Origin of the sequence: Bacillus sp. cl95 (assembly GCF_900115925.1) — a bacterium.
Lineage (GTDB): Bacteria > Bacillota > Bacilli > Bacillales > Cytobacillaceae > Neobacillus_A.
In genome coordinates, this window is the sequence record NZ_FOYF01000005.1 from 230,686 (window position 1) to 288,356 (window position 57,671).

General features: G+C 39.8%; 56 protein-coding genes and 2 riboswitches (2 of these 58 only partly in view). Of the genes, 25 read left to right on the forward strand and 31 right to left on the reverse strand.

Translation table 11 applies throughout. The annotated features are described in order from the left end of the window. Positions 1-404: the 3' portion of a YebC/PmpR family DNA-binding transcriptional regulator gene (locus BMZ31_RS15110; protein WP_090832751.1), read on the forward strand. The gene continues 316 nt to the left of window position 1, outside the view; only the last 404 of its 720 coding nucleotides appear in the window; its start codon lies beyond the left edge, outside the window; the stop codon is at positions 402-404. Positions 405-712: 308 nt separating this feature from the next. Continuing rightward, on the forward strand, positions 713-910 hold the full coding sequence (locus BMZ31_RS15115; RefSeq protein ID WP_090832752.1) for a ChaB family protein: 198 nt from the start codon (positions 713-715) through the stop codon (positions 908-910). A gap of 38 nt (positions 911-948) precedes the next feature. Here BMZ31_RS15115 and BMZ31_RS15120 read toward each other — a convergent pair whose 3' ends face one another. The 8 genes from BMZ31_RS15120 to BMZ31_RS15155 form a co-directional block, all read right to left on the reverse strand. Then, the gene (locus tag BMZ31_RS15120) at positions 949-1,716 is read right to left on the reverse strand and encodes a YhfC family intramembrane metalloprotease (RefSeq protein ID WP_175480295.1); all 768 of its coding nucleotides are present in this window, start codon (positions 1,714-1,716) and stop codon (positions 949-951) included. 190 nt (positions 1,717-1,906) lie between these two features. After that, a complete protein-coding gene (locus tag BMZ31_RS15125) occupies positions 1,907-2,380 on the reverse strand; it encodes a cupin domain-containing protein (protein WP_254778850.1) in 474 nt (157 codons plus the stop codon). 56 nt (positions 2,381-2,436) lie between these two features. Then, positions 2,437-3,279 (reverse strand): KPN_02809 family neutral zinc metallopeptidase, encoded by an 843-nt coding sequence (locus tag BMZ31_RS15130; RefSeq protein WP_090832755.1) that lies wholly within the window; start codon positions 3,277-3,279, stop codon positions 2,437-2,439. A gap of 400 nt (positions 3,280-3,679) precedes the next feature. Then, on the reverse strand, positions 3,680-5,332 hold the full coding sequence (locus BMZ31_RS15135; protein ID WP_254778852.1) for an ATP-binding protein: 1,653 nt from the start codon (positions 5,330-5,332) through the stop codon (positions 3,680-3,682). A gap of 147 nt (positions 5,333-5,479) precedes the next feature. Next, a complete protein-coding gene (locus BMZ31_RS15140; protein ID WP_090832757.1) occupies positions 5,480-6,157 on the reverse strand; it encodes a YdeI/OmpD-associated family protein in 678 nt (225 codons plus the stop codon). 132 nt (positions 6,158-6,289) lie between these two features. Next, a complete protein-coding gene (locus tag BMZ31_RS15145) occupies positions 6,290-7,495 on the reverse strand; it encodes an MFS transporter (protein ID WP_090832758.1) in 1,206 nt (401 codons plus the stop codon). Positions 7,496-7,511: 16 nt separating this feature from the next. Next, on the reverse strand, positions 7,512-7,925 hold the full coding sequence (locus BMZ31_RS15150) for a MarR family winged helix-turn-helix transcriptional regulator (RefSeq protein ID WP_090832759.1): 414 nt from the start codon (positions 7,923-7,925) through the stop codon (positions 7,512-7,514). Between the two features lie 283 nt (positions 7,926-8,208). Next, positions 8,209-9,327, reverse strand: coding sequence for an NAD(P)/FAD-dependent oxidoreductase (locus tag BMZ31_RS15155; RefSeq protein WP_090832760.1), 1,119 nt, complete (start codon positions 9,325-9,327; stop codon positions 8,209-8,211). A 297-nt stretch (positions 9,328-9,624) separates the two neighbouring features. On the opposite strand from BMZ31_RS15155, the gene BMZ31_RS20780 reads away from it, so the two are divergent. Both BMZ31_RS20780 and BMZ31_RS20785 read left to right on the forward strand, forming a co-directional pair. Continuing rightward, positions 9,625-10,674, forward strand: coding sequence for a cache domain-containing protein (locus BMZ31_RS20780; RefSeq protein ID WP_090832761.1), 1,050 nt, complete (start codon positions 9,625-9,627; stop codon positions 10,672-10,674). Next, the gene (locus tag BMZ31_RS20785; protein WP_090832762.1) at positions 10,661-11,701 is read left to right on the forward strand and encodes a methyl-accepting chemotaxis protein; all 1,041 of its coding nucleotides are present in this window, start codon (positions 10,661-10,663) and stop codon (positions 11,699-11,701) included. Before BMZ31_RS20780 ends, BMZ31_RS20785 begins: the two co-directional genes overlap by 14 nt. A 130-nt stretch (positions 11,702-11,831) precedes the next feature. Here the strand turns inward: BMZ31_RS20785 and BMZ31_RS15170 are convergent, their stop codons facing one another. The 3 genes from BMZ31_RS15170 to BMZ31_RS15180 form a co-directional block, all read right to left on the reverse strand. Further along, on the reverse strand, positions 11,832-13,028 hold the full coding sequence (locus BMZ31_RS15170) for a sensor histidine kinase (RefSeq protein WP_254778854.1): 1,197 nt from the start codon (positions 13,026-13,028) through the stop codon (positions 11,832-11,834). Positions 13,029-13,291: 263 nt separating this feature from the next. Continuing rightward, positions 13,292-14,068, reverse strand: a complete 777-nt coding sequence (locus tag BMZ31_RS15175; RefSeq protein ID WP_090832764.1) for a 3-hydroxybutyrate dehydrogenase — start codon at positions 14,066-14,068, stop codon at positions 13,292-13,294. Positions 14,069-14,088: 20 nt separating this feature from the next. Beyond that, a complete protein-coding gene (locus BMZ31_RS15180; protein WP_090832765.1) occupies positions 14,089-15,375 on the reverse strand; it encodes a GntP family permease in 1,287 nt (428 codons plus the stop codon). Positions 15,376-15,578: 203 nt separating this feature from the next. On the opposite strand from BMZ31_RS15180, the gene BMZ31_RS15185 reads away from it, so the two are divergent. Then, the gene (locus BMZ31_RS15185; RefSeq protein WP_090832766.1) at positions 15,579-16,463 is read left to right on the forward strand and encodes a LysR family transcriptional regulator; all 885 of its coding nucleotides are present in this window, start codon (positions 15,579-15,581) and stop codon (positions 16,461-16,463) included. A gap of 170 nt (positions 16,464-16,633) precedes the next feature. On the opposite strand, the gene BMZ31_RS15190 is transcribed toward BMZ31_RS15185, so the two are convergent. Both BMZ31_RS15190 and BMZ31_RS15195 read right to left on the reverse strand, forming a co-directional pair. Then, positions 16,634-19,180, reverse strand: a complete 2,547-nt coding sequence (locus tag BMZ31_RS15190) for a PspC-like choline-binding domain-containing protein (RefSeq protein ID WP_090832767.1) — start codon at positions 19,178-19,180, stop codon at positions 16,634-16,636. Between the two features lie 11 nt (positions 19,181-19,191). Next, a complete protein-coding gene (locus BMZ31_RS15195) occupies positions 19,192-19,662 on the reverse strand; it encodes a YncE family protein (protein ID WP_090832768.1) in 471 nt (156 codons plus the stop codon). 765 nt (positions 19,663-20,427) lie between these two features. Here BMZ31_RS15195 and BMZ31_RS15205 point away from each other — a divergent pair. Continuing rightward, positions 20,428-20,943: a hypothetical protein gene (locus tag BMZ31_RS15205; protein WP_090832770.1), complete on the forward strand. Its 516-nt coding sequence runs from the start codon at positions 20,428-20,430 to the stop codon at positions 20,941-20,943. 39 nt (positions 20,944-20,982) lie between these two features. Here BMZ31_RS15205 and BMZ31_RS15210 read toward each other — a convergent pair whose 3' ends face one another. The 4 genes from BMZ31_RS15210 to BMZ31_RS15225 form a co-directional block, all read right to left on the reverse strand. Then, positions 20,983-21,723, reverse strand: a complete 741-nt coding sequence (locus BMZ31_RS15210) for an amino acid ABC transporter ATP-binding protein (protein ID WP_090832771.1) — start codon at positions 21,721-21,723, stop codon at positions 20,983-20,985. A gap of 23 nt (positions 21,724-21,746) precedes the next feature. Continuing rightward, positions 21,747-22,508 (reverse strand): amino acid ABC transporter permease, encoded by a 762-nt coding sequence (locus BMZ31_RS15215; RefSeq protein ID WP_090832772.1) that lies wholly within the window; start codon positions 22,506-22,508, stop codon positions 21,747-21,749. Between the two features lie 111 nt (positions 22,509-22,619). Next, positions 22,620-23,456, reverse strand: a complete 837-nt coding sequence (locus tag BMZ31_RS15220) for a transporter substrate-binding domain-containing protein (RefSeq protein ID WP_090832773.1) — start codon at positions 23,454-23,456, stop codon at positions 22,620-22,622. 107 nt (positions 23,457-23,563) lie between these two features. Continuing rightward, positions 23,564-23,746, reverse strand: a riboswitch (Lysine riboswitch). 168 nt (positions 23,747-23,914) lie between these two features. Continuing rightward, the gene (locus tag BMZ31_RS15225) at positions 23,915-24,514 is read right to left on the reverse strand and encodes an SET domain-containing protein (protein WP_090832774.1); all 600 of its coding nucleotides are present in this window, start codon (positions 24,512-24,514) and stop codon (positions 23,915-23,917) included. A 163-nt stretch (positions 24,515-24,677) separates the two neighbouring features. Here BMZ31_RS15225 and BMZ31_RS15230 point away from each other — a divergent pair, with 163 nt between their 5' ends. Continuing rightward, complete coding sequence (locus tag BMZ31_RS15230) at positions 24,678-26,279, forward strand: serine hydrolase domain-containing protein (RefSeq protein ID WP_090832775.1); 1,602 nt, start codon at positions 24,678-24,680, stop codon at positions 26,277-26,279. 43 nt (positions 26,280-26,322) lie between these two features. On the opposite strand, the gene BMZ31_RS15235 is transcribed toward BMZ31_RS15230, so the two are convergent. Both BMZ31_RS15235 and BMZ31_RS15240 read right to left on the reverse strand, forming a co-directional pair. Next, the gene (locus BMZ31_RS15235; protein WP_090832776.1) at positions 26,323-26,658 is read right to left on the reverse strand and encodes a zinc ribbon domain-containing protein YjdM; all 336 of its coding nucleotides are present in this window, start codon (positions 26,656-26,658) and stop codon (positions 26,323-26,325) included. 87 nt (positions 26,659-26,745) lie between these two features. Beyond that, positions 26,746-27,945 (reverse strand): chromate transporter, encoded by a 1,200-nt coding sequence (locus tag BMZ31_RS15240; RefSeq protein ID WP_139205962.1) that lies wholly within the window; start codon positions 27,943-27,945, stop codon positions 26,746-26,748. A 215-nt stretch (positions 27,946-28,160) separates the two neighbouring features. Here BMZ31_RS15240 and BMZ31_RS15245 point away from each other — a divergent pair, with 215 nt between their 5' ends. Together BMZ31_RS15245 and BMZ31_RS15250 are read left to right on the forward strand one after the other, a co-directional pair. After that, a complete protein-coding gene (locus BMZ31_RS15245) occupies positions 28,161-28,679 on the forward strand; it encodes a PH domain-containing protein (protein ID WP_090832777.1) in 519 nt (172 codons plus the stop codon). After that, positions 28,676-30,139, forward strand: a complete 1,464-nt coding sequence (locus BMZ31_RS15250) for a PH domain-containing protein (RefSeq protein WP_090832778.1) — start codon at positions 28,676-28,678, stop codon at positions 30,137-30,139. Before BMZ31_RS15245 ends, BMZ31_RS15250 begins: the two co-directional genes overlap by 4 nt. Positions 30,140-30,342: 203 nt before the next feature. Here the strand turns inward: BMZ31_RS15250 and BMZ31_RS15255 are convergent, their stop codons facing one another. After that, positions 30,343-31,245 carry an HD domain-containing phosphohydrolase gene (locus BMZ31_RS15255; RefSeq protein WP_090832779.1) on the reverse strand — a complete coding sequence of 301 codons (903 nt, stop codon included), beginning with the start codon at positions 31,243-31,245 and terminating at the stop codon, positions 30,343-30,345. Positions 31,246-31,362: 117 nt separating this feature from the next. Then, positions 31,363-32,058, reverse strand: a complete 696-nt coding sequence (locus tag BMZ31_RS15260) for a hypothetical protein (RefSeq protein WP_090832780.1) — start codon at positions 32,056-32,058, stop codon at positions 31,363-31,365. Between the two features lie 71 nt (positions 32,059-32,129). Then, positions 32,130-32,220: riboswitch (cyclic di-GMP riboswitch) on the reverse strand. Between the two features lie 280 nt (positions 32,221-32,500). Here BMZ31_RS15260 and BMZ31_RS15265 point away from each other — a divergent pair. After that, a complete protein-coding gene (locus BMZ31_RS15265; RefSeq protein ID WP_090832781.1) occupies positions 32,501-33,727 on the forward strand; it encodes an NAD(P)/FAD-dependent oxidoreductase in 1,227 nt (408 codons plus the stop codon). Between the two features lie 192 nt (positions 33,728-33,919). Here BMZ31_RS15265 and BMZ31_RS20415 read toward each other — a convergent pair whose 3' ends face one another. The 9 genes from BMZ31_RS20415 to BMZ31_RS15305 form a co-directional block, all read right to left on the reverse strand. Beyond that, positions 33,920-34,069 carry a hypothetical protein gene (locus tag BMZ31_RS20415; RefSeq protein WP_175478135.1) on the reverse strand — a complete coding sequence of 50 codons (150 nt, stop codon included), beginning with the start codon at positions 34,067-34,069 and terminating at the stop codon, positions 33,920-33,922. Positions 34,070-34,169: 100 nt separating this feature from the next. After that, on the reverse strand, positions 34,170-35,906 hold the full coding sequence (gene ade, locus BMZ31_RS15270) for an adenine deaminase (protein WP_090832782.1): 1,737 nt from the start codon (positions 35,904-35,906) through the stop codon (positions 34,170-34,172). 127 nt (positions 35,907-36,033) lie between these two features. Continuing rightward, a complete protein-coding gene (locus tag BMZ31_RS15275) occupies positions 36,034-37,377 on the reverse strand; it encodes an NCS2 family permease (RefSeq protein ID WP_175478136.1) in 1,344 nt (447 codons plus the stop codon). A gap of 137 nt (positions 37,378-37,514) precedes the next feature. Further along, on the reverse strand, positions 37,515-37,841 hold the full coding sequence (locus BMZ31_RS15280; protein WP_254778876.1) for an XdhC family protein: 327 nt from the start codon (positions 37,839-37,841) through the stop codon (positions 37,515-37,517). 1 nt (position 37,842) lies between these two features. Then, the gene (locus BMZ31_RS15285) at positions 37,843-38,658 is read right to left on the reverse strand and encodes an XdhC family protein (RefSeq protein ID WP_254778856.1); all 816 of its coding nucleotides are present in this window, start codon (positions 38,656-38,658) and stop codon (positions 37,843-37,845) included. Beyond that, on the reverse strand, positions 38,655-40,961 hold the full coding sequence (locus BMZ31_RS15290) for a xanthine dehydrogenase family protein molybdopterin-binding subunit (protein ID WP_090832784.1): 2,307 nt from the start codon (positions 40,959-40,961) through the stop codon (positions 38,655-38,657). The genes BMZ31_RS15285 and BMZ31_RS15290 overlap by 4 nt, the downstream gene beginning before the upstream one ends. Further along, positions 40,958-41,833, reverse strand: coding sequence for an FAD binding domain-containing protein (locus tag BMZ31_RS15295; protein WP_090832785.1), 876 nt, complete (start codon positions 41,831-41,833; stop codon positions 40,958-40,960). The genes BMZ31_RS15290 and BMZ31_RS15295 overlap by 4 nt, the downstream gene beginning before the upstream one ends. Further along, positions 41,820-42,434: a nucleotidyltransferase family protein gene (locus BMZ31_RS15300; RefSeq protein ID WP_090832786.1), complete on the reverse strand. Its 615-nt coding sequence runs from the start codon at positions 42,432-42,434 to the stop codon at positions 41,820-41,822. Before BMZ31_RS15300 ends, BMZ31_RS15295 begins: the two co-directional genes overlap by 14 nt. Beyond that, complete coding sequence (locus BMZ31_RS15305) at positions 42,427-42,921, reverse strand: (2Fe-2S)-binding protein (protein ID WP_254778858.1); 495 nt, start codon at positions 42,919-42,921, stop codon at positions 42,427-42,429. The genes BMZ31_RS15300 and BMZ31_RS15305 overlap by 8 nt, the downstream gene beginning before the upstream one ends. 532 nt (positions 42,922-43,453) lie before the next feature. Here BMZ31_RS15305 and allB point away from each other — a divergent pair. From allB to BMZ31_RS15380, 15 genes are all read left to right on the forward strand, one after another. Further along, positions 43,454-44,941: an allantoinase AllB gene (gene allB, locus BMZ31_RS15310; protein WP_090832787.1), complete on the forward strand. Its 1,488-nt coding sequence runs from the start codon at positions 43,454-43,456 to the stop codon at positions 44,939-44,941. 33 nt (positions 44,942-44,974) lie between these two features. Next, on the forward strand, positions 44,975-45,562 hold the full coding sequence (locus BMZ31_RS15315) for a cysteine hydrolase family protein (protein ID WP_090832788.1): 588 nt from the start codon (positions 44,975-44,977) through the stop codon (positions 45,560-45,562). 1 nt (position 45,563) lies between these two features. Beyond that, a complete protein-coding gene (locus tag BMZ31_RS15320; protein ID WP_090832789.1) occupies positions 45,564-46,133 on the forward strand; it encodes a UbiX family flavin prenyltransferase in 570 nt (189 codons plus the stop codon). After that, a complete protein-coding gene (locus tag BMZ31_RS15325; protein ID WP_090832790.1) occupies positions 46,130-47,467 on the forward strand; it encodes a UbiD family decarboxylase in 1,338 nt (445 codons plus the stop codon). Before BMZ31_RS15320 ends, BMZ31_RS15325 begins: the two co-directional genes overlap by 4 nt. A 95-nt stretch (positions 47,468-47,562) precedes the next feature. Next, positions 47,563-47,826 (forward strand): BMC domain-containing protein, encoded by a 264-nt coding sequence (locus BMZ31_RS15330; RefSeq protein WP_090832791.1) that lies wholly within the window; start codon positions 47,563-47,565, stop codon positions 47,824-47,826. Between the two features lie 14 nt (positions 47,827-47,840). Continuing rightward, positions 47,841-48,794, forward strand: a complete 954-nt coding sequence (locus tag BMZ31_RS15335) for a hypothetical protein (RefSeq protein ID WP_090832792.1) — start codon at positions 47,841-47,843, stop codon at positions 48,792-48,794. Positions 48,795-48,829: 35 nt separating this feature from the next. After that, a complete protein-coding gene (locus tag BMZ31_RS15340; RefSeq protein ID WP_090832793.1) occupies positions 48,830-49,186 on the forward strand; it encodes a BMC domain-containing protein in 357 nt (118 codons plus the stop codon). A gap of 17 nt (positions 49,187-49,203) precedes the next feature. Next, positions 49,204-49,482: a BMC domain-containing protein gene (locus tag BMZ31_RS15345; protein ID WP_090832877.1), complete on the forward strand. Its 279-nt coding sequence runs from the start codon at positions 49,204-49,206 to the stop codon at positions 49,480-49,482. Between the two features lie 2 nt (positions 49,483-49,484). Further along, complete coding sequence (locus BMZ31_RS15350) at positions 49,485-50,210, forward strand: hypothetical protein (RefSeq protein WP_090832794.1); 726 nt, start codon at positions 49,485-49,487, stop codon at positions 50,208-50,210. Between the two features lie 17 nt (positions 50,211-50,227). Beyond that, positions 50,228-50,518: a EutN/CcmL family microcompartment protein gene (locus BMZ31_RS15355; RefSeq protein WP_090832795.1), complete on the forward strand. Its 291-nt coding sequence runs from the start codon at positions 50,228-50,230 to the stop codon at positions 50,516-50,518. Next, positions 50,519-52,330, forward strand: a complete 1,812-nt coding sequence (gene ade, locus BMZ31_RS15360; protein ID WP_090832796.1) for an adenine deaminase — start codon at positions 50,519-50,521, stop codon at positions 52,328-52,330. It abuts the gene before it with no gap. Between the two features lie 12 nt (positions 52,331-52,342). Further along, complete coding sequence (locus BMZ31_RS15365) at positions 52,343-53,026, forward strand: cyclase family protein (RefSeq protein WP_090832797.1); 684 nt, start codon at positions 52,343-52,345, stop codon at positions 53,024-53,026. 18 nt (positions 53,027-53,044) lie between these two features. Then, positions 53,045-53,659 (forward strand): DUF1989 domain-containing protein, encoded by a 615-nt coding sequence (locus BMZ31_RS15370; RefSeq protein ID WP_090832798.1) that lies wholly within the window; start codon positions 53,045-53,047, stop codon positions 53,657-53,659. Further along, complete coding sequence (locus BMZ31_RS15375) at positions 53,652-54,770, forward strand: M20 family metallopeptidase (RefSeq protein WP_090832799.1); 1,119 nt, start codon at positions 53,652-53,654, stop codon at positions 54,768-54,770. The genes BMZ31_RS15370 and BMZ31_RS15375 overlap by 8 nt, the downstream gene beginning before the upstream one ends. A gap of 28 nt (positions 54,771-54,798) precedes the next feature. Then, entirely contained in the window at positions 54,799-56,136 is a 1,338-nt protein-coding gene (locus BMZ31_RS15380; protein ID WP_090832800.1) for a 5'-deoxyadenosine deaminase, read from the forward strand. Positions 56,137-56,522: 386 nt separating this feature from the next. Here the strand turns inward: BMZ31_RS15380 and BMZ31_RS15390 are convergent, their stop codons facing one another. Then, positions 56,523-57,671 carry the 3' portion of a nucleobase:cation symporter-2 family protein gene (locus BMZ31_RS15390; RefSeq protein ID WP_090832801.1) on the reverse strand. The gene runs 147 nt beyond the window's last position, so 1,149 of the gene's 1,296 nt are visible here — the last part of the coding sequence; its start codon lies beyond the right edge, outside the window — the gene reads right to left on this strand; the stop codon is at positions 56,523-56,525.

The following is a 57,671-nucleotide window of genomic DNA, read 5'->3' on the forward strand; positions in this document are numbered from 1 at the left end:
CGGCTTCAGATGTACGTGCTGCATTTGGTAAGAACGGTGGAAACATGGGTGTGAGTGGTTCTGTTGCTTACATGTTCGATGCTACGGCTGTGATTGGTCTTGAGGGAAAGACAGCTGATGAGGTACTTGAAATCCTTATGGAAGCAGATGTTGACGTGCGTGATATTGCAGAAGAAGACGAAACCGTCATCGTTTATGCTGAACCAGATCAATTCCATGCTGTACAAGAAGCTTTCAAAAACGTTGGCATTACAGAATTCACCATTGCAGAATTAACGATGCTTGCTCAAAACGACATCACTCTTGAAGAAGAAGCTCAAGCAAAATTTGAAAAGATGATTGATGCGCTTGAAGATTTAGAAGACGTTCAGCAAGTTTACCATAACGTAGACTTAGGCGAATAATAAAAATGCTCCTTCCATCTGTTTCGATGGAAGGAGCATTTTTTATGGCTTAGGAAAAGGATATTCGAAAGTAGAAATCATTCTTCAATTAGACGAAATTAATTGCAAGTTAGAGGAGATAAAAAATATATGGTAGAGATCATTTATCAAATAGACGAAATTATCCTCAGAGAAGAGGAAATTCCTACTTGGCCCCTTATCAAAGTAAAAATCCTACATAAAATAGTAGCAAGTGTTGCTTAAAGCATGCGTTTAAAACTTCTCCTACAGGAAATAGGATAATAAATAACTTTTAGGAGGAATGTTAGATGCCTTATCGATCGCTAAGTGAACTACCTGACGCAGTAAAAGACCATTTACCTCACCATGCTCAAGAGATTTTTAAAGAAGCATTCAATTCTGCTAGCGAAGAATACAAAGATGAAGAAACGGCCTTTAAGGTAGCCTGGAGTGCTGTTAAGAAAAAATATGAAAAGAATAGTCAGGATAAATGGGTAGAAAAATGAGGCGGTAGATTCCACCGCCTTACACTTTTCAAGCCAACTTATTCAAAAAACTTTCTTGCTCTCTTGATGAAAAATAAAGATAGGATTCCTATTATCGTAATATGCACTTCTATCATCCATAAACTCTTGATATGTCCTGTTTGGTAAAATGCCAGTGGAAAATCTATTACAGCATGAATAAGAATTGCCAGAATGACATAGGAGAATTTCTTTTTCACCACGCCTGCCAACACCAATAAGCTAAAGGCAATCTGCATGAAAGCGGCAAAGAATCTTTCCACACAGCCCAACAAGTAGTAGGAAACTCCATTATTCAGTACCGTCTCTTTAATCGTAACTAGTTGTTCTTTAGGCATTTGGCTCCCTAACGAGGCTTCAAGCGTTCCAGCATTGATCATAAATGCGAAAATGATATTTGGCACCATCATCGTCAACATGAGAACAATGGCCTCAATCCCACCCCAACCAATACCAAACGATAATCCACCTTTATAGTCATGGTATTTTTTCAAAAGCCAAGTAAATAACAAGAATCGTCCAAGCTCTTCGAATAATCCCGCTGCCATTCCTCCGTATACACCGAATAACCATGGGTGCTCCGCATAATTAGGAAAATTGGTTAAAACAGCTACATGCAAAATCTTTTCTAAAATTTGTGTAATAACAATGAAACCAATACTCCCAATGATGATAGGCTTCACATAAATACCTGTTTTCTTTTTATAGAAGAGTATCAAACCTGCAAATAACACAAATGAAAAAACCAGTGGTACAAACATAGAAATCAGTGTAGCAGTACTAACCATTCTAATCTCCCCTTTAGAAATCTTCTTAATTATTATCATTATCAATAATGATAATATAATCCGTTTTTTTACAATTGTCAAACATTTTTTTGGGAATTTTTCCTACTTTTCATTTTAGTTCGTTTTTCAAAAGACTTGCTATTAAAGAAAACCAAATAAAAAAGGATTTGCAAGGAGCAAATCCTTTTTATCATTTCCAAACATGTTGCATCGGCCCGCTATCGCCATAAACTGGATCGAGATCAGGCAAGGGTACACTCCGAATTTCTCCTAGAGATTGAGCACGTACACCTGGATCCCTTTTTCTCAGATTATATCCATTTCCATTGGGATAGGCTCCGACGATTACGAAATCATCGCTGCTCTCCAGCTTTTTATGACCTGTCCCGGCCGGCAGAAGTATGACATCGCCTTTATTTAGTTCCAGACGGTCTCCTTCCTCTCCACCAATCAGAACAGTGGCTTTTCCAGCCTTTACTCCCAAAACTTCGTGTGAATTGCTATGATAATGGTGATAATCGAATACGTCACCTGACCAGCTTCCTAACCAATTATGGCGGTTAAAAGTAGCTTCTATTTCATTTGGATTCTCTTCCATTACCCCTTCATATACAATGACCGGCAATTTCGGATTGTTGGGGATTTCGCCGTCATCTTTAAACATTATAGTTTTGTAGTGCATTTGCACAGTAAACCCCTCACTTTCCGATAAAAGCTGTATTAAGGTGTCTTTGTACTAAATGTATCTCCCGCTTCTAATTCACCTGAGTTAAATCCTTTATAGAACCAACTCTTTCTTTGTTCGGATGAACCATGTGTAAAGCTCTCTGGGACCACATAACCTTGTGCCCTTTTCTGAATCGTATCATCACCAACCGCACTTGCAGCTGTCAGCGCTTCTTCAAGGTCACCTTCTTCAAGCAAATCCATTCCTTGTGCGTGATGTGCCCACACACCCGCTAAATAATCTGCCTGCAATTCAAAACGAACTTGGTATTTATTATATTCTTCTTGACTAAGTTTTTGTCGAAGAGGTGCCAGCTTTTCGGTCGTTCCTAAAAGCGTCTGTACATGATGTCCAACCTCATGGGCAATGACGTAGGCCATCGCAAAGTCACCAGGTGCTTTGAATTTGCGTTGGAGCTCTTCGTAGAAACTCAAATCAATGTACAGTTTCTGATCACCAGGACAATAGAAAGGACCAACTGATGAACCTGCAGTCCCACAAGCTGATTCAACACTACCCGAATATAGAACTAACTTCGGCTCTTCATATACTAAGCCTCTCTCTTGAAATTCTTTAGCCCAGACCTCTTCTGTGTCTGCAAGAACGACAGAAACGAATTGAGAAAGCTCCTTCTCCTCTGCCGTTTCCTCGTAAGGTGCGCCGGTATCTGAACCTGACGACCCCATACTATTAAGCAGGTCACCTGGGTTTCCGCCAAGCAGCGTTACAATCAGCAAAATCACGATACTGCCGATTCCTCCACCTACAATTGTCTTACCGCCCATTCCCCTTCGGTCTTCTACGTTAGAACTTCCTCTTCTTCCCTTCCATTGCATGAAATAGCCTCCCTTATCTTCGCTCAAGTATTCGTACTCACATATAATGTCCTTAGTGTTATACCCGCGATTAGGATTTATTTAACTTCATGCTTAATTTATTGTTAAAAATGCTGTTTTCGCATAGATTGTTGCTTTTACGGAAAAGGCAACAACACGTATAGATTCTTATTTCGTGCTCTTTTCCTCAATATAAAATTCTAAACGCTAAATCCCTAATGGTTTTAGGAACCAATAACAACAACGTTTACGAAAAGAGCCTAAAAAAAGCCCCAGTCCCAACAAAGAAGGGAATGGCGCTTGAGTTCGAAAAGAATGATGATGTTTGGTTGCCTTACTATTTTCTCTTCTGATAATTTGAACAAATCATGTTAAATTTCATATAGCCACTATATGATTATCAACTCGTTAATGGCAAGTGGATTTCAATCAACGTTCCTTCATTCACCTTACTTTTATAAGAAATGAGGCCATGATGCTGTTTGATAATCCTATTGCAGATCATGAGGCCAAGCCCTGTACCCTTTTCTTTTAATGAGTAGAATGGTTCTCCTAGACGCGGCAGAAGTTCCTCTGGGATGCCACATCCTTGATCATGAACGGAGGCGATGCAATTTCCTTCTCCATCGTTTCGAAGGTTCACCTTAATGATTCCGCCGTCTTTCATGGCTTCCATGGCGTTCTTTAAGATATTGAGGAAAACTTGCTTCAGCTGATTCTTTTCACCATCTATATAAAAAGAATCGTCTTCATAGTGTGCTTCAAATTGAATGCCATTCATATGTGCCTGTGGAGATAGCAACTCTAGCGTTTCTTCCATGATAACTTTTAGATTCAACCTGTTTAACTGGATTGCCTGCGGTTTTCCTAAAGATAATAGACCACTTGTAATAGATTCAATTCTTTCAAGTTCACTCAAAATTAAATCATTGTATTTAAATGATTGATTTTCACTCTTATAAAGTTGAACAAAACCTTTAATCGTTGTAAGCGGGTTTCTAATTTCATGGGCAACCCCTGCAGCAAGCTCACCGACGATTGATAGTTTCTCTGACTGTAAAAGAAGTTCTTCCGATTTCTTTCTTTCAGAAATGTCACGGCTGATGAGAACGATATGTTCTATCGATTTTTCACCTGCAACCGGCATGCAACGGGACTCAAATTCAATCCAATGACCTTTTTGATGTTGAAGTCGATATTCCATCGTGATGCTTTCTCTATTGTGCAAAAGATGCATCATATTTTCTCTGAAAGACTTCGCATCGTCTGGGTGAATCAATTTGCACACATTACTATCTTCTAGTTCTAATCTTTCATATCCTAAAACAAACTCATGAGAAGGGGAAAAATAAATGACTGAGTTCTCCTTATCCAAAACCAAAATTAAATCCGAAGTATTTTCTGCAATCAAGCGGTATTTGGACTCGCTTGAGGCCAAGGTTTCTTCCATCTTCTTATTTTCATTGATGATTCTATATAGTTTTAAATAAGACTCGATCAATAATGATCCGATTGCTACACCTAGCATGACGAAAAGTAAGTATTGCAGATGAAACAGTGGTTTATGCGGAAATACATGAAACAAAATAGGTACAGTTACCACATAAATTAATAAATAAGTAGCATATAAAATCAGGCTCTTCTTTATTGGTGAAAGACGGGCTATATAAAAATGCAGAATAGTAAGACCTACCATGATAAAGGACCATCCAATTATCGCGGGATACCAATTTCCACTTGTAAACAATCTTGCCAACAATGCAAAAACACCAGTAATAATACCTGCAATTGGTCCTAGATAGGCAAATACTAGAATGACAGGAGCATACCTAATATCATATGAATATCCCTGTTGCTGGAAGGATAACATGACAAGGATGACGGAAACCAATCCTGCATACAGACTCACCCCATAGCGACATTCCTTTAGTGGCTTATAATTGATAAAGGAGCGAAGAACTAATGGAGTGCTTACCATTAGTGAAAATATTGATAGATTGATAATGTAGTCTAAAAGAACCAATTTTCTCCACCCACATCCCATTATTTTCATAATATTCTATTTAATCATAAACCAGACTGAAAAGTATTTCTATATAAAAAAAGCTTATCAGTAGTAAAAATACAATACACACAAAAGAAGCACCAAGAAAAACAATTTCCCTTGATGCTTCTAATATGAGTACCTATACAAATTAATCTAATTATTCTTCCGTCGATATAAGTCCATTGACTTATAACCCTCACCTAAAATGGTCTCCATTTCAAGTAATCGTTTTTCTTGGGTTTCGACCCTTTTGGCACTGTATACATATCTCGCCCAGTCTTTTTGATAGCCAAAAGTTAGCTCATTATAGACATGTAAGATTTCTTCATTATTTTTTAAATGATTCTTTATATCATCAATATAAACAATGTAGTCATCCACGCACTGACTGGCTTTGGAACTTTCAGCTTTTTTCATTTTCTTCTTTTCATGCTTCATTCCGATTATCGTGAACACATCATTCAGACTTACCATTCTTGCAAACTTGATATCACTATTTGGGACATATCCATCTTCACCAATTCCGAGTGTCGGAAAGATACTATCCCTTTCAATATGTTCTTTATATTGCGGATTGTTTTTCTTTGGGTATGCAAAGAACATATATCCTTTATCCTTAAGTAATTGTTTCTCAATCACGTTCTGCAACTGATTTTTGAAATCCTCTAAATTAAAAACAAAAATAAAAATAAGATCATATTGATCAGCACTGAGAGAAGCGTCAAATTCTAATTCATTAAAATCGGTAATATCCTCAGGCTTGTTCAAGATGAGTTTAGAAGGATATTTGTTAAGATTCAGCTTTTCAATCACAGTCTTTTGAGAATTCATACTAGATACTCCTTTGGCATTGAATATGGAGGTAGTTCTCGATAAAACATTTACTAAAACTATTGTATATGACAATCTCCTGTTTTGCCAAAAATACAAGTGAGTATCCTTAAATCCTAACCTTCAAGTGGGCTAGCCAACTTTATGTTGTGCTACCATTTCTTGAGGATTTTGTTTCCGCGCAAATAAACTATAGTAAAGAAATAAACCACCTAAAACGTAAATAGATCCATATTGATAGATTTCACTGAAGCTAAATTCTGCTGCTACTAAGCCTATCAGAAATGAACCTACCCCGATCCCAATATCAAATACCGATAGGAAAGTGGCAGTTGCTATCGCACTTCGCTTAGGTGAAGCTGCTTTAATGGCAATGGTTTGAAAGGTTGGAAACAGTGTTCCCCAGCCCAATCCTGCAAATGCAGCTGCCATCAGAAAAAGAACAGCTGAATGACCCGTTCCGAGAAGGAACATTCCAATCGCAAAGATGATGATTGCCGGATAAACAATGACATTAGCACCGTACCGGTCAAACCATTTTCCAGTAAACGGTCTCGATAAAAGGAGGACAACCGCATAAACGACAAAGAAGTAGCTCGAGATACTTCCTAATCCCATTTCATGAGCATGCACTGAGACAAATGAAAGAATAGAAGAGTATACCATCGCGAAAAAGGCTGCAACGAGTGCAATGGGAAGGGCAGAACCTTCAAAAAGCGTCTCTTTCAAGCTTAATGTCTTACGTTCTTTATTTAGAAGATGATAATTCTTGTCTGTCTTGATCAGTAATCCAGCTAACAATGCTGCAATGGAAGCGATGACACCCATCTGCAACATTGCATCCACACCCCATGTTTGCAAAGCGGTTAACCCTAAATAAGGACCAACAACCATCGCCAAAGTGGATGATAAGATGAAATACCCCATCCCTTCTCCTCTTCTCGACTGAGGGATGTTTGTTGCCGCAATCGCACCTGCAGCAGTTGTCGCCATTCCAAATCCTATTCCATGGTAGAAACGAATTAGTAATAATCCTTGAATGGAATGCGCTGTAAAGTAAAGAATGGTAGCTGTCAAAAAGATGACCATAGACAAAAGCAAAATCAATCGGCTGCCTATTTTTTCAATCCATCGACCTGCAAACGGTCTAATGACGATCGCAGAAATCAAAAACACTGTCGTCGTTAGCCCAGCCTGTGATTTTTCACCATTTAGATTCTCGACAACATATATAGGTAGAGTCACGAGCAAGAAATAAAAAGTTAAAAATAAGAAGAAATTACTCGCAGAAATACTAATAAAATTTTTGGTCCACAACTTGGTGTCACTAACATTCATGCTGATTTTCTCTCCTTTAGATATGTTTGATCCAACTTGAAATGAGTTGTCTCAAATCTTTTTGTGCGGATTCAGGCAGATTTTCTACCAGTTTCTGATTCAGTCTTAATACTGTTTCTTCCCATTTTGGAAAATCCTCTAGAGCCTTCTCTGATAGCCCAATAAACTTTTTTCGCTTGTCTTCCCCTGTTTGTAGTTGAATATATCCGAGTTTAGAAAGCCTTTGTATCGTTCGGGTCATCGGTGGTGCTTCAACTGCCAAGTAATCACATAATTCTTTTTGAGTTAAAGTACCTTTTTCCTTTAAGACATATAGAACCGACCATTGCGCGCTATATAGCCCAAATGGCTCGAGAGCTTCATTTAAGTGTTTTGTCAGCTTTCTTGAAAGCTGATGAATGGTATGGAAAAGTTGATGTTTATCTTGCATTTCGAACACCCCATTTATTTACCTAGGTAACTATATAATATTTATCTTATCACAAAATAGTTACTTAGGTAAGTATTTAATTTCAGTTCATTTGATGGTAGAGAAATGTTAATTTCCCGTAATCCGCAATATTTTTCCGTTTCGTTTGGTTATTTTCCCGTTTAAAAAAATTTATTCCCGTCATCAAGAAACATATTTCCTTTAAGACCATTTATTTTCCCTTTTCATTAGTTAAGCTCACCAAACGAAAAAAGCACCCCCATGGATGCTTTTTTCTTCTAAATCAAATCTCGATGGCACCGGCCACGTCATACAGTTCCAAATTAATGTCGACATTCTGACCGAGGGCTAACTTGGCTAACTGTGCTCCTAGATACGGGCCGACTGTTAATCCTGACGCACCAAGTCCGTTCGACAAGAGGAGGCCATCAATTCCCGGCACCTCTCCAATGATTGGCAAGAAATTAGGTGTGAAGGGGCGGAAACCGACACGGGTCTCGACGAGTTCACCGTCTCTTAAATCAGGAGCTACCGTTAATGCTTTATCTAAAATTTCATGTAAGCCACCTGATGTGACTCTTCTGTCAAATCCCATATCGTCTTCATGGGTTGCTCCAACCACCACTCGCCCACCATCAAACGCTAAAATATATTGATTGTTCGGGGGAATCACGACTGGCCAATCTTCTGTTTTTGTATCTTCAAGTTGCAAATGTACGATTTGAGCTTTCTGTGGAGCGACTTTCAGTTTGATTCCAAGTGGAGTCAGCAGTTCTGCTGCCCATGCACCGGCTGTAATGATCACTTTATCCGCTTCATATAGCTGGTCTCCCACACATACACCTGTTACTTGTCCTTCTGCATGTAAGAGTTGAGCAGAACCATGAACGATGTCGGCGCCATGTTTGACCGCAGCAGTAATCATCGCATCCCTTATTGCACGGCCATTCACACGTGCTGCTCCACTAATATGAACCGATTCATATTGGTCTGATAAGGACGGAAATAAAGCCGACGTTTCTTGGGCAGATAAACGTCTTACCTCACCGATTTCAGGAGCATCTTCTCGTCTTAAGATTGCTCTCTCTTCCAACTTTTCAAGCTTTCCGTTATCTGTATGTAAATTGATGGCACCCACTTGTTTATAGCCTGTTTCCGTTTCTCCGTCCTCTTCAAGTTGTTTAATGAGTGGGCGATAGTAGGCCGCTCCACCTTTAGCAAGTGCATACCATGCTTTGTTTCGACGCTGACTCACCCAAGGACAAATGATTCCCGCTGCTGCGTCTGTTGCCTGCCCAGGTTCTTTGCGATCTACTAACGCTACCTCTACTCCTGCTTTTGCTAAATGATAAGCTGTGGATGCTCCTAATATCCCAGCACCAATGATGATAAATTGTTTCATCTAAACACCTTTTTCAAATAAATTTCATGCTTCCATTTTACAAGAGTTAGCGGTCAGACTCAAAATCTCAATTGGATGACACTTTGATTTCAGACTTTACATTATGGCATTTGATTAGAAAATGTTATAAAGCCCTCTCACTCAAACCACCTTTTTAAAAACAGAAAAATCCAAACTATTAAACTTATCTACCAACTATATAAAACACCTTCCCTTAGCCGATATGAATAAAAAGGCATTGCGCTTTATTCATTTTCACCAAGTAAAATTACATAAGGATAAGGGGAAACAGAATTCATGGCCAAAACAACAAAAGGTAATAAAACTAACAAGAGGCTATCCATACGTGTGAAGTGGATACTGTTTATGTGCTCAGCTATCTTTTTAGCACTCTCAGCGTCAGTACTATTTAATCTTTATACCGTAAATGGAATTTTAGAAAAAGACAATATGGCTGTTAATAAAACAAATGCCGATAATGCGGCTGCCCAAGTAAATTTAGAGCTGGCTAATTACGCGAACTCACTTGAGCAGCTAGCCGAGATTACCGCAACTGATATAAAATCGGCTGATTCGATTGCGCGTGTAGATCAAGCCATTCATGCCATACAAGAACAAAATAAAAATTTGATTTCCGTTTATTATATGGATTTCGTGAGTGGAAAGCTTCACATTTCTCCATATGTCGAATTCGATAAGGATGTTCGAGAAACAAGGACTTACAAGGATCTAGCAAAAAATCCGAAAACGATTTGGATGGATGTATACGAAGATACGACAGCCCATAAAATTATGACATCTGTTGTCACACCGGTCATGTCAGAGGGCAAAATGGTCGGTGCGCTCGGGTATGACATTGACTTATCGACGATAGGAGAAGCTCGAACAAAGATTGAAAATAGCTCAAAAAGTAAACTTGTCATTTTGGATGCACAAGGCTTTATCGTCAGTTCCTTCATGAAAGAAGCCGACGGAAAAAACATGAATCCAGCTAAAAGCGGAACAGCTGAAGGAGTCGAAGATCTTGTATCAAATTCCACATCTTTCAAAAAGGATTTAGGATGGATCGAAGACATTTACAGTAGCTCAAAGAATCTTACGCATGACTTCTCCTGGGAAGGAAAGTCCTACTCTGGACAAGTCGCGTCGATTCCAGAGTTAAATTGGAAAGTTCTTTCGTTCACTCCCGATAAAGTTTTCTTAAACAAGATGGATCAAGTAAGAAATACAGGCATTTTCTCTATTCTGATTGGCTTATTATTAGGGGCTATCCTTGCTATCTACTTGGCTGAAAAACTTAAAAAGTTGATTTCAAATTTTGGTTCAGTAATCGATGAAAACGGCTGAAGGCGATTTAATCACTGAACTCAAGTTTCCATCGAACGATGAAATTGGAGACTTGGCAAATGTGTATAACAAAATGCTTGGAAACATTAGAGCTTTAATTGAAAAAGTGAATGAAAATGTTCACTCGGTCAGCCAAGCAACTGGTGGACTGACGGTTATCGCAAGTGAAAACAGTGCGGCCATTACGGAAGTTTCCCGCTCTATTGAAGAAATTGCTGCAGGTGCAAGCAACCAATCCCAAGAAATCGAAAGAGGATCGAATGCTGTCCATGAACTAAGCGAGGAAATAGAAGAGCTCATCAGTCAATCCACTTCAATTGAAATGCTTGTCAGTGATGCTTCAGATAAAATCCAAACAGGAAATCATCAAGTAGAGAAACTTCAAGACTCCTACCGGAACCTCGAAGCTGCTTTTGGAAAAGTAACAGGAATGATTTCTCATCTTGATGAAAAATCGAAATCCATTTCTGATGTAACACAAGCAATCGCTCAAATTGCAGAACAAACGAATTTGCTATCGCTAAATGCTTCAATTGAAGCAGCTAGAGCAGGCGAGCATGGTAAAGGATTCTCAGTCGTTGCGAATGAAGTTCGCACGCTTGCAGAAGAATCTAAGCGCGCTGCGAAAAATATTCAACAAATCATCAACAGCGTACTGGTTGATACGAAGGAACTGGTTGATGTGATGAAAGAAACGAACCAAATCAGTTCCGAGCAAAAAAGTGCTGTTACGACTGTAAGTACATCAATCAACCAGTTAACTTCATCCTTAAGTAACATGACCAAATCGTTGCAGGAGGAAACAGCGTCCATTAATAGCATCCAGGAGCAAAAAGAGACTGTTGTTAAAATGATCGAAGAAATTTCAGCTGTTTCCCAACAAACAACGGCATCTGCAGAGGAAATTGCTTCAGCGATGGAACAACAGGCAGCGTCTTCAAGTGAAGTAGCACAGTATGCTTCACAGCTATCAAATCTTTTAGACAATTTGAATCAGGCAGTTGAACAATTCCGCATTCAGAATTGATCGCTTTAGGAAAAAATGAAAATTTTGCACAAAAAGAAAGCAGCTGTTAATGGCTGCTTTTTTCCTGACTTTAGGCTGTTTCCGCAAACTTTGTTGCTATTTAACGAATTGAGGTAGTGTAAGAAAAAATTCATTGTTTATCATTACAAGGAAAACGAATATCGACTCTCGTTCCTTGTCCCAATGAGCTACTGAATTGTATGTCACCATTGTACTTAGCCACAATGTTATAGCAGATCATCAATCCTAAGCCTGTCCCTTTACTTTTTAGTGAATAGAAAGGTGTACCAAGAGCTTTCACTTCCTCTTGGGACATTCCACACCCTTTATCCGTTATTGTGATTTCTATGATTTCTTTATTCCTATGTGCACTTACAAAAACGGAATCCCCTTTTTTAGATGCCTCAATCGCATTTTTTAACAGGTTAATCATTAATTGTTTAAATTCAATGAGGTTGGCAGCAATATAACAGCCCTCCTCTACATCTAGTTCAATTTCATTATCATTTAAAAGCCCATAAGACTTGATAAGATCGGTCACACTTTGAAGAGCTTCTTTCACATCTATTAAAACCAATTTTTTATCATTATCTGGTTTTGCAATGGTGAGAAACTGTGAAATGACAAGCTCAGCCGTATTCAATTCATCAATCATCAGAGCTAGGTTTCTTTTTACATCCACACTGAAAGAAGCATCTTGCTCATAATATTGCAAAAATCCTTTAACAACAGTGAGAGGATTTCTAATCTCATGGGCAACAGCAGCTGCCAGTTGACCAGTAGTTTTTAATCGCTCGGATTGCTGTATTTGTTCATAGTATGATCTTTGCTTTTTAATTCGTTCATAAGAAAAATTAAAAATCAAAAATAAGAGAACCTGACTCCCAATAAAGTTCATGATGTTTCCTGTAATGTCTAGCCTAAAATACTCGAATGAATTTCCCGTTTGAAAATAGAGAATGTAAGCAAAAGTGAGCATCATTAAAGTAGCATTTAGTACTAAAGAAAAGTAAAAAAGTACCGTATCGAAAAAAAGAATAGCAAATGCCGGAAATAGACATATGAAAATAAAATTGGACCAAGCATCTGGATATAAGTGAAAAATAGTATAAATGTAAGCGGCAGCAGCCACCATAAACTTCATGCGAAAAGAGTGGGTTTCATACTTGGGATAAAGCCAAAAACATATCGAGACAATGATGACCAGTATAATATGTAATCCAAAACCCAAATCCATTTTTGGGTAAAGTGGATTACCGACTAATAACCCCATAACCATTAGTGCAATAATGATAAGTGTTGAAGAATAGTATAATTTCTTATTCATATGATGAGAAAATTCTTTCATGTATTCACCTTTAATCTTTGTGAAGATTTATAAACTTAGTTATTTCCAGGTAGAAATCCCCAAACTTATTACAACAATAAATTATTATTAAAGTATAACATCGTTTCACTTATGTAAGATACTAGAAAAATGTATTTTTTTAGAAATACTCTTTTCGAACAAAGCCTCATAAATAATCAGGGTAGTCATACAAAAAAACCTTCGGCGTTCATCCTTGCCGAAGGTTTATTAATTGCTTTATGTTATTGAGCTGTGTAACCACCATCGATAACGATTGCCTGTCCGGTTACACTTTTTGATTTGTCACTTGCAATGAACATTGCATAATCAGCAATTTCACTTACATCCAATAAACGTTTTTGTGGTACTAGTGGATAAATAACTTCTTCTAATACTTTGTCCAAAGGAACATTTCTAGTATTCGCGATGTCCTGAAGCTGACCACGCACAAGTGGTGTATCAACATATCCAGGGCAAATTGCATTAACTGTTACTCCAAATGGTGCAGATTCCAAAGCAGCGACTTTTGTCAGGCCGATTACACCGTGCTTCGCACTGTTGTAAGCTGCCTTACCTGCGAAACCAACTAATCCGTTAATGGATGCAATGTTGATGATTCGTCCAAAAGCTTGCTTCTTCATAATTGGAAGTGCATATTTTGTAGCAATGAAAGGTGCTGTTAGCATGATTTTAATTATCAATTCGAATTTTGCAGTAGGAAACTCTTCAATTGGAGATACATGTTGTAAGCCAGCGTTGTTAATGAGTACATCCAGGCGGCCATACTTTTCATTAGCCGTTTCGATCATGTTCTTGATATCTTCTTCACTTGTAACATCGGCTTTAAGACCGATCGCGTCATAACCAAGTTTTCGAAGATCTTCGGCTGCTTTTTCTACGCCTTCTGCATTTAAATCCGTTAATACAACCTTGCTGCCATTTTCAGCAAATGTCTTTCCGATTTCAAATCCAATTCCACTTGCAGAACCTGTAATCACTACTACTTTATTTTCAACCATGTTACTCCACTCCTTTAATTTTAGATAATTCCTATTGAAGCCATAATAATCCCAACAATCATTGCAATCGTCGGAATGACGAGACCTACCATAAATACATCTTTATAACAATCCTTATGGGTCAACCTTGTTACCGCTAATAGCGTTAACAATGCTCCATTGTGAGGTAGAATCGATGCTCCAGACGCAATCGATGCCATCCTATGAAATGCTTCAGGACTCATACCTGTGGTTTGAGCTAAATCAAAATACGTATTTCCAAGAGCCTGAAGGGCAATTCCCATCCCCCCAGATGCTGAACCAGTAATCATGGCCAGTATTTGCACAATGATTGATTCAGAAACTAGCGGATTATTAGATATTCCTAATAACATTTCAGTAATATCCTTAAATTCTGGAACGGCCGTAACAACTGCTCCAAAACCAACTGCAGCACTCGTGTTCAATATAGCCATTCCTGAACCTTTTGCACCTTCATTAATCGAACCAATGAATTTCTTATACTGCTTGATATTAATGACCAAAATAGCAAGAATACCAGCTAACAAAGATGGAATAGGTTCAAGCTTAACAAAATCAAGCAAGATCACTACAATCAGAAGCGGCACTAGAGACAATATCCAGTTAGGTAAATCAGTCTGTTCTGACTCTTCTTGCTCTTCTTCCTTTTCAATATCTTTAAAAGTATCGCCGGCCGCAGTCATTTTTTTCTCTCTAAAGGCTAACCAGAAGTAACCTCCTGCAGCCATGATGATCGTTGCAACAATCCCCATTAAAGACCCTGCCATTGGCGTTGTCTTGAATGAATCCATTGGAATGAGATTCTGAATCTGCGGAGTGCCAGGAACCGATGTCATCGTAAAAGTAAAAGCGCCCAATACGATAGTTGGTGCAATTAACTTCCTTGAAATATTGGCTTCCTTAAATAAAGCCAAAGCAATAGGATAAATAGCAAATACTACGACGAAAAGACTTACACCGCCATACGTCAAGATTGCTGAAGCCACTAACACACCTAATATGGCACGTTTTTTCCCGATAAATTTTGTAATTTGGAAGGCAACCGCCTTGGCAGCTCCAGTATCTTCCATCAATTTACCGAACACAGCCCCTAACAGGAAGATAGGGAACCATTTTTTCGTGAAATCAACAAAGCCTTGCATATATGTTTGTGTATAGGCTTCCGTTAAGTCCAAACCGCTTAGTAGCGCGACCACCCCTGCAACAATAGGAGCTACCCAAATGATCGACCAGCCTAGATAGGCCAAAACCATTAGTAGTACTAAGCCTATCACTATACTTAGCATTTCATTTCCACCCCTTCTCTTCAAACTATTGAAAGATAATTTTCCCCTTTGCTTAGGTTTTTTGGATATCCCCTAACACATCAAGAAATTTTACTCTTATTGAATGGATAGGTAAAATGAATTAATACTATAATTATCATGCGAAAAAGCTATAGGAAAATAATAACTTTTTTTACTATAGAAGATAGATCGGAGTTCATTTTATGGATTTACGTCAATTAACCTATTTTATTGAAGTAGCTAAATACAAAAGTTTCACAAAAGCTTCTCAGACGCTTCATTTATCTCAACCAACCATCAGTAAGATGGTGAAGGGCCTTGAAGATGAATTGGGAATAGAACTCTTCGACCGCTCCGCAAGGCAGATAGAATTAACGGATACGGGTGAAATTGTCTATGAAAAAGGGAAGGTCATATTGGAATCATTGAATAAGCTATCTACCGATTTGTACGATTTGACCAACTTAAACAAGGGGAAAATACACATTGGTATTCCCCCCGTTATCGGATTTTTATTTTTTCCAAGAATCATTAAATTTTTTAATGATATGTATCCTAATATCAATATTCGAATGTCTGAATTCGGAGCCAATAGAGTAGAAGAAGAGGTAAAAGATGGTTTGTTAGATCTTGGGGTTGTCGTTCTACCTGTGGATCAAGAAGAATTCGAGATCGTACCATTTGTCTGTGAAGATATGATGCTCTTTGTGCATTCATCCCATCCTTTCTCAGAAAAAAAACAGGTGGAGATGAAGGACTTAAAAAAAGAATCCTTCATATTATTTCGTGAAGACTTTGCTCTCCATGATCGCATCATTCAAGAATGTGTTATGGCTGGCTTCCAACCTAATATCGCATACGAAAGCTCCCAATGGGATTTTATTAGTGGAATGATTGCTGAAAATTTAGGTGTTTCCATTTTTCCTCATTCTATTTCAAAGAAAATAGAACACATCGGGATCAAAGCCATTCCAATCGTAAATCCATCCGTACCTTGGCGACTTGGCATCATTTTAAAAAAGGGAAGATACGTTTCTCATGCCACTCGAGAATTCATTAAAAATATCACACAGTTTCAGAAGCATTAATCTTAGCTAAAGAAAACTCCCATCGCCGAGGCAGTGGGAGTACAAAACGATCTTGTTTCGGGACCATCTCGATTCTTTCAGCATTTCTCTTTCGATAAGAAAACACCTCCTGAGTTGCGTAATATTCTACGATTCAGAAGGTGTTTTTCAATTTCCAAATTAAACGAACACTATTTAATCCGCGCACCGTTTGAGCCTAATCTATAGCCATTAATTGTTGTATTATAGGCCATTGCTCCGTTGCTATAAAAGTAATACCACTTACCTCCTGTATAAACCCAACCGGTTTTCATCTTTCCGCCTGCATCAAGGAAATACCAAGTCGTTCCTACCTTTAACCAACCAGTGTGCATGACTCCGTTTGTGTTCAAATAGTACCAAGATGTCCCTGATTTTAACCAGCCCGTCTTCATCTTTCCACTTGAATCAAAGAAATACCATTTGTTATCTAACTTTAACCAGCCCGTTTGCATGACTCCTTTTGTATTCAAGTAGTACCAAGATGTCCCTGATTTTAACCAGCCCATCTTCATCTTCCCACTGGATTCAAAGAAATACCATTTGTTATCTACCTTCAACCAGCCTGTTTGCATTGCTCCCTTTGAACCTAAGTAGTATGAAGCCGTTCCTATTTTCAACCAACCCGTCTTCATTGACCCATCTGTGTTAAAGTAATACCAAACGTTATTAACCTTTTCCCAACCCGTTTGCATTTCTCCGTAACTATTAAAATAATACGTAACCGCATTGATTTTCTTCCAGCCAGTTACATAGTCTCCAATAGCTGGATCATAATAATGCCAGAAACCATCAAATTGCTCCCAACTCGAAGCGGTTTGGAAATGGATGACAATATCTTCAGTTAACTTGTTGCCGTCTGTGCCAACTAATGCCTCTTTACTTATTTTTAGTGTATAAGTCGTTTTTTCATTAAGAAGGTCTGGAGATACATACAAAACATCGTCATCAACCTCATTATAAGTCTCTATATAGCCATTAGGACCTATAATGCTTATTTTCGTATCATCAGCGATACGAATCGATTGATCAAAATTAAATGCGAACACGCGACTTAAAGGCACATTCTTTACTCCGTCAAAAAATTCGTCATATTCATACGTCTCGTCATCGTAATAAGTAACTGATACACTTTCAAGCAGTTCAATCGGAGAAACGGGTTCTTCAGGCTTGCTTAGGTCTTCCCTAATATACCGTTCGTCCATGTTAATCTTAACTAAATGAATCGCTCCAGCATTGTCTTCATATATGGCAAAAATTCCGTTTTGAGAATAAAGGTTTTGAACTTTAAGGTTTCTTCCAACTGAATACAAATACTCATTTGTATTGTATTTATAAACATCAATTCCTCCATTGATGTTTGCAGCAAAAGTTAATTGCTCTTGTAAACTAAAATCATAATCTTTGTATTTCGCTCCTAGAATGAATGCAAAACCCATATCCCCAGACTCGGACTGCGTTAAATTGCACACAACCCCACTACGATTATAAAGTTTCAATCCATCCGGAGAAATCTTCGCATATGCCTGAAAAGAATCCTTCCCCTGATAAGGAGATTCGTATTGATTTTGAATGACACCATGATCCACCTCAATCGCTTTAACACTCGATGGATAATATTCCGTACTTGTCACATAAACTTTTGAGAGTTCAGGGCTGTAATAAAGATTGGATGACTTATAAATGTCAGATGCAGTTGGATTAGGTATTTCTCCTCTATTTGATAGGTTATAAACCTTCACTTTTTCCCAATGGTTTGAACCTGACGAAATGTAAGCAAAGCCATTTTCATCAATCACAAAATCGTAAGGATCTGTATCTACATCAATCAATTTCGTTGCTGTGAAAGTCTCAGCATCTACCTCTACAATGGCGCCTGCCAACTGCTGGTCAGTGTAATCTCGATGAACCATTTTATGTTGAGTCACATAAAGCTTATTTTCAAATAGCTCGATTCTCTCTGCTGGGTACGGCAACGCAAGAGCCTTGATTTCCCCTGTAACAAAATTGGCTGCATAAATTGTTTTGCTTCCTAATCTAGTCATATAGACAATAGGTTTACTAGAATCCATCACTGTATCATAAGGTTTGAAACCAAGGTTATCGATTGTACCTGCAGGATCTGGTACACCTGGTGTATCCGGCAGACCTGAGGTTGGCTGAGTATCAGCACTCATCGTTTCTAAAAAGTAATGACCGTTACTGTCTTTATGAATCATCACCAATTTTCCATCTTGGTAATGAAATTTTTGAACATTTAAATCTTTTCTTAACGGGTACAAATACTTATTTGTTCCATATTGATAAACGTCAATTCCACTCGTGCTACTTGCACCAAATGTCAGTTGATGTTCTACACTAAACTCGAAATCATTGTACTTTTTCCCAAATGTAAATCCATATTGCATATCACCAGATTGATATTGCGCAAGCTCAAATACATCGCCGCTCGCATTGTAGTAATGCATTCCATCTGGAGTCACTTTCCCGGAAACACCAAGATCATATTCACCATGAAAAGGGGAATCATAATGATTTTGAATGACACCATTTACAACTTCAAATGCTTCAATATCCCTTGGCATAATAGTCGTATCAATGGCATAAATTTTTGCCGTTTCCGCATTGAAAAAAATGTTCGATTTTTCATACAATGAAGTTTTGGTTGAGTTTTGAATAATCTCAGTTTTATCTTTCATTGTGTAAACCTTTAAATCCCCATGCTGTCCCGACCAGGTGATATATAAATATAGCCATTCTGATCAACAGCAATATCAAAAGGGTCGGCTGCAATATCCATCGTATCGCTTAACGTAAATGTCTCCGTATCTACCTCGGCAATGCCTCCACTATAAGGTCCAACATTGTATGTATCATGACTCATTTTATGTTGAGTTACATACAGTTTCCCCTTTTGTAAATCCAGTCTCTCTGCAGGGTCTGGAAGTGTTAAGGTTTTCATTTCACCTGTGGAAAAATTGACTGCGTATAGCGTCTTGCTTCCTAACTTTGTCATGTAAACCACCGGTTTATTCTGGTCAAGAACCGAATCATGCGGTGTAAAACCTAAGCTTATTGGTCCGATAGCAGATTCCGCACGAACAGTTTGGCCTTGTAATGACGGTATCACCACAGACATCAATAGTACAAAAATCAAAAGAGACTTTAAAACAGCTTTCAATTACAACCCACCTTTACAAATTGTTAGTTATTGGATATCTTCTTATATAAATTTACTATACTACATTTAAATTAAAATATGAGAATAGTTCTATTTTTTTACATAATCATACATAATACATGATCCAAACTCACCCATTGAAAGATTGAATTCCCCATAATGAGATTTTTATAAAAGTTCAATTTAGGTTTATCTTCGTTCTTCTCTGGTAACCCGTTTATAACCTATACTACTTTGGACAAAATAAATGAAGGGCTTGCATTTCCTAGTTCTTTTTATTAAGGGGATATTCTTTAATGGTGTTGTTCTTTTATATCATTATGAACTTGATTGCCATATTTTTTTTACAAAAATCAAGAAAAGGCTTCATAGCCTTGAAATCATCGTCTACTGGATGATTAGTTCCTATCTTTTTCAAAACTTTTCTGCTATTTGCTATATGAATTTTAAAGTTCTTACCATTCCAAATAACATCCAGCTAGAATTGGCTCATTTTGTAAACCGCATCATCCTTATCCCCCTTTTGATGGTCCTTTTTCTTCATTTTTTTCATTGTGTAAAAACGTCATTCAGAAAGATGGTAGTCTACTTAGGCTTCATCTTCCTTTTAGTCGGTTTGGAATGGTTATCAGATATTCTAGGCGTACTTAATCATGTAAATTGGAAAACTTGGTGGTCATTCATTTTTTGGATTGTCGCTTTGGGTATACTAATTTGCTTTAAGAAATTCTTTCGCAGTTTGCTCTTTAAAGGGGGAAGGTAGTGATGAATGTAACGTTTGATTGGAACGAGTGGTTTTTCATTCTGTCATCATCGACAATACTCCTTTTGTTTTTACCGATTCGAAAGTATTTTCATCCCGTAATTGTCACAATTATTTGGGTAAGTAATATCACTTATGTTTCAACCATTGATTATTTTCTGCTTGCCACTCCCTTCAAACTTTATATTTTTGGAGATAATTCCACCTATGAACTTTCTGGTGCGTTATTTCATCTGTTTATGTATCCATGCGCTTCTTTGATCTTTTTATATGGGTATGATAAATGGGAACTATATGGTAGAAAAGCCTTTTGGTATATTCTATTTTGGACTGGCTTTTCGTTGTTCTTTGAATGGGCCTGTTTGAAGAATGGTGCGTTAACTTATACTGGCTGGAAGCTTTACTATTCCATCCCTACTTATCCTATAACGGCCGTATTGTTAATCATTCTATTCCGATATATAAAAAAGAAGCTTCTCGACCCCGATCTTGGGGATTATCCTAATATCTATAAATAATAAAGAACCATCAGCTCTGATGGTTCTCATCTTTTATTATTAGGCATTTCTTAAAGTTCGTTTTAAGAATTCCCTCGTACGTTCCTGTAGAGGATTATTGAAGATTTGTTCGGGACTTCCTTCTTCTGCAATAACACCTTTTTCCATAAATACTACGCGATCAGATACTTCCTTTGCGAAATCCATCTCATGCGTTACGATTAGCATAGTAAGACCAGATTCAGCAAGTTCTTTCATAACCTTAAGCACTTCGCCTACCATTTCGGGATCAAGAGCTGAAGTCGGTTCATCAAACAACATGACATCCGGTTCCATTGAAAGAGCTCTTGCAATGGCAACACGTTGTTTTTGACCACCTGACAATTGCTTTGGCTTGGCGTTCACGTACTTGTCCATTCCAACAACCTTCAAATATTTCATCGCTACTTTTTCTGCTTCCTCTTTGGATCGCTTTAACACTTTTACTTGTCCAACTACACAATTGTTTAAGACATTATGATTATTAAATAGGTTGAATTGTTGGAATACCATACCCAATCTTCTACGGTATATGAAAATATCATGCTTGTCGTCTAGAATATTTTCTCTCTTGTAGATGATTTGACCGCCACTTGGTTTTTCTAATAGGTTAATACAACGAAGCAGAGTTGATTTTCCAGATCCTGACGAACCGATGATACTAACGACTTCTCCTTTATTAACGGAGAAATCAATGTCTCTTAATACTTCATGCGTACCAAAGGATTTGTTTAAATGTTGAATATCAATGATTGTTTCCAAACTCTCTCCTCCTTCTTCCAAAATTAAATTCCAATACTATGATTTGTCGTTGTAACAGTTGATTGTTTTTCATGATCAATCATTTTGTAATTTTCGGGACCATCTAATTTTCGTTCAAAATAACGGATTACCCTTGATACGATAAACGTCATGATAAAATAGATCATACATGCCACAAAAAATGATTCAAAATATCTAAAATTGTTTCCAGCAACTGATTTTGTTAAGAAGTATAGTTCTGAGACTGAAATAACATTCAGAACGGATGTGTCTTTAATATTAATGACAAACTGATTCCCTGTTGCCGGTAAAATATTTCGAATGACTTGTGGTAATACAACGTTCATCATCGTTTGAACATGATTCATCCCGATTGCTTGAGCAGCTTCAAATTGACCTCTATCAACCGAAACAATCCCGCCACGAACAATTTCCGCCATATAAGCACCAGTATTTATAGAGACAATAATCAGTGCCGCAACTAAAACGTTCATATCTATTCCAAATGCTAAAGCCGATCCATAATAAATAACCATCGCTTGTACAATCATTGGAGTTCCACGGAAAAATTCTATATACACAGAAAGAATGAAATTAACGATTATAAGAAAAACCTTTTTAGGTCCACGTTCAGGGACAGGAATTGTCCGAATCACTCCTGCCAATAAACCAATGACGGCACCCAATATGGTACCAATTAGCGCTATTAAAAGCGTCATACCCGCTCCACGCAGGAACATTGGCCAGTTTTCCGACATGATTTTTACGATCCACTCGAAGCTCATCTTTCTCCTCCTCTTTTTTTATAGCTGTTTTCGCATTGGTTGTTGCTGTTACGAAAAGAGCCTTCATCATAAAACCGACTGTATGGTGATACAGCCGGTTTTATAACAAGATTATTTTGCTGCTGGTTGATTTTTGATTGCCGTATCCATCATATTTGTACGTTCTTCATCAGAGATACCAGCTAAAGTTTCATTGATTTTTTTGGTTAAGTCACTGCCTTTTTTAAGTCCGACAGCCGTATTCGTATCTTCTTCAGATGCTTTGAATCCATCTTTAAATTCGACCATTGCAAAGTTTTCGTTTGCAGCTGAAGCGCTAATTCCTTCAGGACGTTCTGAAACATAACCATCGATGATTCCTGATTCAAGAGCCACCCTCATAGCCGGAAAGTTATCCATTGCTGTTTCTTTAGAAACACCCTTGATTTGGTCGATGACAGAATAGTGGAACGTATTTAATTGCCCCGTTACTTTCGCACCTTTGAAATCTTGGATAGAAGTTGCTCCTTCGTATTTGCTACCTTTTTTAACAACCATAATTAATTGCGATTTATAATAGTTGTCAGAGAAATCAATTGTCTTCTTACGTTCTGCTGTCGGTGACATTCCCGCAATAATGGCATCGATTTTTCCTGAAGTTAAAGCGGGGACAAGACCATCCCATTCGGTTTTAACAATAACTAATTTCTTACCCAAGCCATCTGCAATTTTTTTCGCGATTTCTACATCATAGCCACCTGCATACTCTGAGGTACCCTGAATTTTAACTCCACCATTGGAGTCATCTTTTTGAGTCCAGTTGAATGGCGCATATCCAGCCTCAAGTCCTACCTTAAATGTATCCTCATCTGCCGAACCAGATTTTGAATTATCGCTTGATCCACACCCTGCTAATAGAATGATTGCCGAAAGAAAGCAAGCTAGAAATAATGATGTTTTTTGTCTCATGTTCATCCTCCTCTATTTTTATGGGCATTTTTCCAACAAAAAAACGACCTGAGATAGACTCAGGTCGCAATATATGTATAGTTGCCCTAAATTCCTCTCTTTTTCCCAAATGAGATAGCACAACTCAATAAACCGGGGAGTCTATTGAGACAGTCCTGCAGTTCTTAACTACAGACCCAGCAAGTAATACTGAGAATATTACAAGCTTCGGCAACATTTCCTTCTCTTTAGCATCATAGCTTTCTCGAACTCCACTAAAGACTGTTAAATATTGCGCCTCTACCTCACTGTAAAAAGTGAGGTTGTATTCAGTTATATTCACTAGGCTACATGATGCTTGTAAATCTGTCAACCGGATTTTTAATAATAGTTTTCTAGAAAAATATGAAAGAATACCCAAAAGCCCAACTCTGTGTTAGGCTCTGTCTTATAAAAATAGGCATTGGAATCCTATCAAATTACCTCGACTTCTCACGATCATAATAAATGCTCTTGATGGAGTCCTGCAGAACTTGCTCCTTGACTGCTTCCTTTACTTTTTCCATGTATTCTGGCAAAACGAGATGAAGAAGTGGCTGTTCGACATCATAAAAATGCTTAAGTGCTTTTATGACCTTTTGATCCCATTCCTCATGGTACTTAAGCAAATCATCAGGGTAAACGATTTTCCGATCTGTTCCTTCTTCGGCCATACATTCAAAAGGAACATCAATATTTAAAGTTCCGTAATCATCCGTTAGTTGTTCTCCTGGATGTATGTCCCGAATAGCCACTTCAAACTCATATGCCGTTCCCATGCAATTAGCATGAAAACTGTGATTAACATACCTTCCCAAATCCCAACAAAGTATATATTTACCATCATGATTGCGATAGGAATATTTATTGACGATTTTTTCTCTGTATTTATCAAGCTTCTTTACTTCACTTGATTCCAAGACTTGATCCAGCTCATCCAATGCCCACGTAATGGTTCCTTTTGGAATGAATTTCGTTGCAAAAACACCAAATCCCATCTCACTGTTTATATAACGCAGTTCTGTATGCGGATGAATCATTTTGAGTATTCCCCTTTGTAAAGTTGGTTATCTCTAATCTATGCGTTTAGGAGGCGCTTGTTGAAAACTGAAGGAGCTTTAAATACCTATTAAAGCAGGAAATTTTTATCTTTTATTGAATTATCTACGTTATAAGAGAGTTAAGAGAAGGAGTCATGTATTGATGTCTTTATTAGAAAATATCCACCGTATTATCCATGATTCAATGAAAGTAAATAAAATCCCTGGTGCTGCCTTTGCTGTTATCAAGAACAATGAGGTACTTTTATCAGAAGGGTTTGGTCGCACTACAGGAGAGGATTGGGGAACACCAATATGTTCGAATACGCTCTTTCGCATTGCATCCGTAAGTAAGCTTTTTACCGGAACACTTATGATGATGCTTGTTGAAAAAGGTATGATCGATTTAGACAAACCTGTTCAATATTATGTTCCGTGGTTCACAACCGCAGATCCTGAATTATCTAAGCTTATTACAGTACGTATGCTCTTGACGCATTCTTCTGGACTCCCTACTGGTGATGACGTCATCAACCATTACGATGAGGCAGGTCTTTCCCAGTATATGAAAAATGTCGTGCCGACGCTGCCAATTCTTTTTCATCCAGGTACTGCCTATTCTTATGGAAACCATGGCTTGAATATCGCCGGCTTTGTTGCAGAGCAAGTAACGAATAAGAAATTTGCAGTACTCATGCAAGAAATGCTCTTTCATCCATTAGAGATGAATCAAACAACCTACAATCCGTTAAAAGCCATGACACATCCTTTGGCATTGCCCCATGATAAAGATGGCAATGGGACTCTGACTATTTCCCCACAATTTTACGATACGGTTGCAAGCTATCCTTCTTATTTTGCGTTCTCTTCTATTCAGGATCTTAGCCGATTCGCGATGATGCATTTACAAGAAGGACTTTATGAAAATAGTCAAATCGTTTCTCTATCTTCAATACAAGAAATGAGAAAGCAACAAATCAAATGGTACACGACAACCCATGCAGGGTGCGGAATCACTTTTTTCCGAGAAACAAAAGGCGGGATTGAACGCTTCTGGCATTATGGTCAGTACAGTAATCAGTATTCCAGTCAGTTCATTCTTGTCCCTGAAAAAGGGATTGCTGTAATTGCGTTGGCAAATGGAGAAAATATCTTCCAAGCAGGATATGAAATCGTTGATGAATTACTAAAAGATGAAGTTCATGAAGAAGTCACTCCCGATGTATCGTCTTTAGCTGAACCCGATTGGGCATCCATTGAAGGCACTTATTTGCACAGCTATTACGGTCTTATAGAGGTCTATTCCCACACTGGAAAAGTGTTCATGAAACACAACGAGCAATCTTTCGAGTTAAACAGATTTAATAGAGATACTTATATCGCTAAAGATGATAATGAAAACACCGCATTCACATTAGGGATTCCGGTCTATTCTCCAGAACAAACTGTCAAGTGTATCGTGATAAACAGCAAAGCTTGTCCTGAGTTTGTACAAAATTATCAGGCTGATCCTAAGGACTGGAAAGACTGGGTAGGAACATATAGTGATGGGCGAGATACTTACGAAGTGATGATTCAAGGGGATACTTTGATGATTAATGATCCACAAAACCATATGGAGTTAGTCGGAAGCGCCATAGCAAAGAACTGGTTTTTGACGAAGGAGTATGGTCTAGTAAGCTTTATTAGTGTTAAAGGCATCGTAAACATCGAATTTGATTTTGCATGGAGATTCCCGAAACAAAATTCAGCTGTATTAGTTTAAAAAACAGAGCTAGGTCCACGACCTAGCTCTTTCATTTTGACATTTATATCTTTTTAACGAATTCAGACTTTAATTTCATCGCTCCAAAACCGTCAATTTTGCAATCGATATCATGATCGCCCTCTACTAAACGGATGCTTTTCACTTTTGTACCAATTTTAATAACGGAAGACGTACCTTTTACTTTAAGGTCCTTGATGACGGATACAGAATCCCCATCCTTTAGCACGTTTCCATTTGCGTCTTTCACAACTTTTTCATCTTCATTGCTTTCTGATTCTAAAGACCACTCATGGCCACATTCCGGGCAGACCAACAGGCTACCATCTTCATAAGTGTATTCGGAATTACATTTTGGGCAATTAGGTAAATTAGACATATATTCATATCCTCCATTCTTGTCCATTTTAATATAATTTCATCGTTTTTTCGAACACGATTTCAAACACTCGTTACCAAGAGTTGCTTAAAGATTGGATAAAAGTGCCCCACCAATCGCACCTGTTAATACAATCACCCATGGCGGCAGCTTCCAATACACCAACATGCTGAACAAAATAGCCGCAAAGGCAAAATCAATTGGTCCTAAGATTGAACTCGTCCATATCGGCTGATAAAAGGCTGAAATCAATATTCCTACTACCGCTGCATTCACACCCATTAAGGCTCCATTGATTTTTGGATTGCTGCGAAGTTTATCCCAAAACGGAAGTGTGCCAAGAATGAGAAGAAACGCTGGTAAAAAGATCGCAACCGTTGCAATAATCCCACCTAACCAGCCCTTCATCACTGTTCCTAAATACGCTGCAAATGTAAATAATGGCCCCGGAACGGCTTGCGTTGCCCCATACCCGGCAAGGAAAGCTTCTTCACTTAACCAACCAGTGGGAACAAATTCACGCTCGAGTAATGGCAAAACAACATGTCCACCACCAAAAACAAGAGAACCGGAACGATAAAAACTATCAAAAAGGGCAATCCAATGAAGCGAAGTAGTTTCTCTCAAAACCGGAAGAAGCAAAAGTAACGCGAAAAATAGCATTAAACAAATGACTCCAAATCTGCGTGAAATCGGGAAATGAATGCTAGTATCCTCTTTTTCACTTTGCTCTTTATAGATTAGATAGCCAATGATGGCAGAAAAAAGAATGATGATGACTTGTGTGTAGGCTGATTGCCACAATAAGGTTCCGACTAACGCTACGAGAGCAATTACTTTCCGCTTCAAATCAGGAGTCAGCTTTTGTGCCATCCCTAAAATGGCATGCGCCACAATCGCTACTGCGACCACTTTTAACCCGTGGATCCAACCAGCATCGACTACTTCATATCCCTGAAGGATAAGTGCAAAAATCATAAGTGCCACAACAGATGGCAAGGTAAATCCCAAGAATGAGACGATGCCACCTAAAACACCTGCACGCATCACGCCAATCCCAATACCCACTTGACTACTTGCAGGGCCGGGCAGAAATTGACATAGTGCTACTAATTCCGCATAACTCTTTTCGTCCATCCATTTTCTTCGCCGGATATATTCTTCATGAAAATATCCTAAGTGAGCGATCGGACCTCCAAAAGAGGTTAAGCCGAGTTTTGTAGAAACCATCAGGATTTCTAACAACGAACCCTTACTTTTTTCTGTATTTATGATTTTCTGATCCATCAAATGATATCTCCCTTCAGAATTCCGCTCTTTAAAAGGGCTTTCAAGGCTTATGTCTTTTATGATCTCTTCTGAAAATATCACAAGAAACTGCTTTGTATCAAAGCATTTACATAATCTTTACAACATAAATTTCTTATAATCCCTCTACCAAATGGAATACATTTGAAACTATTGGATTACTTTACTCGTATAGGATAATTGAGGTGAAGATCATGTACTTACATATAGAAGAACCATCTGAAAAAATTTCGGCCGATGCCGTTAAGGTTTGGAGAATTTCCAATACAATTGGACATTTATCAGCATTACTCATTACTGCAGTTTTAATCTTTTGTACAGAAAAATTTGACTGGTATGAATGGATAGGAATCGTCCTTTATGTGGTTGGGGGTCTGCTCGTCCTTTCATCCATCTACTCGATTTTGATTGAACCCCTTTTTACACAGCGACACTGGCGTTATAAGATTGATGAGGGATTCGTCCAATTAAAATTCGGAAAATGGCAAGTAAGGCATACGTTAATACCAATGGAAAAAGTAGAATATGTGCGCACAGAACAAGGGCCTCTTATGCGACGCTACGACTTGTTCAATATTGAAGTTGGCACCACGACTTCAAGCCACGTGATTCCTGCGATTCCTTCTGAAGAGGCAAAAAAACTGAAAGTACAAATCGCTACATTCGCCAAAATACAGGATAAAGAGTTAGTGGAAGGAGAAAAAGGAGCATGATCCATGGTGTAAAAAAATATCACCCCGCGTTCATAGCCGTTGAGCTCATCTCCTTCATCAAAGGATCAATTGGTTTCCTTATTTTTTTATTCGTTTTTAAAGCTTCTTCCACGTCAAACTGGGTGATCGGGGGACGTTATCTCCTCTTAATAGCCTTCATCTGGACGATGATTTCAACTTTCTTAAAATGGCACTTACACCGTTATGAAATCGCTGGAGATTCCCTTGTCTTCTATGAGGGTGTATTCGTAAAAAAACAACGAACCGTGACTCTAGACCGTATCCATAACCAAAAATCGAACACGACTTTTGTTCACCAATGGTTCGGACTTACCTCCTTAACACTTGAAACGGGTACAACAGGAGAAAATGCCTCCTTTATATTTCCCGTCATTACGGAAACGGAAAAAATTCGAATCCTATCCATACTAGAACAAACACAAGATTTCTTATTGGAAGATGATGAAAAGAATATAGAAAAACAAATCAATCGAACCATTCATTTCCGATCAACCAAAAAAGATTTGATTAAGGCATCCTTTACTTCTCTCAGTTTCCTGGCCATTTTCCCTTTACTGAGTGCCATCTATTTCAATCTTGCAGATTTCTTTGAAATCGAAGATTCTGCTGAAAATGCCTTTGACTACTTACTCATGCACTGGTGGATGCTCATTATACTTTTGGTTATAGCTCTAGGATTGTCAGTAATCATTGGATTTATTAAAACCTCCATGAAGTATGGAAATTATGTCATTAGCGATGACATCGAAAGAATATATATCGAAAAAGGTGTCGGCAATTTTATTAGCTACTCCATACCGAAGCATAGAGTGCAGGCCGTAATAGTAGAACAGTCCATTATTAAGCGTATCCTCGGACTAGCCTCAATCAAGCTCATCAGTGCAGGAGCGTTTGAGGAGGAAAATCAGGAAACAAGCTCTTTATATCCATTTATGCCTAAGCAAGATGCTTATCGAGTATTACAAGCTATGTTGCCTAATTACCTTATTGAGGAGCATATGGAACGTTTCCCTATTAAAGTCCTTTGGCTTAAACTTCTTCAACCTTACTACTTAACGATTATCGCTCTCACTGGTTTTGGTATTTTCAAAACCGAGTGGCTGTGGGTCGCTGCGATTGTCTTTGGATTGACCATCCTTACCCGTATGCTAGATTACTGGTTTACTAGCTATATCCGTCATGGAAATACGGTTCAAATCAGAAAAGGCGGATTGACCAATGAAACGTTTGTCACTCATCGCGAACGTATTCAACAAATTACTGTGAAACATTCATGGCTACAACGAAAATTTGGCGTCGCTACCCTCACTTTTACCAATAAAGCAAAACCCCTGCATGAAAGTGAATTATTTGGCGTTTCCAGTACCGAAGCAGGTAGTTTCTATTCGTGGTACCAGAACAAAAAGCGAAAGAGTAATGATCAGCCCCGACAGGCATAAGACGCCTCGTCTTAAGAAAGAGTCAGATTTTTCCCATTCAAACAGTGGGGTGTTTTCCTTCTCAAACAAAGAGATCACCTATACGAGGTGATCTCTTTGTTTTTTATAGTAGCATCCTCTTTTTAGACTAATGAGCTACTTCGTTATGCATGTTTAACGGGCTTATTATTAAATAGCATAGAAAGAAAAACATCCACCGAAAATTAAATACGTCCCTCTTCTTTTAATATTTCTTCAAAGGCATCTACAACTTCTTTATCGTAGTGAGTGTTTACGAGCCTTTTCAATTCATCTATTGCATACTGCGTGTCGTAAGCTTTGCGATAGGCACGATCTTCTGTCATCGCATCAAACGTATCGCTCACTGCAATGATTCGAGCTTCAAAAAGGATTTCTTGTCCCTTTAACTTCTGAGGATAACCGCTTCCATTTAATCTCTCATGGTGCTGCTCTATAATCGTTGCTATATCTTCATAATAAAGATTCTTAACCATTTCTGCTCCATCCAATGGATGACGTTTTATAATAGAAAATTCTTCATCTGTTAACTTGCCAGGTTTGTTTAAAATCTCACCTGGTGTGTGTATTTTCCCTATATCATGTAATAGGGAAGCTATGTATAAATTCTCTAATTTTTCTTTTGTTAGCATTAGCTTCTTTGCAATTTTCACCGCATATTCTGAAACTCTTTCGCTATGTTTATATGTATAACGATCTTTTTTTTCTACTTCATCAACTATATTTATTAATTTAGTTATACTCTCACTTAACTGATAAAATGTAGGCTCTGTAATTACCCATAAATAAACTACATCTGTGAGTGCAGTAAAATGAATAGGATGCTCTAAATTAGTTGCTGTGTAATAATCGTTCTGTCCCAGTTTAATTTTTTCACCATCTAATTCACAAATCATTTCCCCTTGTAGTATATAGAAAAACTCCAATACACTTGCATTATCACTAGGATAAATGTAGAAAAGATTGTCTCTTGCTATAGTCTGAATCATTATTTCTGACCCATCACCTCTAGCAAGAAGGCTAATATTAAAATGTTCCGATATAACCTGTTCGATATAAGTACCTTTTCTTCCTATGGTAAAAGCCATTTCAGTCACCTCAAGCTCCGGTTACAAAGAAAACGAGTCCACATTGAATGCAGACTCGCGTACTTTCTTTAATGTTATAATATTTTAAATTTTTCATCAATAAAAATCTGCATTTTTCTACAATTTCACAACACGAACCGGATCAATCCAAACCCAGCGATCTGCAAAACGAACAAGTTTCCAGCTGCATTCAGCAATTACACCTTTTTCTGCAGCCTTTTCAATTGTTTTAGCTGACATTTCAAGTGTTTCATTGTAAATATTTGTAATGATTTTTCCAAGAGCAGTCGTGTACTTTTGAGTTTTTTCTTGATACTTTTCAGATCTCTTGTTTAATTTTTCTGTTAATCTACTTATCTTCTCTTCTAATTTCTTAGTATCTTTACCTTCTGCTAAAATCAACTCTGCTGTTACTTCCTCAATTTCCTGCTGAACTTCTAAGATTTCACTTTCAATTTTTACTCGTTCTTCTTCTAATTTGGCATCTAATTTTAACAGTTGCTCTCTTAATTTTTCTTCTTTATTATGATCGTTTTTAGCGCCATTTAATTCAGTCAAAACTTTTTCTCTTTCATCCTTTAATTTAATGAATTTATCTCCTTCTTCTATCTTCCGAACTTCATTTAGATAATTAGTTTGCAACATATCCGCTTCTTCGACTGCTTTTTCAATCTTTTTGTCAATTTCTCTATTCGTCTTTTCAATTAATTCGAGTACTTTTGCAACATCATCGTCTTCTGTTGCTGCAAATGCTGGCGACGTTAATCCTAATACTAATGTAGCGGAAAATAAAAGTGATAACAATTTTTTCATGTTCTTTACTCCCCTTTTTACTAATAGTGTACAAAATTAAAAAGACCCTTTAATCAGAGGGTCAACTTTTACGTCGCAACTGGCTGGCATAGCAAGGTTTTCTTACTGTAGCCCCTATAGTTTTGCGTCCTTATCTTTTCAGATAGGTTGCCCTTAAAACTATTAAATTAACTACATTTACTATAACAGGAATTTATAACCATTTATAGTCTCTTTTTGTCATTTTGTGTGTTTTTTTTTCTAAACTTGATTTTTTCCTCAATATTTGAAGAATTTCTCTAAAATTATCACTAACGAACAGCACGGAAGAAGTCGACCGAGTATTTTTTCATGACATGGAAAGAAAGTCTATTAGAACCTTTTCAAACAATGAAAACACCGTATGCCTAACAACAGATTGGAAATATTAACGTTATGCCCTTTTACATCTAGGAGGAAGACAATGAATTTACAATCTGGAAAGTATCATTGGCCAACCACATTTCCCGATGCCCCATCCTATCCATCTTTGGATAAGGAGCTTACTTGTGATGTATTAATTATTGGCGGCGGAAGCTCTGCGGCCCAGTGCGCTTATTATCTGGCCGATTCAAATTTAGATGTTGTCGTTGTGGAAAAAGGAAAAATTGGCGGCGGAAGTACTAGTACCAATACAGCTCTCATTCAATATTCAGGTGAAGAAATGTTTACTGACCTCATACACACTTTTGGCGAAGATTATATTGGTCGTCATTTACAGTTACTTAAAGAAGCGATAAATGAAATTGAAAAAGCTTCAAGTACTGTACAAATTGATTGTGAATTCACCCGAAGAGACACGCTCTATTCTGCTAGTACAAAAGAGGATGTTGAACGCTTAAGAAAAGAGTATGAATTATTAAAGAAGCACCATTTTGAACTTTCTTTTTTAACAAAAGAAGAAATCGAATCTAAATATCCCTTTAGCAGAGATGCGGCTATCTATTCATACGGAGATGGGGAACTGAACCCCTTCAAATTTACTCATGCATTAATCGACTACGCTGCTAAAAAAGGTGTACGCATATATGAAAATACGGAAATGAATGGCCATCATTATGATCAACAGCAAGAACTGATGATCATATCTACAAAGAACGGTTATTCCATTTATGCAAAGCATGTCATTTTTGCGGCAGGATATGAGGGCACTGATATCAGGAAAGAGAACAAAGCATCCTTTGTCAGCACATATACAGTTACGACAAATCCAGTGAACGATTTCTCCACTTGGTATAATCGAACGCTAATTTGGGAGACCGCCCGACCTTATATTTTTATGCGTACAACAGCTGACAACCGCATCATCATCGGTGGTCTTGATGATAATACAGCATATCCAGAAGATCGCGATAGCAAGCTCTTGCATAAGAAAGATAAGCTAATAGAAGAGTTTAATAAGATGTTTCCCGATATTAAAGTAGAACCCGAATATTACTTGGCTGCTTTTTATGGAGGAACAGTAGATGGTATTCCTATCATCGGAGTTTACGATGAGTATCCAAATAGTTATTTCCTGTTTGCTTTTGGAGATAACGGAACTGTCTATAGCCAGATGCTTTCTAAAATTATTGCCGAGGAAATTGTCGAAGGAAGTAGTAAAGATTTAGCGTATTATTTGCAGGATCGCCCTCTTCTTAGTAGGGATTAGTATTTATTCTTTTCTTTTAATATTTTGCTCTGTTAAACTCGCCTGTTGATATCCGCTCCATTCGCTTGCTTTCCTAGGAGTCAAGCGCCTTCCGCTTCAATCAACAAAGTGCAGAAAATCAACATTGTACATTAACATAGCCTAATATTTAACACAGAGAGGAGTGCTCATAAAAAGCACTCCTCTTTTGATTTACTCGTCGTCTACCTCGCCGTCGCCAATTTCATCCTCTTCTTCTACGTCTTCAACTTCTTCGCCTTCCTCAGGCTTTTCGTCGTTGCCGCAACCTGTTAACGAGAACATGGAAAAAGATAAGAAAAGAATCGATAAAAACTTTTTCATTTCATACAAACCTCCTTTTCTCTAGTTTTTCCTACCTTATATGTAATATGTAACAAGAAGAAGACCGTCCAAAATGAACGGTCTTCTCTCAAAATCCATTTTACTCATGCAATCCAATATGTCTAAAGCGCTCGACATCAAAGAGTCCCATATCTGTAAGTTTAAGTTGAGGAATAACGGGAAGTGCCAAAAATGATAAGGTTAAAAATGGATTAAAATTCCCCGAAAATCCAATTTGTTCTAGGGCTGCATTTATATCGTTAAGTTCATTGTTGATGGATTGGTAATCTTTATTAGAAATCAATCCAGCGATATTTAAAGGAAGTGAGGCAATGACTTTCCCATCATTTATGACGACAAGACCCCCATTCATTTCTTCAATCGCTATGATTGCGGCAAACATATCTTGATCATTTGTTCCCGCGACGACAATATTATGAGAGTCATGTGCAACCGTCGATGCCAAAGCACCTGATTTTATACCAAAGCCTTTCACAATCCCCATCCCAATATTACCTGTTTGATGATGGCGTTCAACAACTGCCATTTTTAATTGATCATTCGTAATAGATGTTTGAAAGAAACCATTTTCCACAGTAATTCCTTCCCGCAGCCTTTTTGTAACGAGACTGTTTGGGACGACCTCAATAATATTTGCTTCCTCTTCCTCCGCCCTAAGAAGCAAGTCACTTTCAACTATGTTTTCGATTTGAACACTGTTGGTCAATCTGTTAGGGATATCCCCTGTGTATTCCTCGAACGGCAAGCATGCACCCTTTTCAGCTACAAGGTTGCCTGATTGAAATACAGATTCTATTGAAAGGTGATCCAATGAGTCTAAAATGAGCAAATCTGCGTCATAGCTTGGTGCAATAGCTCCCTTATTTCTTAACCCAAAGCATTCTGCCGCATTCAAAGTTGCCATTTGGATGACCAGGATCGGATCCAATCCTTCTGCAATGGCAAGCTTCACGTTATAATCAATACTTCCTTCTGCAAGTAAGTCATCCAAATGCTTATCATCGGTAACAAAAAGGCATCTTCGCGCATTTTTTTCATTCACTGCTTTTATTAGCTGTTTTAAGTCCCTTGCCGCTGAACCTTCTCTTAACATCACATACATGCCTCTTTGAAGTCGTTCAATCACTTCTTCTGCATTGACGCATTCATGGTCTGTCCGAATCCCTGATGTCATGTACACATTGATTCCGTCCGCATCAATACCTGCAGCATGGCCGTCTATACAAACCTTTCTTTCCAATGCATCTGAAAGCTTATTCATCATTTCTGGCTGGCATTGGGCAACGGAAGGATAGTCCATGACCTCTCCTAAACCAAGTACAAGTTCATATTCATAAAATGGGGCAAGGTCCTCTGCTCTTAACACTGCTCCTGCATTTTCAAATGGCGTTGCAGGAACACAAGACGGAAGCATGTAGTAAATCGATAAAGGAAGGTTTTTAGAATGGTCGATCATAAACTGAATCCCTTCAGCTCCGGCCACATTTCCAATCTCATGGGGATCTGCAATAATGGTGGTCACTCCATGAGGAAGAACCACTTTGGCAAATTCCGCTGGTGTTACCATGGCCGACTCAATATGAACATGTCCATCAATGAAGCCTGGACATACGTATTTACCGGAAACATCAATCACTTTTTTTCCATCATAGTTTCCTAAACCTACGATTACCCCGTCTGTTATCGCGATATCAGCCTCGAAGATGGTTAAGTTAAACACATCTATTATCTTCCCGTTCTTTATCACAACATCGGCAACTTCATTTTTTGCAGCAGTTAGGATTTGTCTTTTCAAAGAAATCCTGTTTAGATTCATTCGTATCTCTCCCTATTCGATTTCTACTCCTATTCTTTATCTTACGAAGCATTTTAATGAGTAAGAACAAGCCTTGGTATTAAAAAAGACAATGGAACAAACCCATTGTCTTTACACCTAATGTTGATTAATGTCCGCCGACAATGAAGTGGATCACGAAAGCAATTGTAATGAAATACATGATCCAGTGCAGTTGATCTCTTTTACCCGTTAAAAGCTTTAAAAGGGTATAAGAGATAAATCCAAATGCTAAACCTTGCGCGATACTGTAAGTTAGCGGCATAAGAATAATGGTTAAGAATACTGGAATGACATCTGTGTAGTCGTCAAAGCTAATGTGTTTAATTTCGCTTAACATTAATGCTCCTACGATGATAAGGATAGGTGCTGTAGCGACAGAAGGTACAAGGAAAATGAGTGGGGCGAAAAGTAGGGAAAGTAGGAATAGTACACCAACTGTTAATGCAGAAAGACCAGTTCTTCCGCCTTCAGAAATACCTGTGGCATTTTCAATATAGGCATTCATGGCTGTACTTCCAAGTGATGCACTCGCCATAGTGGCAACTGCGTCTGCTTGAAGTGCGCGATCCAAGTTTTCGATATTTCCGGCTTTATCCATTAATCCGGCTTTTTTCGATAAGCCAATTAAAGTTGCAAGATTATCAAAAAGTTCGACGATCGTAAACGAGAAGATTACCGAAAAGACTCCGTATGCAATAGCTCCTTTGATATCCATGGCGAAAAGTGTTTCCGAAACACTTGGTAATTGGAGTGAAAAAATATCACTGACACTCTTTGGGTATTCGATAAATCCTACAACCATAGCGGCAATAGTGGTGATTAGAACACTGATGAGCAGTGATCCCTTTACATTTTTAGCCATCAAGAACGCAGCTACGAGTAAGCCGAACAGGGCAAGTAGAGGACCCTTTTGAGTGAGATCACCTAAGGCAACAGAAGTAGCCTCGCTATTTATCACCAAACCAGCATTTTTAAATCCGATAAAGGCAATAAATAAACCTATTCCTACTCCGATGGCCGATTTAAGCACAGCCGGAACCCCATCGACAATCTTCTTCCGAACCCCTGTTACGGTCAATATTAAGAAAACGATACCCGATATGAATACGGCTCCGAGTGCTGTCTGCCAGCTTAATCCTTGTCCGAGGACTACCGTGTAAGCAAAGAAGGCGTTTAATCCCATACCAGGTGCAACTGCTACAGGGAAATTAGCCCACAACGCCATTAATAAGGTTGCTATTACGCTCGCAAAAATGGTTGCTGCTAGAGCCGCTTCTTTTGGCACCCCTGCATCAGCAAGGATTTGTGGGTTAACGAGGATAATGTAACTCATTGTAATGAAGGTGGTTACCCCGGCCAATATCTCTGTTTTGACATTGGTTTGCCTTTTTTCTAATTCAAAAAATGAGTTCAGAAAGCTCTTATTTTGGCTTTTAGGCATATCTGCCATTCCATTCACTCCCTTATTGGTTGGCTCTGTTAAATTTTCCTGTTGATTTCCACTCCAATCAACCGAGTGCAGAAAATCAACCATGTACAATTAACACAGCCTATTTGTAAAATACAAATTCTTCGAGAGTTGTATCGTTACAGCCGCTTATGCTTTTCTGATAATGGTTCAATGAATACTTCGAAAGTACCGCCACATATCCCGCCATCTTCGTAGAATAAGCCTTTCGTTAGGTCTACCGTATGTTTGACTGGTATTTCTGTTTCGATCACTTCAAAAGCTCTTTCGATGACTTCTCCTTCCCCACACCCCCCTCCAATCGTTCCTAAAATTGTCCCCTCCCTGAAAACGATCATTTTAGACCCAACATCCCTCGGTACTGAACCTTTTTTTCGAATAATGGTAGCAAGTGCCGCTGCCTCACCTCCTAAACGTAATAAGACTGCTTGATTCATTATTTTCATATCATCCACTTTTTCCACCTCGAAAGCCTAGTTTGGCTAATTGCCGGATGTCCTGACTTAATGAATGCCCTGATTTGGTGTTTTTCACCTTTAACATTTCTGCTAAGATACTTACGGCAATCTCCGCAGGTGTCTCCGCCCCAATATCCAACCCTACAGGTGTATAAATATGGTCAAATGAGGCATCACCAAACTCTTCCTTCAATGACTCAAATACACCCGCTATTCTCCTTCGACTTCCTATCATGCCAATATAGGCAGGTGTATCGTTTCTCTTTAACAATTCCTGCAAGCTGATCACATCGAACTGATGACCTCTCGTAAGAAGTAAAATCCACGTGTTTCCTGTTATCTGGCATGTTCTAAAATAATTCAAATAGGAATCACAGATGACTTCATTTGCTAAAGGAAAACGGCTTTCCGTGGCAAATTCAAAGCGATCATCAATCACTGTTATATGGTAGCCAAGCAGTGAGGCCATCTGGACAACTGGCTCACACACATGGCCTGCTCCCGCAATGATGAGGCGAGGCCGCGGAATAAGAACCTCCACGAAGCACTCCACTTCCTCACCGTCACTTTGAAAGCGAATACATCTTGTTTTCCGCTTACGAATGAGCTCCTGACACATCCCTATTAAGCTGATTGAGAAACCCTCTTTTTCGGGAGGCTCATAATAAAAGCTGCCGTCTTCCCAAACTAAGTACTTCTTCCCCATATAAGCCCATTCGGAGTGTGTGGTAATGGTGACTAATGCTGTAACCCTTTGAGCGTCTAAAGCATCCTTCATTATTTGCTGCATATTTGGACTCATCATCTTCTGACTCTCACCGCTTTTAACTTTTTCTCTTTTAACGCTTGGTGAACTCTTTCAGGAGTAGCCGGTAGATGTTTCATTCGCACTCCTACCGCATCATAAATGGCATTGGTGATGGCAGGGATAATCGGAATCATCACGACTTCCCCGATTCCTTTTGCCCCAAATGGGCCAGATGGTTCTGGATTTTCCACTGGAATGGTTTCAATGATCGGTGTCTCTTGAATGGTAGGTATGATATAGTCCGTCAGATTTTTCGTTCTGTGAACGCCATTTTCGATGATGACGTCTTCATACAAGGTGTAGCCGATGCCCATGATGGCTCCGCCTTCTGTTTGTCCCTCTAACCCTTGTAAGTTCATCACCCTGCCGCAGTCCGGAATCGCAACAACTTTAAGGACTTCCGTTTCCCCTGTTAACGTGTCAACTTCTACCAATACGACATGCGTTAAATATCCATAGATATGATGAGGTGCACCACCGGAACCTTTGATTTCATCCTTTTCTTTTGGCAGATAAAAGTGTCCCTGTACCTTTGTTGACCAGCTTTTACTGTTCAAATACTGATAGATTTCCTGATAGGAAACGGAAGAAGTCGAGTGATCCGCAATGTCTATTTTATTGTCGGCTAACGAGACCTTTTCTAATGGAACTTCTAACATCTCAGCCGCTGTTTCGGTTAAGAGCTTTATCATGAAAGGAGCTGCAGTCGCGACTGCTCTCCCGCCCGAATAAGTGGAACGTGATGCAGTAACCGTACCTCCATCAATGGTTTTAGAGGTATCACCCTGAATGACTGCGATATTGGATAAATCTGAACGTAAACATTCAGCCGCAATTAGGGCGTAAACCGTCCCGTTTCCACCGCCGATTTCTTCACAGCCGACACCGACCAAAAATCTTCCATCAGGTAATAACTCAATCGTTGCTGCCCCGTAATCTGGAACCCCGATTCCCATTCCGACACCATGAAAGGAAGTGGCTATTCCAATCCCACGTTTTTTCCAAGGCTCACTGGTTTCCGATTTATACTTTTCTTTATATCTCCAAAGATCACAGTTCTCTGCCGCCTCTAATGTCTGATGAGTACCCACACTCGATTTCACCAAATGTCCTAAACTAGAGACCTCACCTTCACGATACGCATGGATTTTTCGAAGTTCAATGGGAGAAATATTTAACTTCTCTGCGATCATGTCGAGATGCGTTTCAATCCCTACACAAACTTGGTTGACGCCAAAGCCGCGGAAAGCTCCTGAAACCCCATTATTCGTATATACACAAAAGCCTTCTAGGTCAATATTAGGGATTTTATATGGGCCGCAGGCATGTTCAATCGCCAAGGCAATGACAGCCCCTCCTAGGGAAGCATAAGCACCTGTGTCTGCCACAGCCCTTACTTTATGGCCAATTATGGTCCCGTCATTCTTGACTGCAGTTTTGACCTCTACTTTGAAAGGATGTCTTTTGATACCTGCTTGAACAGATTCTTCTCTTTTTAAGTGAAGTTTTACCGGGCGTCCATTCGTATGAAGGGCTAATAAAGCCAAATAAATTTGGACAGTGATTTCGTCTTTTCCGCCAAATGCTCCTCCCAACGGACTTGAAACAATGCGGATTCTATCTGGATTAAGTGCTAATGCTCGGGCAACCTGCAAGCGATCGCGATAAGCATATTGACCCGGACAATAGATAGTCAGTGAACCATCCTTCTCGACCATCGACCATCCACCTTCTGTTTCGATAAAAGCATGCATTTGCCTTGGCGAAATAAAGGTGTTTTCCAGGATAAAATCAGCTTCCGAAAATGCTTTTTCCACATCACCATTCTTGATTTTCACATGACTATAGGTATTGCCACTCGGATGAAGCTTTGGTGCCGATTCCGTCATCGCATATTCAGGATCCGAGACAACCTCTAGCTGCTTATATTCTACTTTTATTAAAGTAAGGGCTTCTTCCGCGATTTCTTCTGTTTCTGCCGCTACTAAGGCAACAGCATCCGATGTAGTACGAACGACATCCTCGCATAATACGGGCTGGTCAGGATCGACAATGCCGAACCCATTAAATCCAGGAATATCTTTATAGGTGAGAACCGCTACTACACCCTCTAACGCTTCGGCTTCCTTTGTATCAATGCTTACTATTTTGGCATGCGGATACTTCGCCCGAAGCACTTTACCCCAAACCATGTTTGGAAATTGAAGGTCCGTCATATATTTTAGCTGGCCCGTTGTCCGCTCAGGTCCATCGACTCTAGGGACACGCTTTCCTATATATTTAAACTCCCCGTGCTTCATGCTTCTTCCCACCTTTTCATTAAACGAAATAAGCCTCGTTTGAGAAGGGCTTTTGCCATATCTCTTCTATAAATCGCGGACGCTCGTATATCAGAAATAGGCATGACTTCCTTCCAAGCAACTTCACCGATATTTTCTATCATGTTTTCATCTAAGTCAGCTAGCGTTAACATCGCTTCGCATTTTTTGGCTCGTATAACCGTAGGTGCAACCGAACCAAAAGCGATTTTCCCGCCTATGCACTTGCGATTTTGATCCATTTGAAGAGAGCAAGCGACATTGACAATGGAAATGGCTTGAGCCTTCCTTGGTCCTAGCTTTTCAAAAATTCCAATCTCATTTTCCTTTTGTGGAGTGATGATGATTTTCGTAATCATTTCATTTGGCAACATCACCGTTTTTCCAGGACCGATAAAAAACTCTTCAATTGGAATGATTCGTTTACCGCTCAAGGATGAAAGTTCTAAGCGTGCACTTAACACAAAAAGAGGCGGAATAAGGTCTCCGGCAGGGGAAGCTGTCCCCATATTGCCACCAATTGTCCCCATATTTTGAATTTGAGTTGCACCTACCTGCCTTGCCGCTTCCACGATAAGATCTGCATGTTTATTTAACACGGGAGATTTGATTAAGTCAGAGTGTGTTGTCAGTGGACCAATATGGATTTCGTTGTCTATCATATTGATAAAACGCAAGGAATCTATATCTTTAATATTGATCCATACAGTTGGCCTCCATTTGCCGTCTTTCATTCTTACAACAGCATCTGTTCCGCCGGCAATCAACCGATAGTCTCCATTATTTTTACCCAATATATCTAAGCATTCCATGACTGAATTTGGATTGATGACATCTATCTCAGAAACTCTCATTTCGTTTCGATCTCCCTTCCAAAATGCCTGCTTCATAATCCTGAGGTGAATTAAAGTTGAATAGTACAGAACGTTCGGCAACCTCCAGCTCACTTATTTCATCTTTCCTCTTATGTAAAATCGCCTTGAGGCCTTGGCTTTCTTCGTTTATTTGAAGCAATTCATCTATCATTTCTATTGAAAACAGAATGGGATGACCGCGTTTTCCCTTGTAAACCGGGATAATGATCTTACTTCGCCTTTGAAAAAATTCGTCAATCATTGTATTAATTAAAGTTTGGCTTACAGGCTGATCTACCGATGCGATTATGAAGCAATCACTATCCTCTTTTAAGGAAAGGATTCCTTTCTTAATCGATGAGGTTTTCCCTTCTTCATGATGCTCATTCCAAACCCACTCAGCTGAGCATTGGCCTAAATAAGGAAGAAGTTTACTAGATTGATAGCCTAAAATCACTATCAGTTGATTGATACTTGATTGTTGCAACTGTGAAACCTGATGTTGCAGAAGTGTCTTCCCTTCCCATGGCAAGAGGGCCTTCAGACTTCCCATTCGGGAGCTTTTCCCAGCCGCTAAAAGGATGGCAGAGCATTTAACCATTATTCACTTTTTCCAATGAAAGCTGCATTTGAGCGGCCGTCTCTACCGCCTTGATTATTTTCGTATAGCCTGTACATCGACACAAATTGCCTCCAAGCGCCTCTTTGATCCTTTCCTTTGAAGGGACACTTTTTATATCTTTTAAAAGCGATTTTGCCGATACGATAAAGCCGGGAGTACAGTAACCACACTGTGTTGCACCTTCTGAAACGAAAGCTTGCTGAAGGATATCCATATTTTCCGTTGTCCCAATACCTTCACAAGTAACAATTTCCTTGTTTTCCGTTTGACTTACCAAAACGAGACACGTACAGACTGGTTGATCTTCTATTAACGCCGTACATGATCCGCACTCTCCCTTACCACAACATTCCTTACTTGCCGTATAGCCCATATCTTCGCGAAGAACATCTAATAAAGTTTTCGAAGGATGACAATAAACTTCATTTACTTTTCCGTTCACCTTTAATTGAAAGACTTTTTTCACTTTCACTTCCTCCTATCAAGTCCGCTATACGCCCTTTTTCTCCAAATATATGCCATATGCATATAGAGCATGTCTTTTCTGTGTATTTATTTTAAGAATTGCTGTTTTCGTAACCCATGTTACTTTCTAACAAATAAAATCTATGGGGTGATTTTTGCTCCAGTCGCTTGCTTTCCGATACGAATTTTTGAAAAAGCCCTAATGCCGGCTTTTTCAAGAGCAAATTCGTCTTGGGGGCGTTCGTCGAGCCTCCTCGTCGCTATCGCTCCTGCGGGGTCTCGCCTGTAACGCTAATCCCCCAGGAGTCAAGCGCCCTCCGCTCCAATCAACTAAATACAAAAAAGCCATTTACTTTAACACAGCCATAATTTATAAAAACGAATTTATGAAAATATGAAAAATCTAGCATTTTCTAAAAATCATCTGAATATAAGTGTTAATGGGCTTAAGAATCCTTTGCTCAATGGGAGCATCTGGGACATGCACCAGCGATTCTACCATTCTTCTACACTATTTAATTGGAGGTATTTTAATGGATTTGATTTTGAAAAACGCAAACATTCCCCAGGGTGATCGACAAGTATTAACCAACATCTTAGTGAATGATGGGAAAATAACTGGCTTCGTAAGTAACATTACTGGTTTAGTAGCTGACAAAGTCATCGATTGTAAAGGCTACCTAGTTGTTCCAGGTTGTATCGACCCTCATACCCACTTCATGGATCCTGGTTTTACTCATCGTGAAACGTTTGCTACTGGAAGCCGTTCGGCAGCTGCTGGAGGAGTAACCACCATCATTGATATGCCTTGCTGCAGCAAGCCTTCTGTACGTGATAAGGAAAGCTTCCATAAGAAAATTGGACCGATTCGCGACCAAGCCTATATCGACTACTGCTTCTGGGGTGGAGTGACGGGTGAAGATGTTCGCGAAGGCTGGTTAGACAATATCTATCCGCAAATTGAAGAAGGCGTCGTTGCTTTTAAAGTGTATATGACTCCATCTGTTCCAACGTATCCGAAAGTAAGCGATGGCGAAATGCTGGAGATTTTTAGAAAAGTGGCGCCAACTGGCTTAGCAATTGGAGTTCATGCTGAAAACTATGATATTTGTACATTCGATACTGAAAAATTGAAAAAAGCCGGACGCTTAGATGGTCCAGCTTGGGCTGAAGCTCGCAGCTCGTTGGCTGAAAAAGTGGCCATTCAATTGATTATCAGCTATGCAGAAGCAACAGACGCTCGTGTTCACGTCGTTCATATGAGCACAAAAGAAGGCGTAGAATTGGTACGCGAAGCGAAAAAGCGCGGTGTGAAGGTGACATCCGAAACTTGTCCGCACTACCTGATGCTGAATGCACAGGATGCAATGAGTGAAAGAGGTACATTTGCAAAAATCGCTCCTCCATTAAGAGGAAAAGAAGACAACGAAGAACACTGGCAAGCTCTTGCAGATGGAACCATCGATTTCGTCGGAACGGATCATGCTCCGTACGAAATTGCTACAGAAAAAGCGGCTGCTGACTCAGATATTTGGAACAGCTTCCCGGGTATTCCTGGAGTTGAAACGATGGTCCAAATCCTTGTTAGTGAAGGGCTGAATAAAGGCCGCTTATCATTATCAAGATTTGTTGAAGTAACAAGCCGTAACGCCGCTGTTCACTACGGAATCTATCCGAAAAAAGGCGCTATGGAAATCGGCAGTGATGCTGACTTCACCATTATTGACCTTAATCGAGAGTATACAATCGACGAGCAGAAAACAGAATCCATGTGTAAATACAATCCGCTTCACGGGCTCCAGTTAAAAGGAAAGCCAGTTCAAACCGTCATTCGCGGCGAGCTCATTTACGATGAGGATAATGGCGGTATTGTAGGGAAAGCAGGCTATGGCGAATACGTGAAGCGTCAAAGCATCCAACGATTGGATCGCGTTTTGAAGTATGAAACATATGAAGCTAAAGGTAATGATGCTGCTGATCAGAAAGAAGCCGTCTTATCCCAATCTTCAGACCGTAAATAAGCTCATTCAAAATTGGATAACGGAGGTCGTTTCATGGAATTAAGAGGAAAGAAGCATGCAGTTGTCGTGATTGATATGTTAAACGATTTTATCGGTGAAAAAGCAACACTTCGCTGTGAAAATGGTGAAAAGATTGTTCCTGAAATTCGCAGACTTGTGGATTTCGCCCATGATCACAATATCCAAGTCATCCATGTTCAAGAAGCTCATCGTCAAAATGACCGAGACTTCCGCGTCCGCCCCGTGCATGCCATTAAAGGCACATGGGGTTCCGAGTTTATCCCTGAGCTACAGCCAGAGGAAGACAAAGGGGACTATGTGGTTCAAAAAAGACGTCATAGTGCCTTTAGCTATACAGACTTCGATTTGTTCTGCCGCGAAGAAGAAATCGATACCCTTGTGTTAACAGGGGTTTGGACAAATGTTTGTGTAAGAAGCACGGCGTCCGATGGTTTATATCATGGCTATAACGTCATTTGCATCTCAGACGCTACCGCTTCTAAAGATGATGACATGCATGTTTCAGGACTAAGGGATATCGATATTTTCGGCGACATCATGACCGTTGATCAATACACATCACTTGTAAAAGAAAAACTCTCCCAAAATCAAAAAGTCTAAAATGAGTGGCAAGAAAAGAATCGTTGTAGGAATCACAGGCGCGAGCGGATCCGTGTATGGTTATACACTGGTCCGTGCGCTCCATCAATTAGGGATAGAAACGCATTTAATCGTTACCGAAATGGGAGAAAAGGTAATGAAATTCGAGTGCGGCGTCACAATGGAAGAAATGAAAGAGTATGCCATCATTCATAAAAACAACAATTTGTTTGCCTCTGTTGCCAGCGGTTCTTTTAAGACGGATGGGATGGTCATCTGTCCTTGCTCGATGAATACATTAGGAGCGATTGCAAATGGCGTCGGGGATACACTACTCAATCGTGCAGCAAGTGTCGTCATGAAGGAATACCGAAAATTAATCATCGTCCCCAGGGAATCACCTCTACACTTAATCCATTTAAAAAATATGACCAAGCTTGTGGAAGCAGGAGTATATATGATGCCTGCCTCTCCAGGTTTTTATCATAAGCCGCTTGAAATATGGGAGTTAGTCAATTTTATCGTCGGGAGAATTTTGGACATGCTTCAAATCGACCATGAACTCATTCAAAGATGGGGGGAAAATACATGAACCCCACAACCTTAAGGGATTTAATTTCGGACTGGGAACAGAAGGGTTATTTTTACCGTGTGAGAAAGCAAGTTGATCCCATCTTCGAATTAGGAGCTGTCGTGAAAACTTGTAAAGGGGCCAAGCCTTTCTTTTTCGAAAAAGTAAAAGGTTACTCTTCTCCAATGGTCGCTGGTCTTGGTGGGGACAGGCAGTTACTTGCCGAAAGCATTGGAATTGACCCTAAAGAAATCACTTCAAAGCTTATTGAATCTATCGTAAGTCCAATTTCGGTAACAAAAGTTGGGACAGGCCCCATCCACGAAAACGTAGTGACTGGATCATTCGATCTCGAGGATTACTTCCCCATCTTAAAATACCATGCCGAAGATTCCGGACAATATTATGTGGCCGGAATTTTGGTTGTTAAGGACCTCACAGGCAAAAAGCATTATACATCGATACGTCGGATGCAATATCTAGGCGGGAACCGTACTAATATCTTGATTACTTCACCTGAACTTAACGCTCAATACGCCGAATACGAAAGGCGCGGCGAAGCGATGGAAGTAGCCGTCATGTTTGGGGTTGTTCCAGCGGTTACATTGGCTTCTCAAGTAAGCACCCACCTATACCATACGGATAAATTAAATTTGGCGAGTGCCTTGTTAGGTGAATCACTGAATGTGGTGAAGTGTAAAACGGTTGATATCGACGTGCTTGCTGAAGCCGAAATCGTACTCGAAGGCAGGATGCTTCCACATGAACGAGTAACGGAGGGGCCATTCGCTGAGCTCGCGGGCTATTATGGAGGGGTATCTCCTCAACCGGTCATCGAATTCTCAGCCATTACCTACCGGAATAATGCCATCAATCAAACAATCATGCCCGCCAGTTACGAAGAAAAGCTGCCAATGGCATTAGTACGTGAGGTCACACTTCTAAGTACAGTGAGACAAGTTGTTCCAAACGTGAAGGACGTACACGTGACACTTGGGGGAATCGGAAGATATCACGCGGTCATCCAAATTGACAAGAAATCTGAAGGGGATGGCAAACAAGCCGCTCTTGCTGCTTTTGCCAGCGATAAAGACTTAAAACATGTCGTCGTTGTGAATGACGATATCGATATTCATAACCATGAGGATGTCGAGTTTGCGATTGCCACTAGAGTCCAAGCGGACCAGGATATTTTCATCGTCCCAGGTGCCAAAGGCTCCCCGCTGGAATCTTCCCACAACTTAAGAGGGGTAACCGCAAAGATGGGGATCGATGCTACCTATCCTCTTGCCCATGCAGAACAATTCAAAAGGACGTCCATCCCGTTAAAAGTAAATCTAAACGATTATATATAACGGGAAAAATAGAGGACAAACCTTCTATATATGGGACATGCTGCATATATTAGTTTGAACCCAACTAAAATGATCCTTTTGCAAGGAGCGATACGATGAACGCAATCGGCTTAGTCGAAATTAGAGGACTTACTGGAGCCTTAGATGCCCTTGATTCAATGGCCAAGGCAGCAGACGTTCAATTAGTAGATTTGAAAAAAGTAGGCTCTGGTCACGTTACGGTTATTGTCAAAGGGGATGTAGCGGCAGTTTCGGCAGCCGTTGATATCGGCAAACTTGCAACAAACCGAGTAGGTGGAGAGCTCATTTGTGCGAATGTCATCCCTCGTCCCCATCCAGAGCTTAGTAAGATTCTTTAAAAGGTGGTGTTACATTGTCTGATTTTATGAAGAGCGTGGTCGCAGAAGCTCTTCGCGGTAAAAAAACCACAGCCGCGAAAAAGGAAAATACGATTAAAATTACTCCTTCGATCTCAAGAGTGACGAATAATCTTTCTAAGCAAGAACCTCTGGAGTCTATTATTCGACCAAACTATCAAAATAGAAATGTTGAGAAACGATTATCCGTACTCAACCAACAACAAAACGAAAGAAAAGCTAGTGTCAGCATAGGGAAACCGCTTGAAGACAAAAAACCTTTAAGACCTTCTGTAGAAGACTCGATTTCCAGCTTAAGAAAGGTATCACTTTCTCAAGGGAAACAGGAAGCTCTGCCTCACTCTCGTAGCAACCAACAGCAAAAAGCTGAAAAGGCTCAGTTGCTAGGTTTAACAAAGGATGGCACATCTGTATGGTTTTATCCAACCGTCCACTCCCATCTCGCGCATATGTTCCACCGCAAAACGTCAGGATACTCTGTCGCTGTGGTAGGATCTAAAGCCTGTTATCCAAGTCAACTCATCCTTTTAAACGATTTATTAAACACTTATCCAGATTTGAAATATCATCTTACCTGGAGCAAAGACAATCATCACCGCTTCTCATTGGAGTTATATGACAACAATGCGAACCGTCTCGAAAAAATAGCGAAAGAACTGTTACAACAATTCAACAAGCGTTCATTAAAATGTACGGAAACATATCAGATCACCTCCCCAAGCGCATGGTTATCCAAACAGCTCGGCATTACAAAATCCGTTGAGATGGCTGGAATTTTAGAAGGATTATCTTACCACCATTATTTACTTTTACTCGATCAGTATCTTAAAGGTAATTCGGATACCTCCCTCGGATTTCAGATAGAGGAAAACTATTTGCTTTTAACCGGAAACTCACAACAAATTAGCCATGCACTAGCAAACTTCAAAAAGACAGCAGACCACTTATAGGATTTTCCTTTTAAGGCAAGAAAAGGAGGAAAAAGATGCAGCAAGCACTTGGACTAATTGAAACTGTTGGCTATGCACCTGCAATATCCGCAGCTGATGCAGCCGTTAAAGCAGCAAATGTAGAAATCACCGCGATTGAAAAAATTATTGGAGTACAAGGCGGACTGGGCGTCACCGTCCACTTTAGTGGGGATGTTGCCTCTGTAAAGGCTGCCGTCGAGGCAGGTGAACGTGCCGGCAGATCAGTCGGCAAAGTAGTATCTGCCCACGTCATCCCGCGTGCGCACCAAGAAGTGAGTGAAAAACTGTTAAGCAGATTCAAGCTAAAGACGAAAGAAAGCTCAGAACCGACATCCGATGATCAAACTGATCATCACGATAGTCAAAATTAAAGGGGGACTTATTGATGATGGGTGAAGCATTAGGTTTAGTCGAAACAAAGGGATTAACAGGCGCGATTGAAGCTGCGGATGCAATGGTAAAAGCGGCGAATGTCTCTATTTGTGGTTACGAAAAAATCGGTTTTGGGCTTGTTACCGTAATGGTCCGCGGGGATGTTGGTGCAGTAAAAGCAGCGACGGATGCTGGCGCAGATGCAGCGAATCGTGTTGGAGAGCTTGTTTCTGTTCACGTTATTCCAAGACCACATAGCGAGATTGAAAGAGTTTTATTATCTAAGGGTGAATAATCGTGAATGGGCAAATGCAAAGTGCATTAGTTGAAAACACTTTGCAGGAACTATTGGGAGGTTCAACTGTTCCGGTACCTTCAAAAGTGGTTGCCTATTTAACCTATCATTTTGTTGGGATGAATCAAGCTTTTCAAACCTTACAGCAGCTACGTAAAACTAGAATACGGACCAGGCTTCTTATTGATCCTATCTTGTTTGATTATATGAATAAAAAGGAGATTGTAAAGCTTACCGAAAACGATGATTGGATTTCACTTCAGACGCTTGAACATATGGAGGATTTTGAGCACCTCTTCCTCCCTGTCCTATCTTTTTCGCTCGTTTCGAGCATCATTTCCCTGAATGACCAAAATCCATTCATCCGTTTTCTCTTACAATCTCTTCTCACTGGTAAAAAAGTAAGTGCGCTTTCGATTGGAATTACACCAAATCACTCCATTTGGTTAAATAATGGACTAACTGGAGGTACCCCTCTGCTAAAAAGCACCATGCAAACACAACTCCAAAAGCTAAAAGGGTTTGGTGTTCATCTCATCGAACCAGAGGAGGCACTATCTTATTTTTCCCAGCAGCCTAAATTGAAAAAAAGAGTTTATACGAACAGGGATATTGAGCAGATCGTCCTCTCAAATAAAAAAGAATTCATTATAGACCAACAAACCATTATGACACCTCTAGCGCTAGATTTACTCAAAAAACACCAAATCACTCTAATCCGGAAATAAGGGAGTTGGCTTTTTTTATGCAATTAGGCATTGTAGTGGGACGAGTTACCGCAACAAGAAAAGATCCAAATTTAGTGGGGACAAAACTCTTGATTACGCAACCCATCCAGTTAAACGGAAAAGCTTCTTCCTCTGGTCCTGTGATCGCAGTAGATACAGTCGGTGCAGGTATCGGAGAGAAAGTCATTTATGTAAGCGGCAGTGTGGCAACAAGAGGCATGAGTAAGAAAGAAGCTCCTGTGGATGCAGCGATTATCGGAATCATCGATACACTTGAGTACGAAGAATTAGAAGGAGTGAACCTATAGATGGATGCACTGGCTATTAAAGAAGCGATTCAGTGGCGGAAACTCATTGATACGCTTTTAGATGAAAACCAATTTGCTGACCTTGTGTTAAAGGACGGATTTTTCATCAATGTCATTACAAGAGAAATCTATAAAGCGGACGTAGCGGTTAAGGGTGATTACGTCCTTATGGTCGGAAACTGCGAAGAATTGATAGGTCCAAAAACCAAAGTGGAAAATGTAACCGGAAAATTTGTTTGTCCTGGTTTTATCGACTCCCATATGCACTTCGAAAGCGCGATGCTCACCTGTACAGAATTCTCCAAACTATCGATTCCTACCGGAACGACCACACTGATCGGTGATCCTCACGAAATTGGAAACGTGCTTGGCGTTCATGGCATGCAAGAAATGGTCAAAGAAGCAAAAAATTTGCCAAATCATGTGTTTTTCACGGTTCCATGTGCGGTTCCAGACGCACCAGGCTTAGAGACGTCTGGTTATGATGTCAATGCCAAGGATATGAAGGAACTGTTGAATGATCCGCATGTCCAAGGAATTGGTGAAATCCAAAGCTTCAGCAATATCAAGCCTGTTTACGAGCATGCACAAGAGCAAATCGACGATTTGATTGCATCCGTTTCCTATGCAAAATCCATTGGAAAGACGGTTGAAGGAAATGCACCTGCACTGTTTGGCAAGGAACTAGCCGCCCATATCATCGGTGGAGGCACCCATGTATCCTGTCATGAAACCACAACGAAAGAAGAAACTGTTGAAAAATTACGTTACGGTGTTAGTGTCTTTATTCGAGAGGGCTCATCACAACGAAACATGCCTGAGTGCATTCGAGCTATTACGGAAGAAGGACTAGATTCAAGAAGGGCGATTCTCGTTTCCGATGATATGGTTCCTGAAGACTTACTGAAGCATGGTCATATGAACGATATTGTAAGACGCACCATCGCTCACGGTATGGATCCAGTCGAAGTCATACAAATGGTTACGATTAATCCAGCTACCCATTTTGGTTTTAAAGACCTTGGAATTTTAGCACCAGGTAAACGGGCTGATATCGTGGTCATCAGTGATTTAAATGAAATGACCGTTGCCCAGGTTTATTTAAACGGCAAAAAGGCAGCAGAAAATGGCGAGCTTACGATTGATATCGCACCGTATAAATATCCTGAAAGTGTAAAGAAATCCGTAAAGCGAGCACCAGTCACAGTAGATGATCTTGTCATCCGTGCTGAAGGAAGCCGTGCAAGGGTCCGCTCCATTGTGGCGATCCCTGATCAAAATCTGACAGGTGGACAAGAATTCGATATAAACGTCAGAAACAGTGTCGTCACACCCTGCTTAAAACAGGATGTCCTCCCTATGCTGGTCATCGAGCGCCACGGTCGGACAAACTCCATCGGGAAAACTTTCATCCATGGCTTTAAACTTAAAAGTGGCGCCATTGCTGAAAGTGTTGCCCATGATACACATAACATTATTGTCGCCGGAACGAATTATGAGGATATGGTAACAGCCGTCAATCGTGTCATTGCGATGGATGGTGGAATTGCCATGATTAAAGACGGCAAAGTAGTCGGCGATTTGCCTTTAAGGGTCGGCGGTCTCATTACGGATGAATTGGATGGAAAAGAAGTAAGTGAACGAATTGCCGATTTAACAAGACTCGCAAAAGAAGAGCTTGGTTGCGGCATCCATGTTCCATTTATGCATTTATCATTCTGGTCACTCGTCACAAGCCCTACATGGAAAATCACGGACAAAGGTCTAGTCGATGTAGACAAATTTGAAGTCATCGATACGATCGTTCGTTAAGGAGGGGATCTAATGGGAGTAAGATTAGTAGATTTAACCCAAGAAATCTATCAAGGTATGCCCGTGTTTCCCCTTCATCAGAAAACGATGATTTTCCCAAATATTTCTCATCAACAAAGCAAAGAACAAATCGGCTTTGAATTTGCCACCAACAATCTGATTATTAATGAGCATGGTCCCACACATAGTGATGCCACTTACGAATATGATCCCGCAGGACAATACATCGATGAAATGCCCTTGGAATATTTTTATGGTCCTGCAATTTGCTTGGATGTTTCTACTGTTTCTCCAGATGACTACATTACTCCTCAAGACTTGGAATCTGCCTTAGAAAAGTCTGGACAAGTCATTCAAGAAGGGGACATTGTCTTGCTTTATACGGGCCATTACAACAGGGCATATGGTACTGATGAGTGGCTCACAAGATACACGGGCTTAAATTATGAAGGGGCGAAATGGTTAGCCAAACAAGGAGTCGTCAATATCGGCATCGATGCTCCTGCCATCGATAATCCTATCGATCCACTGTTTTCTGGCCATCTCATTTGTAAGGAATATAAGATGACCAATACAGAAAATCTTTGCAACCTGGACCAGGTGGCAGGCAAGAAATTCTTATACTTTGGCTTACCCCTCCGCATCCGCAATGGGACAGGTTCTCCCATTCGAGCGGTTGCCGTTTTTATAGATTAATAGCAGGAGGTTCCAGATATGACTTGGAAAGTTCGAGAAGAAATTATTATCCCTCCATACGAAGGTCGAAGCACACATCTGAAAGCCGGAGAAGAACTGATTATTATTGATACAGATGGAAAACAAGTGGGGGATTTCATTTGCTTTAATCTCCATGATCCATCAGAACATGTCTCCCCTGTTCATATGCGCGCCTCTTTAAGCAGTATTCGCTTAAAGGTTGGAGATTATCTTTATAGCAATCGGCGGAGACCTCTAATGCAGCTCGTTCACGATACAGTTGGACGACACGATTTCTTCTTTCCCGCTTGTGACTATTACCGCTATAAAATGGATTTCAACGACGAAAACCATCCAAACTGCCATGATAATCTAATGCGTGCATTAGAAAAATACGAGTTCAAACCTGAACATTTACCAGATCCTATCAACTGGTTTATGTATAACAAGCTAGATTCGTTTGGCGACTATGAAATTAACGAACCACTTTCAAAGCCAGGTGATTACGTAAAATTAAAGGCATTGGAGGATTGCCTAGTCGCTCTTTCCTCATGTTCTCAAGATATGGCTCCTGTTAACGGCTGGAAAGTTACACCTTTAAAAATGCAAGTCATTGGAGAAACCCATGAATGAGACCCAGTTTCTTCAACAATTAATCCAGATCGATAGTATTAATCCCCCGGGAAATGAATCAAGAATGGCTAACTTTTTAGCAAAGCGCTGCGAGGCGATTGGGATGCCTTTTGAAATCCAAAGGGTCGATAACGGACGAAGCAATTTTCTTCTTCAAATTAAAGGAAAAACTCCAAAAAAGCTTTTCTTCTGTGGTCATATGGATACAGTCTCACCTGGTGAAATGCAGTGGGAATATCCGCCTCTATCTGGAGAAATCGTGGGAAATAGGATGTATGGCCGAGGGGCATCGGATATGAAAAGCGGACTTGCCGCGATGTACCTGGCCATAGAATCTATTTTCTTGGAAAATATCATCCCACATCATACGCTTGTCTTTTTGGCAACGGCTGGTGAAGAGGTCGATAGCTGCGGAGCAAGGGTTTTCTTAGAGTCTCACCAGTTAGCAGATGTGGAAGCGATGATTATCGGAGAGCCCACAAACGGAAAAGTAGTAATCGGACATAAAGGTGCCCTGTGGTTAGACATTACTACATATGGAAAAACAGCTCATGGTTCCATGCCTGACAAGGGTATCAACGCGATTGAAAAAATGACCAAGGTCATTCAACTAATAGAAAAATTGAAGTTGGAGTGGATCTATACAACTGAAACATTAGGAAAAAGCAGCATGGCTGTTACAACCATCCAAGGGGGAGTTCAAACGAACGTCATCCCAGATTCTTGCAGCATCACGGTCGACATTCGAACTGTCCCTCCTCAATCTCATCAAGATATTTTTGAAAAACTAACGCTTCACTTAAAACAATTAAGTCAAAACGAACCGAACTTCTCTTTCGATTTGAAAAAAAGGCTCGATCGTCCCTCTATTTTTACAGACAAAAAAAGCAGCATTATTCAAAAAGCATTGAAATTAAATAACTTTAAGAACGAAGAGTGCTACGGTGTTTCCTATTACACGGACGCTGCGGTACTAAATCCGAATAGTTCTATCCCGACTTTGATTTATGGGCCAGGCGATGAATCCCTTGCCCATCAGCCAAATGAGTGGGTAGACATTGATGCCTATCAAAAATCGATTGAATTCTATCGTAAACTCATGCTCGAATAGTCAAAATTCCATTTAAGGGTGGACTGTTATGACATCTATTTTAATTAAAAATGCAGAAATCATTACCATGAATCAAAAAGAAGAAATCATTCATGGTGATTTATATATTGAAAACGACGTTATCGTTGCCATTGGAGAGAATTTATCCTATCCTGCAGATAAAATCATCGACGGAACGAATCGAACCGTCATTCCTGGTTTTATCCAAACGCATATTCATTTGTGTCAAACCTTGTTTCGTGGTCAAGCGGATGATCTCGAGCTGTTAGACTGGTTAAAAAAGAAGGTATGGCCTTTAGAAGCGGCCCATGATGAAGAATCATCCTACTACTCAGCCATGCTCGGCATCGGAGAATTAATCCAAAGCGGAACGACAACCGTCGTAGATATGGAAACTGTTCACCATACTGATAACGCATTTCAAGCGATTTATGAAAGTGGCATTCGCGCCTTGGCTGGAAAAGTCATGATGGATAAAGGGGAAGAAGTACCGCTTCTTCTTCGCGAGAACACGAACCAGTCCATTCAACAGAGCGTTGATTTATTGGAAAAGTGGAATGGTCGCGATCACGGTCGCATCCAGTATGCTTTTTGCCCTCGATTCGTTGTCTCCTGTACAGAGGAACTGTTAGTACAGGTTCGTGACCTTTCGAAAAATTATCATGTTAAGGTTCATACTCATGCTTCTGAGAACAAAGGGGAAATTGATCTCGTTGAGATGGAAAAAGGCATGCGCAACGTTGTCTACCTTGATCATATCGGCTTAGCCAATGAAAATCTGATCCTTGCACATTGTGTATGGTTGGATAAAGAAGAAAAGCGGATCATCAAGGAAAGAGGCGTAAAAGTCAGTCATTGCCCTGGCTCCAACTTAAAGCTAGCCTCTGGCATTGCAGATATTCCTGATCTATTAGATTTAGACGCATTTGTTAGCTTAGGAGCAGACGGTGCTCCCTGCAATAACAATTTAGATATGTTTAATGAAATGCGTCTGGCAGCCATTATTCAGAAGCCTATGCACGGTCCAACTTGCATGAATGCCAAAACTATTTTTAAAATGGCCACAATTGGTGGTGCAAAAGCCGTTGGAATGGAAGACCAGATAGGAAGCCTTGAAGTTGGCAAGAAAGCAGATGTGGTCATTCTCAATCTCAATGATTTCCATCTCTACCCTTCCAGCGAAGTCGATACCATCTCCAGGATTGTCTATTCTGCTACCAGAGCCGATGTAGAAACGACTATTATCAATGGTAAAATTGTCGTGGAAAACAGGATTGTCAAAACGATAGATAAGCAGATCGTTTTAAAAGAAGTGAATAAATCCATCAAGCGATTGTTGAAAAGAATTCCGTCTATTGCTTATTAATAGGCTTTTTCCGCAAACTTTGTTGCTGTTTATGGGGAGGTTGATTTCCATTCCAGGATGCTCGCTTTCCGCGGGGCGGGCAGTGAGCCTCCTCGGCGCAACGGCGCCTGTGGGGTCTCACCTGTCCCGCTGCTCCCGCAGGAGTCTCGCACCTTCCGCTCCAATCAACTTCTTCATTAATGTTTTCTTTCTCAAAACTTTTGTTAAAACACCATTGTTTAGAAAAGAGCCTTTTAATAAATCAGAAATCAAGTAATGGGCTCTCAACAGGGTCCATTTTCTTTTGCTTTGTACATTCCATGAGCAAAAAAATACACCCCACCTGCTATATAGATTTTCTATACAACAAAGGAGTGTGTTTTGAGGATTCAATTCTTTTATATGATCTAGGCGGTCACTTTTTCTTTATCTCCGACTGCTTTTGGTTTTACGTTAAAGACAATATTCAAGAATATAGCCGTTAAACTTCCAACTACAATTCCATTATCCGTTAAGATCCTCACGCTTTCTGGCATTTGTGCAAAAATCCCAGGAACAGCCGTAACCCCTAAGCCCATTCCTACTGCACAGGCAACAATGAGCAGATTCTCCTGAGAAGAGAAGTCTACCTTGCCGAGCATTTTAATTCCGTATGCTACTACCATACCAAACATGGCAATCATGGCACCACCAAGAACTGGAGAAGGAATGATTGTAGTCAATGCACCGATTTTTGGTACAAGTCCGAGAATGACAAGGAAAGCACCCGCAGTATAAATAACATTCTTTCCTTTGACACCTGATAATTGTACTAATCCAACGTTTTGAGAGTAAGTGGTGTATGGAAATGCATTAAAGATTGCTCCTAAAACGATAGCCAATCCCTCTGCTCGATATCCATTTGCTAAGTCTTTTTCATCTACTTTCTTGCCTACAATATCCGAAAGGGCGAAGTAAACACCTGTAGATTCCACTAGGCTGACGATCGCAACTAGAATCATAGTAAGAATGGCTGCTAATTCAAAAGTAGGCGTACCGAAGTAAAAAGGCTGTGGCATATGAAACCATGATGCTTCGCCAACTGCACCAAAATCGACCTTGCCCATGAAGGAAGACACAATAGTACCTCCAACTAGCCCAAGAAGTATTGCAACCGAACGCACAAATCCCTTAAAGAATCTAAAAAGTAATAGAATGAAAACCAAAGTTCCGAAGGCAAGAGAAATATTTTCCACTGACCCAAAATCAGGACTTCCTACACCACCTGCCATGTTATTCATCGCAACAGGGATTAGAGTAATACCGATTACACTAACGACCGATCCCGTAACGACAGGCGGAAAGAATTTTACGAGCATTCCAAAGTATTTAGCCACGAGAACAACAAAAATTCCCGACACCAGAATGGACCCGTAAATAGCTGATATACCGTACTGGCCACCAATGGCTATCATAGGTCCAACCGCAGTGAATGTACATCCTAGAACAACCGGAAGACCAATCCCAAAGAAACGATTCCGCCACACTTGCAGTAATGTTGCAATCCCACACATCAG

Excerpts from the sequence above, each read along its gene's own strand:
- BMZ31_RS15115 (WP_090832752.1), top strand. The coding sequence starts at position 713 with ATGCCTTATCGATCGCTAAGTGAACTACCTGACGCAGTAAAAGACCAT.
- BMZ31_RS15120 (WP_175480295.1), bottom strand. The coding sequence starts at position 1,716 with ATGGTTAGTACTGCTACACTGATTTCTATGTTTGTACCACTGGTTTTT.
- BMZ31_RS15125 (WP_254778850.1), bottom strand. The coding sequence starts at position 2,380 with ATGTTTAAAGATGACGGCGAAATCCCCAACAATCCGAAATTGCCGGTC.
- BMZ31_RS15130 (WP_090832755.1), bottom strand. The coding sequence starts at position 3,279 with ATGCAATGGAAGGGAAGAAGAGGAAGTTCTAACGTAGAAGACCGAAGG.
- BMZ31_RS15135 (WP_254778852.1), bottom strand. The coding sequence starts at position 5,332 with ATGAAAATAATGGGATGTGGGTGGAGAAAATTGGTTCTTTTAGACTAC.
- BMZ31_RS15140 (WP_090832757.1), bottom strand. The coding sequence starts at position 6,157 with ATGAATTCTCAAAAGACTGTGATTGAAAAGCTGAATCTTAACAAATAT.
- BMZ31_RS15145 (WP_090832758.1), bottom strand. The coding sequence starts at position 7,495 with ATGAATGTTAGTGACACCAAGTTGTGGACCAAAAATTTTATTAGTATT.
- BMZ31_RS15150 (WP_090832759.1), bottom strand. The coding sequence starts at position 7,925 with ATGCAAGATAAACATCAACTTTTCCATACCATTCATCAGCTTTCAAGA.
- BMZ31_RS15155 (WP_090832760.1), bottom strand. The coding sequence starts at position 9,327 with ATGAAACAATTTATCATCATTGGTGCTGGGATATTAGGAGCATCCACA.
- BMZ31_RS20780 (WP_090832761.1), top strand. The coding sequence starts at position 9,625 with ATGGCCAAAACAACAAAAGGTAATAAAACTAACAAGAGGCTATCCATA.
- BMZ31_RS20785 (WP_090832762.1), top strand. The coding sequence starts at position 10,661 with ATGAAAACGGCTGAAGGCGATTTAATCACTGAACTCAAGTTTCCATCG.
- BMZ31_RS15170 (WP_254778854.1), bottom strand. The coding sequence starts at position 13,028 with ATGAATAAGAAATTATACTATTCTTCAACACTTATCATTATTGCACTA.
- BMZ31_RS15175 (WP_090832764.1), bottom strand. The coding sequence starts at position 14,068 with ATGGTTGAAAATAAAGTAGTAGTGATTACAGGTTCTGCAAGTGGAATT.
- BMZ31_RS15180 (WP_090832765.1), bottom strand. The coding sequence starts at position 15,375 with ATGCTAAGTATAGTGATAGGCTTAGTACTACTAATGGTTTTGGCCTAT.
- BMZ31_RS15185 (WP_090832766.1), top strand. The coding sequence starts at position 15,579 with ATGGATTTACGTCAATTAACCTATTTTATTGAAGTAGCTAAATACAAA.
- BMZ31_RS15190 (WP_090832767.1), bottom strand. The coding sequence starts at position 19,180 with ATGAAAGATAAAACTGAGATTATTCAAAACTCAACCAAAACTTCATTG.
- BMZ31_RS15205 (WP_090832770.1), top strand. The coding sequence starts at position 20,428 with ATGAATGTAACGTTTGATTGGAACGAGTGGTTTTTCATTCTGTCATCA.
- BMZ31_RS15215 (WP_090832772.1), bottom strand. The coding sequence starts at position 22,508 with ATGAGCTTCGAGTGGATCGTAAAAATCATGTCGGAAAACTGGCCAATG.
- BMZ31_RS15220 (WP_090832773.1), bottom strand. The coding sequence starts at position 23,456 with ATGAGACAAAAAACATCATTATTTCTAGCTTGCTTTCTTTCGGCAATC.
- BMZ31_RS15225 (WP_090832774.1), bottom strand. The coding sequence starts at position 24,514 with ATGATTCATCCGCATACAGAACTGCGTTATATAAACAGTGAGATGGGA.
- BMZ31_RS15230 (WP_090832775.1), top strand. The coding sequence starts at position 24,678 with ATGTCTTTATTAGAAAATATCCACCGTATTATCCATGATTCAATGAAA.
- BMZ31_RS15235 (WP_090832776.1), bottom strand. The coding sequence starts at position 26,658 with ATGTCTAATTTACCTAATTGCCCAAAATGTAATTCCGAATACACTTAT.
- BMZ31_RS15240 (WP_139205962.1), bottom strand. The coding sequence starts at position 27,945 with ATGGATCAGAAAATCATAAATACAGAAAAAAGTAAGGGTTCGTTGTTA.
- BMZ31_RS15245 (WP_090832777.1), top strand. The coding sequence starts at position 28,161 with ATGTACTTACATATAGAAGAACCATCTGAAAAAATTTCGGCCGATGCC.
- BMZ31_RS15250 (WP_090832778.1), top strand. The coding sequence starts at position 28,676 with ATGATCCATGGTGTAAAAAAATATCACCCCGCGTTCATAGCCGTTGAG.
- BMZ31_RS15255 (WP_090832779.1), bottom strand. The coding sequence starts at position 31,245 with ATGGCTTTTACCATAGGAAGAAAAGGTACTTATATCGAACAGGTTATA.
- BMZ31_RS15260 (WP_090832780.1), bottom strand. The coding sequence starts at position 32,058 with ATGAAAAAATTGTTATCACTTTTATTTTCCGCTACATTAGTATTAGGA.
- BMZ31_RS15265 (WP_090832781.1), top strand. The coding sequence starts at position 32,501 with ATGAATTTACAATCTGGAAAGTATCATTGGCCAACCACATTTCCCGAT.
- BMZ31_RS20415 (WP_175478135.1), bottom strand. The coding sequence starts at position 34,069 with ATGAAAAAGTTTTTATCGATTCTTTTCTTATCTTTTTCCATGTTCTCG.
- ade (WP_090832782.1), bottom strand. The coding sequence starts at position 35,906 with ATGAATCTAAACAGGATTTCTTTGAAAAGACAAATCCTAACTGCTGCA.
- BMZ31_RS15275 (WP_175478136.1), bottom strand. The coding sequence starts at position 37,377 with ATGGCAGATATGCCTAAAAGCCAAAATAAGAGCTTTCTGAACTCATTT.
- BMZ31_RS15280 (WP_254778876.1), bottom strand. The coding sequence starts at position 37,841 with ATGAAAATAATGAATCAAGCAGTCTTATTACGTTTAGGAGGTGAGGCA.
- BMZ31_RS15285 (WP_254778856.1), bottom strand. The coding sequence starts at position 38,658 with ATGATGAGTCCAAATATGCAGCAAATAATGAAGGATGCTTTAGACGCT.
- BMZ31_RS15290 (WP_090832784.1), bottom strand. The coding sequence starts at position 40,961 with ATGAAGCACGGGGAGTTTAAATATATAGGAAAGCGTGTCCCTAGAGTC.
- BMZ31_RS15295 (WP_090832785.1), bottom strand. The coding sequence starts at position 41,833 with ATGAGAGTTTCTGAGATAGATGTCATCAATCCAAATTCAGTCATGGAA.
- BMZ31_RS15300 (WP_090832786.1), bottom strand. The coding sequence starts at position 42,434 with ATGGTTAAATGCTCTGCCATCCTTTTAGCGGCTGGGAAAAGCTCCCGA.
- allB (WP_090832787.1), top strand. The coding sequence starts at position 43,454 with ATGGATTTGATTTTGAAAAACGCAAACATTCCCCAGGGTGATCGACAA.
- BMZ31_RS15315 (WP_090832788.1), top strand. The coding sequence starts at position 44,975 with ATGGAATTAAGAGGAAAGAAGCATGCAGTTGTCGTGATTGATATGTTA.
- BMZ31_RS15320 (WP_090832789.1), top strand. The coding sequence starts at position 45,564 with ATGAGTGGCAAGAAAAGAATCGTTGTAGGAATCACAGGCGCGAGCGGA.
- BMZ31_RS15325 (WP_090832790.1), top strand. The coding sequence starts at position 46,130 with ATGAACCCCACAACCTTAAGGGATTTAATTTCGGACTGGGAACAGAAG.
- BMZ31_RS15330 (WP_090832791.1), top strand. The coding sequence starts at position 47,563 with ATGAACGCAATCGGCTTAGTCGAAATTAGAGGACTTACTGGAGCCTTA.
- BMZ31_RS15340 (WP_090832793.1), top strand. The coding sequence starts at position 48,830 with ATGCAGCAAGCACTTGGACTAATTGAAACTGTTGGCTATGCACCTGCA.
- BMZ31_RS15345 (WP_090832877.1), top strand. The coding sequence starts at position 49,204 with ATGGGTGAAGCATTAGGTTTAGTCGAAACAAAGGGATTAACAGGCGCG.
- BMZ31_RS15355 (WP_090832795.1), top strand. The coding sequence starts at position 50,228 with ATGCAATTAGGCATTGTAGTGGGACGAGTTACCGCAACAAGAAAAGAT.
- ade (WP_090832796.1), top strand. The coding sequence starts at position 50,519 with ATGGATGCACTGGCTATTAAAGAAGCGATTCAGTGGCGGAAACTCATT.
- BMZ31_RS15365 (WP_090832797.1), top strand. The coding sequence starts at position 52,343 with ATGGGAGTAAGATTAGTAGATTTAACCCAAGAAATCTATCAAGGTATG.
- BMZ31_RS15370 (WP_090832798.1), top strand. The coding sequence starts at position 53,045 with ATGACTTGGAAAGTTCGAGAAGAAATTATTATCCCTCCATACGAAGGT.
- BMZ31_RS15375 (WP_090832799.1), top strand. The coding sequence starts at position 53,652 with ATGAATGAGACCCAGTTTCTTCAACAATTAATCCAGATCGATAGTATT.
- BMZ31_RS15380 (WP_090832800.1), top strand. The coding sequence starts at position 54,799 with ATGACATCTATTTTAATTAAAAATGCAGAAATCATTACCATGAATCAA.